Genomic DNA, 57,671 nt, shown 5'->3' with positions numbered 1-57,671 from the left:
CAACTCCATGCTTTTTGGGCTGGTGTAATCGATCTAGCTCAAACGACTCAATTAGAGCAAACTTTTACAGTCTTTACATACAAAGAAGGACAAGTTCAACTTGTCTTTAAGGATGACAACCTTGTCTATATTACTCCAGATCCAGAAGTGCTTTATTTTAACTAAGAAAAATCCCCTTTCTCTTCAGAGAAGGGGGATTTGTTTCACATGAAACTATGGATAGAGGAAGTCTAGTCTTCTTCCATCTTTTGAGGTTGATAGGCTATCATTCCTAGACCAATACACAAGCCCAAAACCAGGGTAAGGAAGGTGACTTGCCCACCTATCTGACCAGATAAGGAAATGGTTTCCCGTAATCCCGATACGGTATAACTCATTGGCAACAGTGGATGAATGATTTGGAAGAAACGATTGGTGAGGGCAAGCGGATAAGTCCCTGCACTAGAAGCCAGTTGAAGGAGCAAGAGAATCAAAGAGATAAATGCTCCGACCTTGTTGTTCCATGTTGTTAAGGCAGTCACCATGGACATGAAGGTCACACTTCCTAACACACAGAGGAAAAGAGTCAAGCTTTCATGGTTTGCCGCCATTCCGAGCAGGTGGACAGCTCCGTAGACCAGGACACCAGCCAAGACAGCAATCATCCCGTTCACTTCCAATCTCGATTTAAGCCAAGCCCAACGACTTTCTGGATGACGCCCAGATGGCAATTTGGCAAAAATCATATTGGTAGAGAGAGCCGCGACGAAAAGGGCAACAGAGATCATATAAGGTGCCATCCCCACTCCATTCACTGGAGCATTGTCATGGTCTGTCTTTGAAAGGGTGATTGGATCTGACAATACGCTTGCATTTTCTTTTTCAGTGCTAGCGCTATTTAGTTGATCTTTGGCTGAACTCAAGCCTTGACTAAGATTCTGACTACCTGTTTGGAGATCACCCAAGCCTCCGACAAGAACCTGGCCTCCTGTCGCTAATCGACCTGAGCCATCGGCTATTTTAGTTGCACCATCCGCCAATTGATGAGAACCTGATAGTAACTGACCTGATTTATCCGATAACTGATCGACTCCTGATACAAGTTGATCAACACCGCTAGCCAAGACTGGTGTTTGAGTATTTAATTGACCGATCCCACTAGCTAGCAGTCCAGCACCTGTTGTTAATTCACTAGACTTACTAGTCAATTGGTTGGCTCCTGAAGCTAACTGATTCATTCCAGCAGTCAGAGCTGGCATTTTCCCATTTAAGTCTCCCAATCCTGTCGCTAGTTGACTACTTCCCATTATCAAGTCATCAGATTTCTGCTCCAGTTGACTTGTCCCTGCACTCAATTGAGTAGCTCCTGCTATCAAGCTACTGCTATTATCCGTAAGCTGACTAGCTCCGCCAGCTAATTGATCTACCCCTGTCGTATAGAGTTGAACTCCCTGGTTAAGGGTTTGGCTTGCTGGTAGAAGTTGCTCTGTCACTGCTGTCTGTAGGGAGCTCAAACTAGTTGAAAGAGTATTCAAGGTAGACGAAGCTGTTGGCAAGATCTGGTTGGCACTTTCTTTTACTGTGGCCAAGGGACTCTCGGTCGTTAAGTTTTCTTGCAAGCCTTGAACAGTGGTTAAAATCGCTTGAGCAGCAGTCTCCGTGGTACTTGAAGTAGCAGAGACAGCAGCCGTTATTTCTGCCTGTTGCTCAGCTGTCATTGATTGATAGGCAGCAGTAGCTTGAAGATTGGCTAGTACTGAATTGCGGTCAGCCTGTGCTGCTGCTGAAATCCCTTGAGCAGAGGTGGCGATGGTTGCCAAAGCTGTGCTGAGTTGACTAGTATCTCCACTCGTGTTCTGAATGGCTTCATTTAATTGGGTAAGGCCTGCTGTTAATTGGGCAAGCTGCTCTTGTTGATTTGGTTGCGGAGTGAGTTGTGTGGATAAGGTTTGAATGCCTGTCTCTAACTGAGACACTCCATTTCTTAAGGCTTCCGATTGACCACTTAATTGACTAGCTCCACCACTAAGAGTAGCAAGACCTGAGCTATAGTTGGTTAGACCAGTCGTCAAATTACTAGCACCAAGATTCAACTGACTGACTCCTTTTGTATAGGTATCCAGTCCCGTTGAGAGAGTCGTCATCCCTGTATGCAATTGGCCAATTCCAGATGCTAACTGAGGCGTTTGACTAGCCATTTGGTTCAAACCATCTCCTAGCTGTCCAACACCAGATGTATAGGTCGTCAGTCCACTACTAAAGGTAGTAAAACCATTATGAAGTTGCCCAACTCCCGATACGAGGGTGGGAACTTTCTCCTGCATTTGATGAAGACCAGTTCCTAATTGGCCAACTCCATTGGTGTAGGCCAAGAGTCCAGTGCTAAGAGTCTGTGCCCCATTTGAAAAAGACAGACTCGAATTGGACAAGGTGGTCAAATGGTCTGTCAGAGTCTGTCCACCCTCTTTTAGCTGACCAGCACCGGTCGCTAATTTCTGGCTTCCTTCCGCTGCTGTTCCCATACCTGTCTTCAAGCTTCCCATCTTTTCGAAAAGAGCGCTGGTATAGGTTTGGGTGACATTACTAGCAACGGTTTGCTGGATTTTTATCATGGCGGAATCACTCATCTTACCAGCAATAAAGCTATGGCCGCTGGATGTTTGGTAGGCAATGGTCATCTGTTCCGGATGATTGGTTAAGATAGAAGCAGCTTTAGCAGATAGATCTTTGGGCAAGGTCACCACCATATAGTACTCACCCTTTTCCAGCCCCTCTTTAGCTGCTCTTTCATCGACAATATGAAAATCCAGGGCATCACTTTTCTCAAAATTGGACACCATGTCTTTTCCGATTGTCAATTCTTCTTCCTGATAACGAGCTGGTTGGTCTTGATTGACAACTGCTACTGGCAGGTCCGAAACCTTGCCATAAGGATCCCACATAGAGGATAGAAAGATCACATTGTAGAGAGCTGGTATCAAGGAAACCCCTATCATCACAACGATGAAGGTTGGTTTCCTAAAAATCGCTTTCCATTCCTTAAACATTTTTTGTCTCCTTTTTATACACATTGTCTAATTTTTTGATATAATTGATTATACAGTTCTTTTTAAAAACCGCAAGTTAAAAAACTTATTTTTAGACACTGTGTATAATTTTGTTCATAAAAAAGGGAGACTAAAATGGTTACCGAAAGCAATAAGCGAATAAAAACAAAACGGATCATACAGGAAGCCATGGTTGACCTCCTTCATAGAGAGTCCTTTGATGAGATTTCAACCGTTCAGTTGGCAAAAGAAGCCGGTATCAGCCGGAGTAGCTTCTATACCCACTACCGCGATAAGTACGATATGATTGAGCGCTACCAACAGGAATTTTTCCACAAAGTTGAATACATCTTCGACAAACAACAAGATGATAAACACCAAGCTGTTACCGAAGTTTTCGAATTTCTCACCAAGGAGCCCCTCTTTGCTGTCCTTCTAACCGAGAATGGGACAAAAGAAATTCAATCCTTCTTGCGGCACAAGCTACAAGTTCTACTAGTGGATAGCTTGCAAGAGCGTTATGGCCATCGATCTTTGACCGAAATCGAAAGAGACTACAGTTCTGTCTACCTCACCAATGCCTTCTTTGGAGTCTGTCAAATGTGGGTGGCGCGTGGTCAAAAAGAAAGCCCCCAACAAATGGCGGACTTCCTATTAAAAATGCTAGAATAAAAAAGAGACCTCGGTCTCTTTTTTGAATGTAGACAAACTATTGTTTTACATAAAACGGCTAGATGATTTTCAAAAATGACTTTTATTTTTTTAGCCATTTAATAAAAAGATTAAAAACTTCCCGACGTGAGAAAAGTGTTAGAGACACTAGTGTCTCTAACACTCGGGAGTTTTGAGACCTTAGGCTCAAAACTAAGTCATGGAACTTCGTAGAAGTTCGCTGACGTCCGTACTCACCTAAGGGAAGTTTTTCAGAAGACTTTATCTTAAATCTGAAAAGAGACCTCGGTCTCTTTTTATGTTATGTTTCTTTAGTTCCCTGCTCCTAAAAATTGATCCACAAAGAAACTGAAGTAAGATTTTTCTCCTGTGATCAGAACACACTTCCCTTCCAATCCGTACCGTAGAAGTTTGGCTTCCTGATCCTTGAGACGAAGAACTCCCTCGATTTTGAAAAAATTCCCCTGTTCAGTCCGAGTGGCACTCGAAGCAATGGAGCTAATACGGGCCTCTAGCGTAATTGGTTTTTGTTTACTTCCCTGTGTGCTAAAGCGAATCCGATCTCCCACATGAATCGTAGCTATATCTTTTGAAGGAATATAGGTAACAATCTTGACTTCTTTTTCTTTCTGAATGAGTGGATAAACTTGTGCCAAAGGAGTGCCTTCCGTTACAATACTCGCTCCTTTTGTTTCATCATTCAAATGAATTACCCCTTCATCCTTGGCTAGAATCTGAGTCTTCTGAAGAAGAGTTTCTTGTGTTTTTAACTTACTGTCTAAATCTGCGATTTGCTGAGAAAGAAGCAACAGATCTTGTCCAACCTTACTTAGCTGTTGAGCTTTCAGCGAGGCTATTTGACTATCTAAACTGGTCGAAAAAGCTTGTTGACTTCCGGATCCCGCATATTGAATTCGATAATTAGAAATACTCGCTTCTAGCTGCTGGATTTGACTATCCAGTTGACTGATAAAAGAAGCTTGTGCTTGAGCGTTTTCTTCTCCATGTGGTTGCTGAGCGTAACTCTGGTAGAGGGAGTAAAGTGGATGAGTCACATCCAGACTTCTTCCCTCTAGGAGAGCTGATTTTAGACTACGGTAATCAGTTAATCGCTTCTCCTGGTCTTGGATAGCTTGGCCAATTTCTGCTTGACTGGAACTTGCACTAGCATTTTGAGAAGCAATAGTCGCATTTTGTTGATGGGCTTGCGCTTGGAGAATCGCTATCTGTTGCTGGTAATCCTTAAACAGCTGATCATACCCAAAATGTTCATTTCCTGTAAACTGACTCTCCCCGGTCTCAATGCTCGTTTTCAACAGTTTTAATTGTTCCTCCTGTTTCTTTAAGAGGTCTAGCTGTTGCGTCAAGCTCATTCCTTGTTGTTTTTCCTGATCCTCTTGGTATTCTACCAAGATTTCTCCCTTTTTAATCTCTTTATTTTCCTTCAAATGGTTGACTTGAATGGGAGAATTACTCGTTGACTGGATTTGGTCCACCACGCGCGTAGCTTCAATCGTCCCACGACTAGACAAGGTCACTTCCTTCTTGGCAAAGACAGAGAATCCCACAATAAACAGTAGTAAAAGAAAACAAGGGACTACCCACAAACTAGCAAAATTATGGAAACGTTTCTGATAGAATTCTGCACTTTCAAAATATTTTTCGTTCATCATACTCTCTTTTTTTCTCCTAGTCCTCTCTTAACAAGTTACCAAATGGCTGTAATAACCATTCTTTTTCAGCAGTTCTTCATGACTTCCTTCTTCTTTCAGACGACCTTGGTCCAGGAGGAAGACTTTTTCAGAACGCTCTGCAATCGTTAACCGGTGGGCAATAAAGATAATGGTTTTATCTAAGGCCATCAAGCGGTCCACAATTTTCTTCTCCGTCAAGATATCCAGGCTACTGGTCGCTTCATCCAGAATCAGAATCGGAGCATCCGTTAATAAGGCACGCGCCAAGGCAATCCGCTGCCGTTGTCCACCAGAAATTCCCATGCCATCCGTAGTCAATTCCGTTTGGTAATTGAGGGGCATGCGCTCAATGTCTTCTCGAATTCCTGCGATTTCAACCGCGCGCAAAATATCTTCCTGACTGGTTCCTTCCCGCGCTCCCAGTAACAAGTTCTCTAAAATCGTACCATTAAAGACATAGGGCTGCTGGGGTAAATAATTGATTTGCTGGCGGAGCAAAGTTTTATCGACTTGCTGGATATCCGTTCCTCCCAGACGAATCGTCCCTTTATTGGGTTGGTAGAAATTCACCATCATCTTTGCTAGCGTGGTTTTTCCAGAACCGGAAATACCGACAAAACTCACCTTGCTCCCTTTTTTGATCCTTAAGTTAATATCTGTTAAAACATTGGCTCCAAAACCGTACTTGTAGTCCACTCCCTCAAAAACCAGATCACCATCGAGAGTCTCACGCTCTTGAAGAGGCTTCTTCTCTGCGAACTCAGAGTCTATCAAATAGACTTCATTCAGACGTGTATTGGCCACTCGGGCTGCTTGCAGTTTAGTTTGGAGGTTGATCAAATTCTCTAGAGGCCCTGTGAAGTAAACAAGGAGAGTATTGTAGGTAATCAGCTGACCCAAACTCAATTCTTGCTTCATGACCAAATGAGCTCCCATCCACAAGACCAAGACATTCAAAATCAACTGGGCCAAGTGCTTGAGCCCCTTTTGAAGACTCTCCGCCTTGCTCATGGCAAAGGACTTCTTCAGATAATCCACAAATTCTGTGTCAATCTTTTGATAACGACTACGCTCACTGGTCAGAGACTTGATGGTTTCAATCCCATTGATATCTTCGATAATAGAAGAAGACAAGACACTATTGGCTTCCATGGTTTCATTATTTAAGCGCTCAAAAGGCTTCATAAAGGCAAAAATAATGACCGCATAAATCGGCAGTAAGAGAATGGTCAAGAAAAAGAGATGAGCATTTTGGCTAAACAGGACTACTGATAAAATCAAAACAATAGACAGATCCAAAAAGATTGAAAGCAACGTACTAGCCAGAGCATCGATAATCCGGTTGGCATCTGTAAACCGCGACACCACTTCTCCTGTCCGTCGAGTTGCAAAGAAACTCATAGGCAACTGAAAAACATGCTTAATATAGGATAGAATGACATCTATAGACAAGCGTTGGCCTAAAACAAGAAGCAAGTAATCTTGCGCATAGGTCAGGACTTGCTGTAAGATGTAAACCACGATCAACCCTAGTGAAATCACACTCAGCGTCTGCTTCATCTGATCAGGCACATAGGTATCAATAATCGATTGTAAGTAGTAAGAACCCACAATATTGATGAGGGTCACCAATAACGTTGCAAGAACAATATGCAGAACCAATTGCCGCTGTTTAAACAAAAGAGGGACAAAGTCTAGGAGCCCATTTTTCTTTTCTTTACTCGGTTGATAGGCTGGAGTCGGGGCCAGGGCAATGACAATCCCTGTCCATTCCTTTTCAAACTCTTCGATCGTCAATTTGGTCATCTTTACCTTTGGATCTGGATCTGCTATGTAAAGATACTTTTTATCTTTCTTATAGACTACGTAATAGTGAGGGAGACGCCCATCCTTGATCACGTGGACAATCAATGGATAGGTCACTCCTTCCAAGTCAAAAAGTGTGCGGTCTGCTCGGAAGGCGCGTGTCTCAAATCCCAACTCCTCAGCCACCTTGACCAGACCTAAGGCGGTCGTTCCATCTGCAGTCGTTTTTGCCTTCTCCCTCAGACTAGCTAAAGAATAGTATGATCCATAGTAACCAAAGACCATGGCTAAAGCTGCAACACCGCAATCTCTCATGTCAACTTGTTGGCGATAATGTTTTTTCTTAAATCCCATAAGAACCCTTTCCAATCGTTTGTTTCATCTTAACAAAAAGGACTATCTAAGAAGAAAAAATCGCTATTTGGTTCATTATTTTAGGTATTTGGTCATAAAAATATCGAAATCAGGAGAGTTGTTATCTATTTTGAAAAAGAAAAACCGCCTATTTTTACGACGGCCATTTCTTTCTACGAAGTAAACTTAGGGAGCAAATAAGGGAACAAACCCCGAAATCAACGCTTTAAGACAAAACAAAAAGCCCACTGTCGTAGGCTTTCTGCAAATTTTTTCTTAAAATTAAAGCATTTTGTTGTAGAATTCAACGACAAGTGCTTCGTTGATTTCTGGGTTGATTTCATCGCGTTCTGGCAAGCGAGTCAATGAACCTTCCAATTTTTCAGCATCGAATGATACGAATGCTGGACGTCCAAGAGTTGCTTCAACAGCTTCAAGGATCGCTGGAACTTTAGCTGATTTTTCGCGAACTGAGATCACTTGACCTGGAGTTACACGGTATGAAGGGATATCAACGCGTTTTCCGTCAACAAGGATGTGACCGTGGTTAACGAATTGACGAGCTTGACGACGGGTAGTCGCAAGTCCAAGACGGTAAACAACGTTATCCAAACGACGTTCCAAAAGAAGCATGAAGTTGAAACCGACTGTTCCTTCTTTGATCTTAGTAGCTTGTACGAACAAGTTACGGAATTGTTTTTCACCAAGTCCGTAAGAGAAACGAAGTTTTTGTTTTTCAGCTAATTGCAAACCGTATTCTGATAATTTTGAACGGTTGTTTGGTCCGTGTTGACCTGGTACATAGTTACGACGTGCCAATTCTTTACCTGTACCTGTAAGTGACAAGCCAAGACGGCGAGATTGTTTCCAAGATGGTCCTGTATAACGTGACATTTGAAATGTCCTCCTATAAAAATAATTTTTTGTAGGAAATAACGTTTTAGACAAACCTGATTCGTTCAGAAAGCCTTCGCCCAAACAGCAAAGGTTACTTTTCTAGCTGGCTTCCTGTTGACGAGCTTCATTTTGTCCTGCTGTCATTTCGCACAAATTCTATTATACCACCAATACCAGTCCTTGTAAAGTTGCTTTCTCGTTTTTTTGTATTTCTTTCTATAACTGAAAAGTAAAATGAAGGCTTCTGGCTAGCGACTTTCTAAATTTCTAATTTCTGACTTCGATTATCATGTATTTTTCTTTCCTGTCTTATAATATTTATTTTGTTTACATGAATCTTTACAGCTTATTTACAGCTAGTCAAGTATGATTGTTTTAACAGTCTCCCAAATATCTCTATATTGTAGAAAGATTAAGAACATAAATGAGATGACTCTTCAAAAGATTCCCTATCTATTATTGACAGATTTGATTGTAAAATTGACACCTTTGTCAATAAATTTACACAATTAACATCTATTATATGGTTCATATCATCAAAAAAAACCATCTCCTAGAAGAGATGGTTGGAATGGGTAGATCACCCTAACCAAATTAATCTAAGTAATGAATCAGATTTTTCTCAGTTAAAATATCTGAGTAAGTATAAGATTCGACATAGGTTGTCGCTGGCTCACCAGGTAAACTATTTTCATTTGTATATTCGATAATAAACAAAGAAGGATAGACTTCAATTAATCGACCAAATTTATTTTTTTGACGTTTACGACCATTTTCCAAGGTCATTTCCACAATTTGGCCTTCATGAGCCTTGATTTCTTCTTTGATTTTTTTCATTTTTGCTACATCAGTAAATGCATCACTCATCCATTATTCCTCTACTCTCTTTGATATGCTGGAGAATTTATTATATTCCTTTTGGAAGATTAACTCCACTGTCCCACGCGCTCCCGAACGGTTTTTTTCAATGATGACTTCAACCTTATTATTTGGCAAGCCTTCTTCTTCCTCGCCTGCACGTTCATAGTAGTCATCCCGATATAGAAAGGCAACAATATCTGCATCCTGCTCGATGGATCCTGATTCACGGATATCTGATAGAACTGGACGTTTATCTTGTCGTTGTTCGACTCCCCGAGATAGCTGACTGAGGGCAATCACAGGAACCTTTAATTCCTTCGCCAAAATTTTTAATTGACGAGAAATTTCTGATACTTCCTGTTGACGGTTTTCGCGTCCAGTCCCAGTAATCAACTGCAAGTAGTCGATGAGGATTAAACCGAGATTACCTGTCTCTTGTGCTAATTTTCTAGAACGAGACCGAATTTCTGTAATCCGAATACCGGGAGTATCATCTATATAAATGCTTGCATTGGCTAGGTTTCCTTGTGCAATGGCATATTTTCGCCACTCATCGTCTGTCAGCTGACCCGTACGAATAGAATGGGATTCAATCAAGCCCTCTGCTGCCAACATCCGGTCTACCAAACTTTCAGCACCCATTTCCAGCGAGAAAATAGCAACTGTTTTATCCAACTTAGTTCCAATATTTTGGGCAATGTTTAGAGCAAAGGCAGTTTTACCAACCGCTGGACGAGCTGCAAGAATAATCAACTCTTCTTCATGAAGACCTGTTGTCATATGATCAAGATCTCGATATCCCGTTGCAATCCCAGTAATATCTGTTGTCTGCAAAGACCGAGTTTCAAGACTTCCAAAGTTGATATTTAAGATATCCTTGATATTCTTGAAACCACTCCGGTTGGCATTTTCACTAACATCAATCAGAGCTTTTTCTGCACCTGCAATAATTTCATCCGACGGACTAGCTCCATCATATGCTTGATTGATGCTCTCCGTTAAACGAGCAATCAGGCGTCTTAGAACCGCTTTTTCAGAAACAATCTTTGCGTAATATTCCGCATTGGCTGAGGTTGGAACAGAGTTGATGATTTCGGCTAGATAAGAGAGACCGCCGATATTTTGCAAATCCCCTTGACTATCTAAAATATTGCGAACTGTAGTCGCATCAATAGCATCTCCTCTGTCTGCAAGGTCAATCATCGCCTTAAAAATTAACCGATGGGCATATTTAAAGAAATCTGCTGGCTCAATAAACTCACGAACAAAAACCAGTTTTCCCTCATCAATAAAGATGGCTCCTAAGACAGATTGCTCTGCTTGGATATCTTGAGGCTGGGTTCTTAATTCTTCTATCTCAGCCATAGTCATTCCTTTCTAACGATGTACTTAACCTTCATTTACTCGAATTTGGATAACACCTGTAATATCCTGATAAATTTTAACAGGCACATCAATCAACCCAACAGAGCGAATTGGTGAAGCCACTTGAATGTGACGCTTATCGATTTTAATTCCAAATTGTTTTTGTAGTTCTTCTGCAATTTTTTTATTGGTAATCGAACCAAATGTACGTCCATCAGGACCAATTTTTTCTGTAAATTGGACAACGGTCGTTTCTTCTTCTAATTTTGCTTGAATGTCTTTCGCTTCTGCGACTAGTTCCGCATGGGCTTTTTCTTCAGATTTTTGCTTACCACGAAGCTCCCCAATCGCTTGGGCATTGGCTTCCTTAGCTAAATTCTTTTTAATCAAAAAGTTTTGCGCATAACCTGTTGGGACTTCTTTAATTTCCCCTTTTTTCCTTTTCCTTTTACATCTGCTAAAAAGATAACTTTCATTCTTCTTCCTCCTTATCCTTTTGGACCTCTTCTTGAATACAGTCAATCAACTGGGCACGAACCTGATCGATGGTTACATCTTCCAACTGAGAAGCCGCCGAATTAAAGTGGCCTCCGCCTCCCATTTGCTCCATAATTTTTTGCACGTTGACTTTGCTTCTGCTTCGAGCTGAAATGGAAATGCTTCCTTGTTCATTCAATGCAATAACAAAGGTCGCTTCAATTTTGGACATGGCCAACATACTATCCGCTGCTTTACTAATGGTGACTGTTCCATAAGGAACATCTGCTGCTCCTGTTGCCACAATAATATGTGGGAAGACCATTTGACCATTTAGGATCAATTCATTTACTTCGCGGTACTCATCAAAGTTAGTAGCTGAAATTTCCTGGATGAGAACACTATCACTGCCTCGGCTTCGTAAATAACTAGCTACATCAAATGTACGACTGGTTACGCGAACTGAGAAATTCTTGGTATCCAACATAATACCGGCCATCAGAACACTGGCTTGAATCTTATTCAAGCGGTTCTTCTTAGAATTCTGGAACTGAAGCAATTCAGTAACCAACTCACTCGCACTACTTGCGCCACTTTCAATATAAGTGATCATGGCATTTTCAGGAAAGTCTTCGTCCCGTCTATGGTGATCAATGACAATGACTTGGGAAAATTTCTCATACAAATCATTTGAAAGCGTGAGAGCTGTCTTCGAATGGTCTACCATAATCAAAAGGGATTGATCGCTTACCATCCGTAAAGCATCTGAAACTGTTACTAGTTTAGTCGCTCCATCTGATTGAATTTTTTCAACTGCTCGTTCGATATCCTGAGCCATAGACGTATCATCATAAACTGCATAAGAGCGTTCGTTGATATTGTTTGCAAATAATTGCATCCCAATCGATGCTCCCAAAGCATCCATATCTAATTTTTTATGGCCAACAACAAATACCTGATCAACTGATTTGATTTTTTCAGAAATGGCTGTCATCATTGCACGAGTTCGTGTGCGGGTGCGCTTGATAGCAGAAGCTGTCCCTCCTCCAAAGAAAATAGGATCCTTGCCTTCTTCTCTTTCTTTCACAACTGCTTGGTCACCACCTCGAACCTCAGCTAAGTTTAGATTTGACAAAGCAACTCTACCGATTTCATCATGTTTGCCATCTCCGTAAGAGAATCCCATACTTAACGTAATGGGTAATTCACGATTTTTCGCTTCCTCACGGAATTGGTCAATAATAGAAAATTTAGATTCTATTAATTGTTCAAGGACCGTATAGTCGGTAAAGAGATAAAAACGATCCATCACAACTCTTCGGTAAAATATATGGTATTTTTCCGAGAATTCTTCAACAAAGTTTGCAATAAATCCATTGATGCTACTGATATCCGAATCAGATACAACATCTTCTAAATCATCATAGTTGTCTACGGACATAATCCCGATGACCGGCCTAGTCGTTACAAGACCAACGTTGGCCTCGTACTCACTAGACGCATCAAAAAAATAAACGACACTGGCCTGGGAATCTAGATAAACAGAATATTTCTTATCTCCAATGGTTGCATAATGGCCTTTCCCTTCAAAAGGGATCGCCAACACTTGTTGCAGGTATTCCACATCGAATTGCCCATCCTCAGTGGAGAAAATCAACTCCGCATAAGGATTGAACCACTCAACTTCATTGGTTTCACCGTTTACCTTGATTACACCAACTGGCATTTTATCCAGTAGCGATGCCAACCCATTTTCAGCCTGATGATTGACATATTGAATTTGTTCTAGCTCATCCAATTCTACTTGCTTTAATTGATGAAGAAAGAGATAGATGACACCGGAAAGAATCAACAGAATCACAAATAAATTTACAATTGTGCCACCCAATAATCTGGAACTGATGGCTAATATAATAAATGCTAACAAACCTACCATACAATAATGGATAGGCGTCATACGAAATTTTTTCATCATAAACCTCTGTTGGGCCATTATACCATAAAACATAAGAAAAAGCGAGGACAGTCAAGCCTTTCCACCAAAGAAAAAGCTGACAGGGATTAAGGTCCGGTCCCTCATTTGTCAAATGGTGTAAAGGATGTTTACACTATTGTAAATATACAGCAGAACGAGAAAAGAAGTAGCTATTTGGCTACTTCTTCCACATATTTACATCATAATAAGTTAGGATTATTTTTCTTGATTCTTAGAAATGCTCCGACTCTTGCCTTCAAGATACACCATCAAGATAGAAATGTCAGCTGGGTTGACACCTGAGATCCGGCTAGCTTGACCAATGGTCTCTGGATTAATCAGTTTGAACTTTTGACGAGCTTCTGTTGCGATGGAGTCAATATCATCCCAGTCAATATTGGCAGGAATTCGTTTTTCTTCCATTCGCTTCATTTTTTCAACCTGATCTAAAGCTTTTGAGATATAACCCTCGTACTTAATTTCAGTTTCAATCAGCTCGATAATCTTATCATCTAGTTCTTCAGTCGCTGGTCCGATAAAGTTGACAACATCTTGATAAGATACTTCTGGTCTTCTCAAGAATTCTTTGGCTGTGACAGCATCTGTCAATGGTTTAAAGCCTAGCGCTGCCACCTTCTCGTTCGTTTCCTTTACAGGTTTTAGCTTGATACTGTCAAGGCGCTTCATTTCATTTTCAAACTGATACTTCTTGGTTTCAAAACGTGCCCAACGTTCGTCGTCAACTAGACCAACCTCGCGACCGATTTCTGTCAAGCGCATATCTGCATTATCATGACGAAGAATCAAACGATATTCAGCACGACTTGTTAACAAACGATAGGGCTCAACTGTCCCTTTGGTTACCAAGTCATCAATCATGACTCCAATATAACCATCACTACGTTTCAAGATGAGCTCTGGTTTTCCTTGAATTTTTAGGGCAGCATTAATCCCTGCCACAATTCCTTGGCCAGCAGCTTCCTCATAGCCAGATGTTCCATTGGTTTGGCCTGCTGTAAAGAGACCTGAAATTTTCTTGGTTTCTAAAGTTGCCCGCAATTGATGTGGAAGAACCATATCATACTCAATCGCATAACCCGTTCGCATCATCTCAGCATTTTCCAATCCCTTAATAGAATGGACAAGATCTCGTTGCACATCCTCTGGTAAACTGGTTGACAAGCCTTGGACATAGACTTCTTCTGTATTGCGTCCTTCTGGTTCAAGGAAAAGCTGATGACGTTCCTTGTCAGCAAAGCGAACAATTTTATCTTCAATAGATGGACAATAACGAGGGCCAACACCCTTTACAACACCTGTAAACATAGGGGCCCGGTGTAAATTGCTGTTGATGATCTCGTGACTTTGACTATTGGTATAGGTTAGCCAACAAGGGATTTGATCCTTTAAATAATCCTCGTCACGCGAATTGTAAGAAAAGTGATTTGGATTCTCATCACCAGGTTGAATTTCCGTTTCTTCATAATTGATTGACGATGCCTTTACACGTGGTGGCGTACCCGTTTTGAAACGACCAATTTCTAGTCCTAGATTTTTGAGATTGTCAGCCAAATTAATAGAAGCAAGGCTATGGTTAGGGCCAGATGAATACTTGAGATCCCCAATGATGATTTCTCCACGTAAAGCTGTTCCAGTCGTGACAATAACAGCCTTGGCCCCATATTCTTGGTGAGTCGCAGTTCGAACACCAATAACCTTCCCATCTTCTACCAAAATTTCATCAATCATGGTTTGGCGAAGAGTCAAGTTTTCTTGGTTCTCAACCGTCCTGCGCATTTCCTTAGAATAAAGTTCCTTATCCGCTTGGGCACGAAGTGCACGGACTGCTGGACCCTTTCCTGTATTCAACATCTTCATTTGAATGTAGGACTTGTCAATATTCTTGGCCATCTCGCCGCCGAGGGCATCTACCTCACGGACCACAATCCCTTTTGCCGAACCACCAATTGAAGGATTACATGGCAAAAACGCCAACATTTCGATATTGATGGTTGCAAGTAAAACTTTACAACCCATTCGGCTCGCAGCAAGGGAGGCTTCTACCCCAGCATGCCCCGCTCCGATTACAATAATATCGTATTCTTCTATAAAATTATAAGTCATTTTTTCTCCTATTCTTTAAGATGGATGTGTCGTAATTGTCCGTCCCAATCTGGTAAGGCGGTTTTTAAAAATGACGGCTTCAGATTAACAGTATGTAGATCATCTAAAGCAAGCCACCGGCAAGGTAAGGGCTTCGCATCTTCTTGCATGGTTAACGGTGCATCTTCCAGTAAGTCTACTAAATAATGGAACTCGATATTATGATAGTGGACCTCAGCTTGTTCAAATCGATTTTCAACAATGAAAGCTAACTGAACCGCTCTAGATGCGACCCCAAGTTCCTCTTTTACTTCTCGAACTACGGCATCTCCAGTAGCTTCATCCACTTGAATAGCACCTCCGATTGTATAAAAACCATCCTCATCTTCTACGACTAATAAGCGATTGTCTTTTACAATCAAAGCAGTCGCTCTCACACCAAAAACCGTTTGGTTTGACTTGGTCCGAAAATCCTGTTCTTGCATGTAACTTCCTTTCGAAACGACACAAAAATAGTCAAAACTCTGAGAAGTGCAGGACAAAAAAGCCTGCAACATCCATGAGCTTTGACCATCACTTCTATTGCTTTTATTATTGTAGCAAATTGAGAAAATTTGTCAATTTAAATATACTGACAAACTTTACCATCTCGATAAGCATTGTCAATTAGTCCACCACCTAGACACTCTTCACCATCGTAAAAGACAACAGCCTGACCTGGTGTAATAGCTCGTTGAGGTTCTGCAAAAGTTACCTCAGCCTTGTCACCTTTGACATGAACCGTCACCTTGGAATCTGGCTGGCGATAACGGAACTTGGCTGTACACTCCAATGTAAACTCTTCTGGCATCTCTCGTGTAAAGTGAACTTGACTAGCTTGTAAACTTGTTGACATCAGTGCTTCATGATAGAATCCTTGACCGACATACAGAATATTTTGACTCAGATCTTTACCAACGACAAACCAAGGAGCATTGTCCCCACCTTGTTGGCCACCGATTCCAAGTCCACCCCGCTGACCGATCGTATAATACATCAAACCGGCATGCTCACCCATATCCCGTCCATCTACGGTCATCATTCGGCCCGGTTGGGCAGGGAGGTAGTTCCCTAGAAACTCTTTGAAATTCTTTTCTCCAATAAAGCAGATCCCAGTGGAATCTTTCTTTTTAGCTGTAGCTAATCCAGCCTCTTCAGCCAACCGGCGAACCTCAGGTTTTTCCAAATGTCCCAACGGGAACATGGTTTTTTGAAGTTGTTCTTGTGACAACTGGCTAAGGAAATAAGTTTGATCCTTCCCATTGTCAACACCGCGTAGCATATGAACAATGCCATCCTCATCACGCGCCACACGCGCATAGTGACCCGTGGCTACATAATCGGCACCGAGTGTCATGGCATAATCTAAGAAGGCCTTAAATTTGATTTCTTTATTACACATGACATCCGGATTTGGTGTGCGGCCTGCACGGTATTCTGCGAGGAAATATTCAAAGACACGATCCCAGTATTCTTTCTCAAAGTTGACAGAATAGTAAGGTATGCCAATTTGATCTGCAACTGCTGCTACATCTTTGTAATCTTCCGTAGCTGTACAGACGCCATTTTCGTCTGTGTCGTCCCAGTTTTTCATGAAGATGCCAATCACATCGTAACCCTGTTGTTTTAACAACAAAGCCGTTACAGATGAATCGACACCGCCACTCATACCAACAACAACACGTGTTTTCGAGTTATCACTCATAGATTTCTCCCATCTTTTCGTTTCTCACGATTGAAGGTCGTGGTTTGCTTCAACGATTGAAGGTCGTTTTGAGCATTATCAATTGTAACACGCTTTATAGTAGAAAACAAGCATCTTGCCATCCTTCTTATTGGCTATTGTATCTATATGTTTACAAGTCTGTAAATCAAAAAAGAGTCCAATTGCTGAACTCTTTCATCTACTTTAATACCAGCCATTGGCCAGCCAGAAGTTTTTAGCCGCCGACCATGATCCATATCGGTTGACAACATATTGATTGGCTACTTTTTCCTGGTTTTCTGGTGATAAGTCACCGTTTAAATAAGAAAGGGATAACTGGTAACGACCATAGTATTGGCCATTTTGTGCTGTGTAACTGCCACTTGATTCTTTCTGGGCAATCCATTCTTTAGCCGCTACATCTTCGGCACTTAAGCCATCTGAAGCAGATACCGTAGTTGTTGCTTGTCCAGTGTTATCTTTACTAGTGCTAGCTTGCTCTGTGGTATTAGTTGTTGCCTTGTCATCTTCAATCTCTAAAACTTGACCAACTGTAATGAGGTTGACATTACTAATCTTATTTTTCTTAGCAATCGCATCAACCGTTGTATTCTTCTCTTTAGCAATAGCTGATAAGGTATCACCTGACTTTACAGTGTAAGATTCTGCACTGGCAAGGACGGGAATAAACATTCCTGATAATAAGCTCAATCCGATTACACGTTTTACAAAGATTTTTTTATTCATGGTTTTACACTCCTTTTCTGTATGTTCTTTATCTTACAGAAGAAATGTTTCAGAAACTTTATGAAATCACGTCAAATATTTCAATAATATGTTAGCAAGAATAAAAAACACCTCAAATAAACTAGTTTTAAGTATCTTTTAAGTTTAAAACAAAATTTCCCTCTCAAATAGAAGAAAACATGCCCTAGATTTGTTATAATGAAAGAAAAGAAACCCTAAGGAGCTGACTGATGAATTCGCTTAAATTCCAATCCGTATTTGATATTATTGGACCGGTTATGATTGGACCTTCTAGTAGCCACACAGCAGGAGCTGTTCGTATTGGAAAAATTGTCTCTTCTATTTTTGGAGAGGATCCGACAGAAGTTGAATTTCAGTTGTTTAATTCCTTTGCCAAAACCTATCGCGGTCACGGGACAGACTTGGCCCTTGTAGCTGGTATTTTGGGTATGGATACAGATGATCCAAGAATCCCCAATAGTCTTGAAATTGCCCATGAAAGAGGAATTCGAATCGTCTGGTCTATTCAAAAGGAGAGCAATGCTCCTCATCCAAATACGACGACCATCACGGTGAAAAATGATCACAAAACCATCTCCGTCACAGGAATTTCCATTGGTGGGGGAAACATACAAGTTACCGAGTTAAATGGCTTTGCAATTTCTCTAAACATGAACACCCCAACTATTATTATTGTTCACCAAGACGTTCCTGGGATGATTGCCCATGTGACAGAAGCCCTTTCCCGCTATGATATCAATATCGCCCAAATGAACGTAACCCGTGAAAAAGCCGGTGAAAAGGCTATTATGATTATTGAAGTGGATTCTCGTAATTGTGACGAAGCTATTGAGTTAATCCGTCAAATTCCCCATTTACACAATGTGAATTTCTTTCAATAAGGAGACCCCATGTTTTATTCCATTACCGAACTAGTTGAACAAGCGACCCTCCACTATGAAGGAAATGTCGCAGAATTAATGATTGCAACTGAGTTTGAACTAACTGGTCGCGAGCGCGAAGAAGTTCTGACTCTTATGACACGAAACCTTGAGGTCATGAAAGAATCCGTTCATCTTGGACTCAATGACCAACTTTCTAGAAGTGGCTTGACCGGAGGAGATGCTGCAAAATTGGATCGCTATATTCAATCTGGAAAAGCCCTCTCCGACTATACTGTCCTAACCGCAGCCAAAAATGCTATCGCTGTCAACGAACACAATGCAAAAATGGGCTTAGTCTGTGCTACTCCCACTGCTGGATCAGCCGGTTGCTTACCTGCTGTTCTTACTTCAGCCATCGAGAAACTCCATTTAGATGAGCACCAACAATTGGAGTTCTTATTAGCAGCAGGAGCCTTTGGCCTGGTTATTGCCAACAATGCATCGATTTCAGGAGCCGAGGGAGGCTGTCAAGCCGAAGTGGGTTCCGCGGCAGCCATGAGTGCAGCTGCCTTGACGTTGGCTGCTGGGGGAAGTCCTTACCAAGCTAGCCAAGCCATTTGTTTCGTCATCAAAAATATGCTAGGCTTAATTTGTGATCCCGTTGCAGGACTGGTAGAGGTTCCTTGTGTCAAACGAAATGCTATGGGTGCAAGCTATGCCTATATTGCAGCGGATATGGCTCTAGCAGGAATTGAATCCAAAATCCCTGTCGATGAGGTCATTGACGCCATGTATCAAGTTGGATCTAGCCTACCAACTGCCTTTAGAGAAACGGCTGAAGGTGGTCTAGCAGCAACTCCAACTGGGAAACGCCTACAGCAAGAAATATTTGGAGACTAACCTATGAAGTACATATTTTTCGACTTGGATGGGACTTTAGTCGATAGTTCCGAAGGAATTGAAACCACCTTTCTACACACTTTCAAGCTGCTAGGAGTTCCTGCTCCTGATAAAGAGACTATTCGAACCTTTATGGGCCCTCCACTCGAAGTTACATTTACAAACCATCTTCCAAAAGAACTGGTCACAAAAGCTGTAGAAATCTATCGCACCTATTACAAAGAAACTGGCCAACAACAAACCTATCTCTACCCAGGTATCAAAGAACTCCTTCAACAATTGAAGGAATTGGGTTATCACTTATTCATCACCACCTCTAAGAATCAGGAAGTGAGTCTCGAAATAGCCCATTCACTAGGAATTAGTGATTGCTTTGAAGGGATTTATGGTTCTACCCCAGGATCTATGCACAAATCTGATATCATTCAGCGTGTACTAGTGGATCATCAAATTCCAAAAGAGGAGGCTTGCATCGTTGGGGATACTAAATTTGATATCATTGGGGGAAAAACCATTGGTATTCACACAATTGCAGTCAGTTGGGGATTTGCACCTCTAGAGCAATTAAAAGAGGAAACTCCCGATACCATCGTAGATTCTCCTCTAGCTTTACTGACTCATTTAAGTTAATAAAAGAGGTTTACAAATTTGTAAACCTCTTTTATGTATGAAATCACGCATGAGTAAGAATATCCATGGTTCAGCAAGGTTGACTGACACAGTCATTTTTCTTTACATCACTTTCCAATCCTTGTCAAGGTAAGAAACAAAATAAAAAGAGGGTTTCCCCTCTTTTTTAGTATCCCCAAGCTGAAAGTCCTTGGTTTGAATAGGCATTATAAGCCGCTTGGATTTGATCATCAACTGTAGCAGTTGAACCCCAACCTGGCATTGTTTGGAAAAGACCACTAGCTCCAGATGGATTTGCTGCGTTCACTTGACCATTTGATTCGCGGGCAATAATGGCTTCCCAAGTTGATGCAGGAACACCTGTCATTTCAGCCATTCGAGCCGCTGCATAGGATCCAGTTTCTCCAGCAGTATTCCCATTAGCAAGTACAATCCCATTTCCAGAATTCGTAACAACAGGTGCTGCATTATAAGTAGCATTAGCAGTAGTTGTTGTTGAAGCCGCTACTTGATTTGTCGAAGCCTCGACTCTAGGTTCCTGACTTACTGTGGCAGTATTTACTTTGTTGATCAATGAATTTGAACGTTCACCCAACTCAATAATTTGACCAGCGTGGATTAAATCTTGATTGCTGATTTGATTCAATTCAACAAGCTTTTCGATAGTAGTGTTATTCTTAATCGCAATTTCTGATAAAGTATCACCATTTTTCACTTCGTATGTTTCAGCATTCACTACCACACCAGAAACAAAAAGTGAAAGAGCTGAGATAATAGAAGTTAATGTCCATTGGACTTTTTTTGTGTTCATCAATACATTCTCCTTTCGAACATAATACTATCTTACACATTAAATGTTACAGTTAGTTATAATTTATGTTACAAAGGTTACAAAATCATGTATTTTTCATGCAAAAAACGCTATAAATAGCGTTTTTCTTCATTTTTTTAGAAAAATTCCCCTATATGTAGTGGTGGTATTCTAATATTTCAACCAAAAAATGATAGCACCAACTGCTACTACAGACAGAATCGCTACACTATCTAAGGCTTGCCATTTTAACTGCCTATAACGGCTTCTTCCCTCTCCACTTTTATAACCTCTTGCCTCCATGGCAATTGCAAGAGCATCTGCACGTTTAAAACTTGATGCAAACAAGGGAATTAAAATCGGTATAAAAGAGCGGATCTTCTGAAGGAGATTCCCTTCTCCAAAATCAACCCCTCTAGCTCTCTGTGCATTCATAATGCGAATCGTATCATCCATTAGAGTGGGGACGAAACGAAGGCTCATAGACAACATGAGTCCAATTTCATGAGCAGGAACTTTGATGATTTTAAATGGAGTTAACATCTTTTCTACGGCATCTGCTAAGCTTAAGGGCGTTGTTGTCAGTGTTAAAATCGTTGAAAATACAACAATGAGAATAAAACGACAAAAGATCACACCCGCTTGAGCAAGTCCTTTATCCGTTACAGTCAAAAAATAAAATTGAAATAAGGTCTTACCGCCAGTCGTCGCAAACAACTGAAAGAGTGTGGTGAAAGCAATGATAAAGACCATCGATTTCAGGCCATTAATAAAAAAACGGAAGGGGATCTTGGCACTCAAAATCAACGCAAAGGCCAATAAAAACAACAGGGCATTCGTCAACACATTATTGGCCCAAAACAAAATAACAATTAACAAGAAAAGTCCTAGTAACTTTGCCCTTGGATCCATACGATGGAGAATGGAATTACCTGGTACATATCGTCCTAAAATCATACTATTCATGTCCAATTAACTCCTTAAACTCTTGTAAAGTGATTGGTAAAGTTGGCAAAGATAGTCCTTTTTGACGTAAGCGCCAAGCAAATTTCGTCACTTTCGGTACACCTAATTGTATGTTTTCTAATCCTTCTACATCCTGAAATACATCCCTTGGATGCCCAGACCTCACAATTCGTCCTTTTTCCAAAACATAAACAAGATTTGCGTATTCTGCCACATCTTCCATAGAATGACTAACAAGAACGATGGTCATCCCAGCTTGATGAAGTGACGCAAATAGCTTCATTAATTCCCGTCTACCTGACGGATCCAAACCAGCTGTCGGCTCGTCCAAGACCAAAATTTCAGGTTCCATCGCTAAAATGCCTGCAATAGCGACCCGTCTCATTTGCCCTCCAGACAATTCAAAGGGACTCCGTTCAAACAACTCTTCAGAAAGACCGACTAAGCGTAATTTTTCCTTAGCAATGCTCTCAGCTGACTCTTGGTCTACTCCAAAATTTTGAGGCCCAAATGCGACATCTTTTACAACAGTCTCAGCAAAGAGTTGACTTTCTGGAAATTGAAAGACGAGACCTACTTTTTTCCGAAGATCCTTTAGCTCTTTTTGAGAAGACTCAGAACTAATGCGCATATCATTCATTTGCACTTCCCCTCGACTGGGCAAAAGCAAACCATTTAATAATTGAAGGATGGTTGATTTTCCACTTCCAGTATGCCCAATTAGAGCTGTATAAGAACCGCTTGGGATTTCTATATTCACATCAAAAAGAGCCGCTCCTTCAAAAGGAGTACCTTCTTGATAGGTATAACTAAGCTGTTTTAAAGCAATTCCCATAATAGTTTCTCTAGCTCTCCTTCAGTCTGATAGGTTTCTCCAACTGGAAAACCTTTTTGATGTAACATGCTGCGCAATCGATTAGCGAAAGGTTCTTCTAATCCAATTTCATCTAAATCATCTCGAGAAAAGAGTTCTCTTGGAGTCAGATCCAAGGTCGCTTTTCCTTTTTCAAAGAGAATAACCCGATCACTTAGGGAAACTTCCTCTAAATCATGGGTAATAGAAATAACCGTTAACCCATATCGTTCTTTGACTTCTCGAACTGTCCGAATTAGTTCTAGACGCCCTTCAGGATCCAACATACTGGTTGCTTCATCTAAAATGATGATTTTAGGTCGTAAAGCGATAATCCCAGCAATGGCCACTCGTTGCTTTTGTCCACCGGATAACCTAGCGGGTTCTCGATCTTTGAACTCATCCATGCGGACCATCTTCAAAGCTTCATCTACTCGTTGCACCATTTCGTCTCTTGGAATTCCTTGGTTCTCCAACCCAAACGCCACATCATCTTCAACTGTAGCCCCAACAAACTGGTTATCTGGATTCTGGAAAACCATCCCAATCTCACTACGTTTATCCCAAACATTTTCAGGAGTTAACAAATCTCCGGAAATATAGATTTGACCAGATTCCGGTTCCAACAAGCCATCAATCAAGCGGACCACTGTTGATTTACCACTTCCGTTATGTCCAATAATGGATAACCATTCACCATGTTTCACGTGAAACGATATATCATTTAACTGATGGTTCTCATCTGTTTTTTGGTATTTAAATGTAAGATTTCGAACTTCTATAATATTATTCATTTATCTAAAGGTATCTTTAAAGAGGTAGGCACTGCCTTTAAAGTATTCGTATCCAGAGTAGACTGTAAAGATTAGCGCAACATAAAGCGTAATTTGACCCAATAAGTCCCAATGGAAGAGAAGGAAAATAATGGCAAACATTTGTGAGAAGGTTTTAATTTTTCCAGGCATAGCTGCTGGCAAAACAACTCCTCCTGTTTCAACCAATAACAAGCGGAGCCCAGTAACGGCTAATTCACGGCAAATAATAACTGCAGTTATCCAAGCCGGAACCATCTTTAATTCAATCATCATGATAAAAGCAGACATGACAAGAAGCTTATCAGCCATAGGATCTGCAAATTTTCCAAAGTTACTAACAACTTTCCATTTACGAGCCAAATAACCGTCTAAATAATCAGTGATACTTGCAACTGCAAATACAATTGCTGCTGCCACATGCCAACCATAACCTTTACCAAATATTAGCATCAAAATAAAAATAGGAATAAACACAATTCGAATCAGTGTTAAGGCATTTGGGATATTTTCTTTTTTCATTCTAGTCTCCTTACTAGTTTACATGATAGTTTACATCTAATTGACAAAAACGACGTCGATTTAATTCAACAAAATTGTTATTCCATTCTTTTCACATCATTTAGGAAAAATGATAAAGTCCGTCATATCACAAAAGTTGACAAAATCTCGCCCAACCTTTACAACATCTTGTAAAGAAATACTTTGTAAAATTTTTGGAAGATCAAATAGGTTTTCACCCGTATCAATTGGATTAAATTGACTAGCAATATAATCCAAAGAATTCAAACCATGTAAAAAATCACCAAACATTTCACTTTTAATTGTATCCAAATGCTCTTGGGTCACATCGGGATCTTTCTCAAAATTCTTTATGGCAGTTCTGAATTGATGGGATATACTAACTGGTTCTGAAGTGTCCATCGTTAACATCACAAAGTGAAAGGAAGACTCTACTTCAATTTCTAGTGTCAAGGAGTTGTCAAGTTTACCAACTTCATAAAGCGACTGAAATCGTTTGGAGGTCCACCCAAACATCATTGCAAACAATAATTTGAGGATAATCTTATAGCGATACTGGTAAAGAGGAGGAATTTGATTTCTTCCACGAATACCAATTGCTAATTTTGGTGAAGCAACTTCCATCCGACTTGTCTCATTTTGAACGACTGGATTCAAGTCCACGGGTGAAATACGAGGAAGAGGACTTGAAGAGGTCTTCATCTCGAATTCAGAAACAAGGTTAACAAGACTGTCAAGATCAAAGTTTCCGACAACCACTAGATGCATATTGGCTGGTTGGTAGAAATAATCGAAATTATCCTGTAAACTTTCTTCATCAATTTGAGAGAGAGAAGATACAGTACCTGCAATATCTTGGGCTAAAGGTGTTTCTGGATAGAGATTTGCCAACGCCCTAAAGAATAATTGGTAGTCAGGACTATCTTGGTACATTTCGATTTCTTGTTGAATAATCAATTGTTCCTTCTTTAGAGAATCCTTTGAGAGATGAAGAGATTGTGTCATCTCCAGTAACAATCTCATATTTTCATTAACATTCGAGGTGGTCGAAAAGAGATAGCTAGTTTGTGTAAAGCTAGTAAACGCATTGCTTTCAGCTCCCAGCTTTACAAAATGTTGTAAATAATCTTGACCATCTTGATCTTCAAATAACTTATGTTCAAGAAAATGCGCAATCCCTGCTGGAAACTCTTTTATTTCTTCTACTCCATCCACTGTAAATCTTGTGTCAACAGAACCGAATTTAGTAGAAATAATTGCATAGCTTTCATTAAAATCCGCTTTTGGAATTAAATATAACTTCAATCCATTATGGAGAGTTGTCTGATAAACACATTCTCCAACAGCTGGATAATCTATTTTCTCCAAATCTTTTTTTATCATTCTCTTCCTTCCATAAAATAGACCGCTTGTAATTTGAGTGATTTGGCAACAGCCATAATTTCTTCTTTCGTCACCAGTTGAATGGCTTGAATCCAATCATCAATTGACAAGAACTGTTTTCCTAAAGTGGATTGTAGATAAGCTCTTTCAATCAAGGTTCCAGGTCGATCCTGCGACAATTTTGCAGCATTTATAATCATTTCTTTTGTCAAGCGCAGCTCTTCACTTGTAAACTTACCTCTCTTCAAGTCACTCACTTGACGACTCATCAGAGTCATCGTCCGGGTTCTATTTTTTCTATCAATCCCTGCATAGATACGCATAAAATGAGAAAAAATATCAAAATGGCTAGAGATAGTATAAGCCAATCCTTCTTTTTCTCGTATGACTGTAAACAATTTTGAGTGAGAGAAAGCACCCAGTAAACCATTTAAAACAATTAAAGCAAAATGCTCTTTCGCTCCATACTGCACAGGAAAGTGATAGCCTAACTCTAAAATAGATTGATGAGTATTTCTTTGCTCGAGTCCTTCTCTGACAACATTCGAGAAGGATTGTGCATAAAAAATATTGACATGAGATTTACGAGGTTGTAAACCAAATTCACTAATCTTTTCAATGACTGCTAGTTCATTGAAATCACCCATAAAGAAAAAGTCAATCAGATTTGTTTGAAGCATTTCTTGAAATGCTTGATAAGCTGACCCTTCATCCTCATTCTGAATCTGCTGGACACTTCCATACTTACTTAGTTTCATATCAGCTTGATCATAAAACAAACGATTCAATTGTTGGTGAGCATAATAAAAATGATTTTCAATTTCTGCTTCTAGTTCTGTAACGAGATTTTTTTTCTCTACTGAAAAAGTTTCTGAATGAAAGCATCCATTTTCTGCAAGAGGAGCATTCAGAGATACCTTTAATAAATCCAACATCTGATCTGTCAAGACATTTTTCTTACTCAAAAAAGCATCACGGACATAGGATAAATTAATATCAATGTAGTGCATTTGGCCGCGTTTTGAAACAAAAGTAGAAAAATTGGCTCCATACAAGTTCGCCAACTGCTCTCTAAATTGCTGGGAAGTTGGATAAAGTTGATTAGCTGTTTCGATCATGCGTGAGGCTAGAACCCGTCCTGCTATTGTTTCTTCAGAAAGGGGGGCAGAGAATCGCACTTTAATCTCATTGGTCTTAAATTTTTCTGATTTCATAAAATGGATTCGAACACCAGTAACTAATTCCATCGTCATCCTCGTTCTAACAAATATTACTCTTCATTATATCATGAAATCCCTGTAAAATCTTTCCCAGACAGATTAAAAATCGTTTACGCCGACTTGCCCTATTTTAGGTTTTTCATCCTTTTGTGGTATAATAACTATCATTGAGGTGAACTATGAACTATAAACTTTTTGATGAATTTATCACACTACAAGCCCTTTTTAAAGAACTGGGAATCATCCAAAGCGGTGGAGCTATCAAGGCCTTTTTACTTGAAAATCAAGTAGAGGTTAATGGAGAAGTGGAAACCAGAAGAGGACGTAAGTTACGAGTTGGAGATACAATCGAAGTGATTGGTGAGAAGGAAATCATAACGATAACACAACCTAGTCCAGAAGAAATTGAAGACTACCAAGCTGACAAGATAGAAAAAGAACGTGTTTCTCAATTGGTGAAGAAATTAAACCAAGAACAAAAAAAACATTCTAAAACCAAAAAAGAAGAGAATAAGCGGAAGCCTGTTCGTTTCCCAGGAACATAATATGTGGCTTAAATCCATACATATTCAAAAATTTCGAAATTATAAAGACGTAGATCTCCAATTCCACTCTGGTTTGAATATTTTCTTAGGCCAAAATGCTCAAGGCAAAACCAATCTCCTTGAATCTATCTACTTTCTAGCCTTGACCCGTAGCCATCGGACTCGTTCCGATAAAGATTTAATTCATTTTCAAGAGGAACAATTTACCGTTTCTGGAATTTTAGAAAAAAAGACTGGCTCTATCCCATTAGAAATTTCTTTATCCTCAAAAGGTAGAGTTACAAAAATAAACCACCTGAAACAAAGTAAATTATCAACATATATAGGGAATATGAATGTCGTTCTCTTTGCACCAGAGGATTTACAACTCGTAAAAGGCTCACCCGCTCTTCGTCGCAAGTTTATTGATATTGATTTAGGCCAGATGAAGCCCGTTTATCTATCGGATTTAACAGCCTATCATCATGTTTTAAAGCAACGCAATAGTTACTTAAAAACGGCAACTACCGTAGATCCAACCTTTTTAGATGTTCTAGATGAGCAATTAGCAGATTATGGTAGCCGGGTCTGCATCCATCGGAAAGATTTTCTTAAAAAATTAGAGTACTTTGGACAGGAAAAACATTTTGAAATTTCCAATCAAGCCGAAAAACTCACCATTCGGTATGATTCCTCCATTCCTTTTCAAGATGAAGAGACACTTCGCCAAACCTTTATCATCTTGCTTCGAGAAAATCGGACAAAGGATCTCATCAAAAAAACAACCAGTGTCGGTCCTCACCGAGATGACATTACTTTTTACATCAATGATATGAATGCAACTTTTGGTAGCCAGGGGCAGCACCGCAGTGTTGTTCTTTCAATAAAACTAGCAGAGATTTCACTGATTGAATCCTTGACGAAGGAAAAGCCTATTTTACTCTTAGACGATGTCATGAGTGAACTTGACAACAATCGTCAACTACATTTACTAGAAGTTATCTCCCGTGACATCCAAACATTTATTACAACTACAACCCTAGATCACCTAAAAGACTTGCCAGAAGACTTAAAAATCTTCAATATTCACTCGGGTCAAGTTGACAAATAATTAACAAAGTTGTCAATTTTTATTGACAACTTTTTGACACAATAAAAGTGTAAAATCTTATGATTTCACACTTTTATTTTTTTATTGAACAGAGTAGTTTGGTGCTTCATTGGTAATTTGAACATCGTGTGGGTGGCTTTCTTTCAAACCTGCCCCAGACATTTCAACAAATTGTGCATTTTCGTGCAATTCTTGAAGGTTGGCAGCTCCAACATAGCCCATACCAGAACGGATACCACCAATCATTTGGAAGACGATATCGGCTGCTGAACCCTTATAAGCAACCCGACCTTCGATTCCTTCTGGAACCAATTTGTTGGCTTCATTAACAGAACCTTGGAAGTAGCGGTCGCTTGAACCTTTCTTCATTGCTGCAATAGATCCCATACCACGATAAGTCTTGAACTTACGTCCTTGGAAGATTTCAGTTTCACCTGGTGCTTCATCTGTTCCTGCAAACATAGATCCAAGCATGACTGCATGACCACCAGCAGCAAGGGCTTTTACAATATCTCCAGAATACTTGATTCCACCGTCAGCAATGATAGTTTTTCCATATTCACGCGCAACAGCAGCTGCATCATAAATAGCTGTAACTTGAGGAACCCCAACACCAGCAATTACACGAGTTGTACAGATTGAACCAGGTCCAATCCCAACCTTAACCACGTCAACACCTGCATCATAGAGAGCACGCGCTCCCTCAGCTGTAGCAATATTACCTGCAATCAAAGTGCGATCTGGGAAATGAGCTCGAATTTCAGCAATCTTACGAAGAACCCCTGCAGAATGACCATGGGCCGTATCGATGACAATGGCATCCGCACCAGCTTCAAACAATGCTTCTGCACGCTCAAAAGTATCAGATGTAACTCCAACAGCACCTGCTACTAAAAGACGACCAAATTCATCTTTCGCTGCATTTGGAAACTCAATGACTTTTTCAATATCCTTAATGGTAATCAAACCTGACAAACGACCATTCTCATCTACCAACGGCAATTTTTCAATGCGGTGTTCTTGAAGGATCCGTTCAGCGGTCTCTAAATCAGTACCGACTGGTGCAGTTACTAGATTTTCACTAGTCATATGATTTGAAATTGGTTGATCATAATCAGAAATAAAACGTAGGTCACGGTTGGTCAAAATCCCAACTAGTTTACGATTTTCCATGGTTTCAACCACAGGAACACCACTGATACGGTAACGTCCCATAAGTTCATCTGCCTCAGCAATGGTATGTTCAGGTGTTAGGAAAAATGGGTCAATGATAACGCCGTTTTCAGAGCGTTTTACTTTACGAACTTCATCTGCTTGTTGGGCAATAGACATATTTTTGTGAATAACCCCAAGTCCTCCAGCACGGGCAATGGCAATAGCCATTTGGCTTTCAGTGACTGTATCCATCGCAGCCGTGATGATTGGGATATTCAACACAAGGTTATCCGCCAATTTTGTACGAAGATCTGCATCGTTTGGTAATACATGACTTTCAGCTGGAATGAGCAATACATCATCGAAGGTATAACCTTTTTTCAAAAATTTAGTGTCCCAATTTGACATTCCCATTTTCCTCTTTTCTTTCTTTTTGAGCCAAGCTCGTCTTTTTTAGTTGATAATATCATACCATTCTATGATAATTTGTCAATCATTTGTAGAATATTTCAAAAAGAGGTGTTGGAACCTCTTTTGAATCATTTATTTTATTAGATTATCTTACCATCAAGAGCTTATTTGAAATAGTTTAAGCCCATAGCAGACTTGACTTGATCAAGCGTTTCTGCTGCAACCGAACGGGCCACTTCACTACCCTTTTGAAGCATATCATAGACTTGTCCCATATCTTTAGCAAATTCAATTCGGCGTTCGCGAATAGGTCCCAACTCTCTCTCTAGAATCTCTAGAAGATAACGTTTGGTTTTAACATCTCCTAAACCACCCCGTTGGTAATGGTCTTTCATGTCTTGAATGGTCGCCTGATCTTCTTCTTTTCCAAAAACATCCAAATAATGGAAAACCATATTTCCTTCAATTTTTCCTGGATCTTCGACACGAATATGCTCAGGATCTGTATACATACTCATCACCTTTTTCTTCAAGGTGTCCATATCATCCGCTAAATAGATACCATTGCCAAGAGATTTGGACATTTTGGCATTCCCATCCAGACCAGGCAAACGACCCGCTGCCTCATTTTTTGGAAAAATTCCCTCTGGTTCAACCAAGACATCACAATGATAAGCATGATTAAAAGAACGGACGATTTCACGTGTTTGCTCAATCATGGGCTTTTGGTCTGTCCCAACAGGTACCAGATTGGCTTTAAAGGCAGTAATATCTGCAGCTTGAGAAACAGGATACACCAAGAAACCAGATGGAATAGACTCACCGAACCCTTTTTGGGCAATTTCTGTCTTAACCGTTGGGTTGCGTTCCAAACGTGAAACAGAGACCAAATTCATGTAATACATGGTCAATTCCGCTAGCTCAGGGATCTGACTCTGAATAAAAATGGTTGATTTATTTGGATCTAATCCAGCTGCTAAATAGTCTAGAGCAACGTTTCCGATGGATTCTACAATAGTTTGTGGGTCTTTAGCATGATCCGTTAGGGCTTGTTGGTCAGCTAAAAAGACAAACATATGATACTTATCTTCGTTTTGCATAAGAACTCGATTCTTCAATGAACCGACATAGTGTCCAATATGGAGTTTCCCAGTCGGGCGATCTCCAGTTAAAATAATCGGCTTGGTCATTTTTCTTCCTCCCTGAAGTACAAAATAAAAGCCCACGCATAGCAAAAACTATGCGAGGGCGTCTGAGACACGGTGCCACCTCACTTAGAACAACATGTGCTGTTCCCTCTGACTCATCACAAATGAGCTGCACATAAGGCCTGCTAGCCGAATCTCTATTGGTTAAGATTCTATTTGAACATCAGTCCATTTCATTCTGTTTCGTTGCTTATTTTCAGCAACCATAAGCTCTCTAAAAAACGAATACAAATTACTCTTCTGATTGCTTTTCATTATATAATGACATCAAGGGAAAGTCAAGTTCTTCCCTCTTTTATCATCCATTATCATCTCCCTCAAATGCTTAAGGGTATTCATTGAAAAATTAAGCTTTTTCTAGTAAAATAGGCTTATATAGACAGAAAAAGAGGAGAAATATACGTGTTAACAGTTACAGACGTCTCACTACGTTTTAGTGATCGTAAACTTTTTGATGATGTCAACATCAAATTTACAGAAGGAAATACCTATGGTTTGATTGGGGCCAATGGTGCTGGAAAATCAACCTTTTTAAAAATCTTAGCAGGGGATATTGAACCAACAACTGGTCACATTTCTCTTGGACCAGACGAACGTCTTTCTGTTCTTCGTCAAAATCACTTTGACTACGAAGATGAGCGTGCCATTGACGTCGTTATCATGGGAAATGAAAAACTTTATAGCATCATGAAGGAAAAAGATGCTATCTATATGAAGGAAGATTTTTCAGATGAAGACGGAGTCCGCGCAGCAGAGCTTGAAGGAGAATTCGCTGAACTAGGTGGTTGGGAAGCAGAAAGTGAAGCTTCACAACTCCTCCAAAATCTGAATATTCCCGAAGAGCTCCACTACCAAAATATGAGTGAACTAGCAAATGGAGATAAAGTGAAAGTCCTCCTAGCCAAAGCTCTCTTTGGTAAACCAGACGTCCTTCTTTTGGACGAGCCGACCAACGGTCTTGATATTCAATCCATTACCTGGTTAGAAGATTTCTTGATTGATTTTGAGAATACCGTTATCGTCGTATCCCACGACCGTCACTTCTTGAATAAAGTCTGTACTCACATGGCCGACCTTGACTTTGGAAAAATCAAACTCTATGTCGGTAACTACGATTTCTGGAAAGAATCATCTGAACTGGCTGCCAAGTTGTTAGCAGATCGGAATGCCAAAGCAGAAGAAAAAATCAAACAATTACAAGAATTTGTGGCTCGTTTCTCTGCCAATGCTTCAAAATCTAAACAGGCAACTTCACGTAAAAAGATGCTTGACAAGATTCAGTTAGAAGAAATTGTCCCATCTAGCCGAAAATACCCATTTATCAGCTTTAAAGCGGAACGAGAAATCGGGAATGATTTGTTGACAGTAGAAAACTTATCTGTAAAGATTGATGGTGAAACTATTCTTGACAACATCAGCTTCATCTTGCGTCCAGGTGACAAGACAGCTCTTATCGGACAAAACGACATCCAAACAACTGCCTTGATCCGCGCCATTATGGGTGAAATCGAATATGAAGGAACGGTCAAGTGGGGAGTTACAACTAGTCGTTCTTACTTACCAAAAGACAATTCAGCTGACTTTGCAGGTGGCGAGTCGATACTTGACTGGCTCCGTCAATTCGCAAGTAAAGAAGAAGATGACAATACCTTCCTTCGTGGATTCCTCGGACGCATGCTCTTTTCTGGAGACGAGGTTAACAAGCCTGTAAACGTCTTGTCAGGGGGAGAAAAGGTGCGCGTGATGCTTTCAAAACTCATGCTTTTGAAGTCAAACGTTCTTGTACTTGACGACCCTACAAATCACTTGGATTTGGAATCTATTTCAAGCTTGAACGATGGATTGAAAAACTTCAAAGAATCCATCATCTTTGCCAGTCACGACCATGAGTTTATTCAAACTCTTGCCAACCATATCATTGTTCTTTCAAAAAATGGTGTCATTGACCGGATCGATGAAACCTATGACGAATTCTTAGAAAACCAAGAAGTTCAAGCAAAAGTCAAAGAACTTTGGAAAGACTAAGAAATCACTCTAAATGATCAAAAACCCTGGAACCTTTGTTTCAGGGTCTTTCAATAGACTATATGAAATTTAAAAAATTTTTATCACACCCTATCATATTTTACTTTACAGCTTTTTTACTTCCCTTTACAATCTTATTTTTTGTCTACCTCAGTCAAGGGATTTATTGGGGGAGTGAAACTTCTCCTTTATTAGGCGATGGTTTCCATCAATACGTTATTTTCGACGTTACCTTACGAAATATTTTACACGGAACAGACAGTCTCTTTTACAGCTTTACAAGTGGACTAGGCTTAAACTTTTACGCCCTTTCTAGCTATTATTTGGGCAGTTTTTTATCTCCCTTTGTCTTCTTCTTTGACAGTTTATCCATGGTTGATTCCGTCTATCTTTTTACACTGATAAAGATAGGGTTGATAGGGTTGTCAACCTATCATTCCATTAAGGGAATCTATCCTCAACTACAAAAATTCTTGATTCTTTCACTGTCAACTTCATTTGCTTTAATGAGTTTCTCTATCAGCCAGATTGAAATCAAAACCTGGCTCGATGTCTTTATTTTGGCTCCTCTTATTCTCTTAGGTCTACACCGTTTAATGACTCAAAAGAAACGGGTTCTCTACTTTACAAGCTTGACTATCCTTTTCATTCAGAATTATTATTTTGGATTTATGATGGCTCTCTTCTTGACCTTATGGTATTGTACTCAGCTTTCCTGGGACTTTAAAAAAAGAATATCTTCTTTCTTTGACTTTACAATCGTGTCAATTCTAGCAGGGGTCACTAGCTTGATCATGATTTACCCTACCATTTTAGATTTACTCACTCATGGGGAAAACTTTACCAAGATTACAAGAACCTTTACAGAAAATAGTTGGTACTTAGACGTTTTTGCAAAAAACTTAATCGGTAGCTTCGACACAACAAAGTATGGGGCCATCCCTATGATTTATGTTGGCCTGTTCCCATTTTTACTTGCCTTTCTATTTTTCTTTGTCAAATCGATTCGGTTTCACGTGAAACTAGCTTATTTGACTTTATTAGTCATTCTTATTGCAAGCTTCTATTTACAATCTTTAGATTTATTCTGGCAGGGGATGCATGCTCCCAATATGTTTCTTCACCGTTATGCCTGGCTCTTTTCATTGACAATTTTGTTCATGGCAGCAGAAGTCCTCAATCGGTTAAAAGAAATCAATTGGCAACGGCTCTGCCTAGCTGTTAGTTTGCTTAGTATTGGATTTGTTCTCACTTTTCTCTATCGCAAGCATTATCCTTTCTTGACAAGCAGTCATTATGTATTGACACTAGAATTTCTTCTTGTATTTTTTACTGTGACACTTGCCTTTACAGTTCGTAAACTTTCTTATCCAATTTTTTCTGTTGTTATTCTTTTCTTCTGTCTGTTTGAAACCAGTATAAATAGCTATTATCAGATGGATGGGATTGCAAATGAATGGGTATTTGCAGCTCGTTCTTCTTATCAAGGAAAGATTCCAGCAATTAATAAGTTGACAAGAAGTTTACAGGATGATCATAGTTTTTACCGAACAGAGATTCTCCAACCTCAAACTGGTAATGACAGTATGAAATACAATTTTAGAGGGATATCCCAATTTTCATCTGTCAGAAATACAGATACCAGTTCAACCCTGGACAAACTCGGTTTTAAATCAGATGGAACCAACTTGAACCTGCGCTATCAAAACAATACATTACTAATGGACAGTCTGTTCGGAATCAAATACAATTTTTCAGATAGGAATCCTCAAAAGTTTGCTTTTCATAAATTGGAAACGCAAGGAAATCAGACATTGTATCAAAATGAAAAAGCTCTTTCACTAGCATTTCTAACAGCAAGTCCCTACAAAGATATCCAATTTTCTAATCTAACCTTGGATAATCAAAAGAATTTTCTCAATCATCTAACAGGCCAATCCTTGACTTTCTATCAGCGATTACATCCACTGAAAACTGGTGCAGATGATCCTTCTCAAGGTCCTCAGAAAGCTAAAGTTGAAGCAGATAGTTTTCTAACTTATGCCAGTATCGAATATGAGCTCTACGTTCAAAACGATAGTCAACTTTATGTGAATCTTCCTTCTTTAGAATTTGAGAATGAAGATTATACCGATGTTGAGATCATTACGAATGGCCAAGTCAACCGCTATACAACAGACAATGTATTTCCATTCTTTACCATTGGTCACTTTACAGCAGGAGAAACTGTTAAGATTCGAATTGCCTTCCCTGAAAATTCGTCAGTCACCTTCCAAAATCCAGAATTTTTTGCTTTGGACCTTCAGGCCTACCAGGAAGCCTTTGAAACGTTACACCAACAAGAAGTTCATGTGCAAACCAAAGGAAATACCGTCACTGCAGATTTTACAGCAGACCACCATACAAGTCTCTTTTTCACACTTCCTTATGATAAAGGGTGGACAGCGACGATGAATGATCAACCTGTCCCTATTCGAAGAGCTCAAAAAGGATTTATGGCTGTTGATGTCCCTAAAGGAAAAGGACAGGTTGTTCTACAGTTCATTCCACATGGGTTAAAAGAAGGAACCATAGCTTTCCTACTCGGAATTCTGTCCTTCACTGGCTACAATGCTATTCGAAATAAATCTCAGTCCTCAAAAAATCAGTAAATTTGCATCATAAAGAGTCCCTTCAGTTGGAAGGGGCTCTTAGAATGTAGACAAACTGTATTATATCCAGCAACCTAAGTGATGCTGAAAAAAATAAAATAATAAACACTGAGCTCGTTAGGCTCATTCAAACATACACTGAAACTTTCCGCTGTGATAAAAGTGTTAGAAACACTAGTGTTTCTAACACTCGGGAGTTTTGAGACCTCAGGCTCAAAACTAAGTCATGGAACTTCTTCGAAGTTCGCTGACGTCCGTACTCACCTAAGGAAAGTTTCAAAGATGACTTTGTCTTTAATCTGAGAGCCCCATCATTTTGAAGGGGCTCTTATTTTAAACAAAAAAAGCATCCCTTAGGATGCTAGTTTAGCTCCGCCAGTAGGACTCGAACCTACGACATCATGATTAACAGTCATGCGCTACTACCAACTGAGCTATGGCGGAATGAGATATAGTCCGTACGGGATTCGAACCCGTGTTACCGCCGTGAAAAGGCGGTGTCTTAACCCCTTGACCAACGGACCATGTCATTAACAGAACATATCCCATTATACCATCGATTCAAAAATTGTCAAGCCTTTTTCTGTATTTTATTTAATAATTCTTCGACCCTTTTAACCTGTGTACGAGAGACGGGGCAAGTTGTCTCCTCTTCTAACATCAAGAGTCTCTTGCGACGATCAAAATTGACAATCATTCTTTGATTCACTAGATAGGATTGATTGGGACTAAAGAAATGATTGTCTACATCTTTTTCAAGTATATCCTTGATAGTCCCTAAAAATTCCTTTTGAAAATTCTTTCCAACAAGTCGCAATTTGTGGGAAACTCCAGTTGTCTCAATGTACAATATATCTCGATATGGAACTCGAATTTCCATATTTTTGAAACTATATTCAAAGAAATCAATGATATTTTTATTTTCAATCACATTCTTCTTCAAATAGAGAATACATTCTCGAATTTTTTCTTTAAACAAGTTTTCATTCAAGGTTTTTTCAATAAATTCGAGAGCTGATACCTTGTAACGATATGTAATGGTAGCAAATTCCGATTTCGTCGTAATAAAAGCAATGATTGCAAAAGGATTGACCTCGCGAATCATTTGAGCTGCCTTGATGCCAGCTTTTTCATCCCCTTTGATATCAATATCAAGGAAGAAAAGCTGATGAAAATCACCATTGGTTAGGTATTCCTTTAGTTCAGTTATTTTACTGGTGGAAACAATATTTAATCGTAGTCCTTCCTCCTCAGCGATAGCTTTCACATGTTTCTCTACTCGAACTTGTTGAGAAATTTCGTCCTCTAGCAATACAATATTCATCTATCTTCCTTTCTCTCCAATAACTAAGCTCTGCGTGAATTTTCCATTGATCAATTCTGTCTCTAGAAAAATAGCAGCATATTCTCCAATAAGCTCTTTTACAATCGCAAGGCCCATTCCTCTACGATCCCCTTTAGTTGAAAATCCCTTTTCATAGAGCTTATTCCAATTGATTGGCTCGTCAGAAATAGAGTTCTTTATGATCAGATGCACTCCATTTGGCATATTAAAAACCGCTATTTGAACTTCTTTTTCTTGACTCATTTTAGCTGCTTCAATAGCATTATTGACTAAAATTCCGACGGTTCGTACAAGATCCAATAATCTCATGGGAACCTTTTCAATAACATCTTCTGTTTCAAAGGTTAGTTTGACACCCATTTCCTCTGCATAGATCCATCCCCTACTTAGTATGCTTCTCAAAGCAGAATCTCGAATATTTCCTAGGTCAAATCCTGTATATTCTTCTTTTTGGAGTTGACCGTAGCATTCCTCAAGAACATCTCTTTGAATTCGTTTAATATCCTCAATATTTTCTTCCTCAATCGCTAAATTTAAGGAAGTGATAATATTGCCAAAATCATGACGAAAACCTTTTAATTCTAAATAGAGACCTTGAATTTTATTCATATACTGCTCCATTTGGCGCTGTTCAAACCTCTTTTGCTTCAACTCCATTTTCTTTTCATAACGATCTCGAACCGTCTTCATTTGAACCATGGTTCCGATAAAGATCAAGAAACAAATCGTTGCTACCATACTACCAAAACTATTGAAATGAGCAATATCACTTATCCAATGAGAAGCATTCAATACTAAGGTTAAAATAAGATAACTAGCAATCAATTGCTGGACAAATTTCTTAAAAACCCGCTCTTTAAAATAGAGAAGATTTACTTCGAGAATGGAGATAATTCTCGTAATGATAACAATCGATAAAATTGAAATAAGAGTAACAAAAAATATAGAATAATAAGTTACTATGTAATCTCCAGTTATAGATGATAAAATTACTGATAAAAAAGTATCTGTTGTTTCAAAAGCTAGATAAATAAACAGAGAATATAAAATAGCAAAATAATGATCATATCTACAGAAGAATCTATAGTACGCGTAAAAAAATAGAGGATAAGCTAAAATAAAGAAAGCGTATAAGAAATCTAATTCAAAATATCCTAAAATAAAAGATATCACATGAAGTAAAGTAGAAATAATTAAAATTAAATAGAATTTTGAATTCTTATGTTTTAACTGTCTATCAATTAACGGATAAGATAAAATCAAGGGTAATCCAATGAGAATAAAATACACATAATTCATGGACATTATTTTTTACCTTTTTTAAACAAATCTCTAATTATTATTTTTGTATGTTTATCCCCTCCACAGACTTGCTGCAATTCTTTTTCTGTAAGAACTTTAAATGCCTTAGAAACTGTTAATGGATTGTTTTTCATAAAAAAATCTCCTTATAATTTATTTAATCATTAAATTATTAAATTTAATATACATAAATTTTAGTAAAAAATCAAAGACTTTTTTAACATTTCCGCTATTTGGTTCATTTTTACAGCTATTTGGTACGAAAAATCTAGTTTTTGCAATTTTTTTATCCCATCTATTTAGAAAAACTCTAGTTTTTTAAAAAACTAAGTAACAAAAAAACGTGATTTGTATAAAAATCACGTTCTTTTATTTTGATCCCAGCAGGATTCGAACCTGCGACCGTTCGCTTAGAAGGCGAATGCTCTATCCAGCTGAGCTATGAGACCAGATGTCTTCTTATTCTATCAGAAAATAGGAAGAGCGTCAAGATTCATTTATGGTAGGGACTTCCCTGTTGAATCATAAATGCCCGATAGATTTGTTCGATTAAAACAAGCTTCATCAATTGATGGGGAAGGGTTAACTTTCCAAAACTCATAAGTAAATTCGCTCGTTTTTTAACAGCTGGAGACAAGCCTAGGCTCCCTCCAATCACGAAGGTAATTTCAGAATACCCTCGTACAGTCACCTCTTCTAAGATTTGACTAAACTTCTCAGATGGAAATTGCTGCCCTTCAATCGCTAAAGCAATCACATACTCACGATCTCCAACTTTAGCTAAAATACGATTTCCTTCTTTTTCAAGGATTTGCTGATTTTCTAAGTCACTGGCCCGATCTGGAGTTTTCTCATCCAGCAATTCTACCATTTCTACCTTCGTAAATCGACTCAAGCGTTTAGTATATTCGGCAATCCCATCTTTTAAATACTTTTCTTTTAATTTTCCAACCGTTACAATCTTAATTTTCATATTCATATTCTAACACAAATAAACTTATACACAAGTCTTCAATAAATAGGCTTGAATCTATCTTACAAAAAATGGCTCTATACTCACGTTTTTCACACTTATACACAGTTTTCCACAACTTGTGGAAAAAATTTCCATTTTAAGTTATAATTAAGAAACTAGATTTATACTTTTTCATAATTGGAACAAATAGGAGAAAACTATGAAACAATCATCAAATTTTCTAAAAAAAGCTTTGCAACTTTTACTTGTTCTTGTCGTTGGTTTTACTGGAGGAATCTTAGGAACCTTAACCTCTTTCCAGTTTACCAAAGGGAATTCTACAAATTCTAGTCAAGAAATAAAATCTACCAAAGTCAATCGTGCTTATAAGAATACAACATCAACTAGTGAAGCCGTTGATAAGGTTAAAAATGCTGTTGTTTCTGTTATTACCTACGCTGAAACCTCTGAAAAAGGTTTCATCAATGGAGAAACAGATTCTGATCCAGAAGTAGCTAGTGAAGGTTCAGGTGTTATCTATAAAAAAGATGGTAAAGACGCTTATGTAGTAACCAATGCTCACGTGTTAATGGGAGCAACAGAAGCCGATATTCTCTTTGCAGACGGAAATAAAGTTTCCGGAGAAGTTGTTGGTTCCGATACCTTCTCAGATATTGCGGTTGTCAAAATCAGTTCAGACAATGTTACGACCGTGGCTGAATTTGGAGATTCATCTAAGTTGACTGTCGGAGAGACCGCAATCGCTATTGGTAGTCCTTTAGGGACAAAATTTGCCAATTCCGTTACCCAAGGGATTGTCTCTAGTCTCGGACGTACTGTGAAGCTCAAATCAGAAGACGGACAAAATGTGTCTACAAAAGCGTTGCAAACGGACGCTGCCATCAACCCAGGGAATTCTGGTGGTCCCCTTATCAATATTCAGGGACAAGTCATCGGAATTACCTCAAGTAAAATCTCTTCAAATGGCCAAACTGCGGTTGAAGGAATGGGATTTGCTATTCCTGTAAATGATGTGCAAAATATTATTGAACATTTAGAAAAAGATGGTAAAGTCATTCGTCCAGCTCTTGGAATTACCATGATGGACCTGGCTAACCTATCCTCTTCTGATCTTAGCCAATTAGATATTCCAAGCAAACTAAAAGGTGGGGTTCTTGTCCGCTCAGTTGAAAATGATATGCCGGCATCCAAGTATTTACGTCGTTTAGATATCATTACAAAAATCGATGATACAACCATTGAATCAACTGCAGATTTACAATCTGCCCTCTATTCTCATCAAATTGGTGATAAAATCAAAGTTATTTTCTATAGAGATGGTAAGCAAAAAACAGCAACCATTGAACTAACAAAATCTACAGAAAATCTTGGAAATTAAGTAAATTTACAACAGTGTCAACACACCTTTACGAAATTGTAAAGGTGTGTTATGCTATATACAACATGGAAAAAATTGATATTATTGACGTAAAGCAAATACGAACCAATCCTTTTCAACCTCGTCAAACCTTTGTACAAGAGAAATTAGAAGAACTCGCAGCTTCAATCAAAGTAAATGGATTAATCCAGCCCATTATTGTTCGAAAATCTCCTATTGTTGGTTATGAACTACTTGCTGGAGAAAGACGCTACCGAGCAGCTCAAATGGCTGGTTTCAAAGAAATCCCAGCGATTATAAGAGAATTATCAGATGATGATATGATCAAACAAGCCATTATCGAAAATTTACAAAGGGAAGATTTGAATCCAATTGAAGAGGCCGAATCCTACCAACATCTTATTAATAAAGGGGCTACCCATGAAGAAATTGCTCAATTTATGGGAAAATCTCGGCCTTACATCAGCAACATGGTCCGTTTGCTTCATCTCTCACCAGCTGTCAAAGAAGCCATCAAAAACGAGCAAATTTCACAAGGACATGCCCGCATTTTAGTTCCCTTAAAGGAAGATCTACAAATCTATTGGCTGGAACAAATTCTGAAAGAAGGACTAAGCGTTCGTAGTTTGGAAGAAAAGGTTGGTCAAAAAAAGAAAAGGCCAAGTAAAAAAGAGAAAGAACTCTTTTTAGCACAGGAAGAAAATAGACTAAAAAAGATTCTAGGAACCGAAGTAGAAATCCATCTGACGAAACAAGAAAAAGGCAGTATTCATATTTCATTTAACAACCTTGATGAATACCAACGAATTATTAACAGTCTCAAATGAGGCTGTTATTTTTTATAGAACAATTAACAGATTTATCCACTTATTTAAAACTCTTCCATACTTGATATTCCTACTTTATTCTATCTTATCCCCAACTTGTGGAAAACTTCTACACACATTGGGGATAACTATTCACATATTGTGGAAAAACTCTTTTTTATTCCCTCGGAACAAGTTGTGGAAAACTCCCTCCTTTTATGATAAAATAAGAAAAACATAGCAAGTAAAAATGAATAGGAGGGCGATAGGTGTCAAGAGAAGAAACGTTCTGGAATCGTGTGATTGAATTAAGTAAAAAGACATTTAAAAAAGAAATTTTTGACTATTTTGTCCTTACTTCAAAACTCATCAAAATCGATCAACAAGAAGCCGTTATTTATTTAGATGCAGAAGTAAAGAAATTATTCTGGGAAGAGAATATGACAAAAGTGATTTTGACTGCTGGATTTGAAATTTATGCAGTAGAATTAACCATTTCCTATCAATTCAATCTTGAAGAAGAGGAAGAAGAAAAGGAGTTTATTCCCCTTTCAGAAATGAATAGAAACTATGCAGTGAGCCATGCTCCGATAGTAGATTTGCCTCCTATCCAAACAGGATTAAAAAAGAAATACACCTTTGATAATTTTGTAAGTGGAGACGGAAATCAATGGGCTTTGGCTGCCGCTTTAGCAGTTTCTGAAAACCTAGCTACCACTTATAATCCTTTATTTATCTATGGAGGACCTGGTTTAGGAAAAACGCATTTGCTCAACGCAATTGGAAATCAGATTATGGAAAACTACCCAAATGCTCGAGTAAAATACATCCCAGCAGAATCCTTTATCAATGAGTTTTTAGAGCGTCTTCGCCTAAATGATATGGATACCTTTAAAAAAACCTATCGAAACTTGGATCTGCTCTTAATTGATGATATTCAATCGCTTGGAGGAAAAAAGGTTACAACTCAAGAAGAGTTCTTTAACACCTTTAACGCTCTTTATGGGGATAATAAGCAGATTGTCCTAACCAGCGATCGCAGTCCCGATCATTTAGATAGCTTAGAAGAACGTCTAGTCACGCGCTTTAAGTGGGGCTTGACTCAAAATATTACACCACCAGATTTTGAAACTCGAATCGCTATTTTGAGAAATAAAATCGAAGACTTGGACTTTACTTTCCCGGATGATACACTTGAATACCTAGCAGGTCAATTTGATTCTAACGTCCGAGACTTAGAAGGTGCTTTGAATGATATCTCTCTCGTGGCAAGAGTTAAAAAAATAAAAGATATTACAATTGATGTCGCAGCTGAAGCCATTCGAGCTCGTAAGAATGAAGCCTTACAAATTACTGTGATTCCTATTGAAAAGATTCAAACAGAAGTTGGAAAATTTTACAATGTCAGTGTCAATGAAATAAAAGGCTCTCGACGGGTTCAAAATATTGTCCTAGCTCGACAAGTAGCCATGTACCTCGCCCGCGAGATGACCGACAATAGTCTTCCTCGTATCGGTCGTGAATTTGGAGGAAAAGACCACACAACGGTCATGCATGCTTATGAAAAAATCAAAGGGATGATCGAAATTGATGACAATCTCAGACTTGAGATTCAAACCATCAAGAAAAAATTAAAGTAATCCCATGTGGACAATCCTAGAAAAACTCGCTTATTTTTCCACATGTTGTGAACAAGGCACTTTTCAAGTCCTGTCTGGCTTTAGAAGAGTTTTCCACATGTTCCACACACTCTACTATTACTATTAACTTACTAATACTAAAATAATAAAAGGAGATCTCATGATCAATTTTTCTATTAACAAGGCTTATTTTCTACAAGCTTTAAATACGACAAAAAGAGCCATTAGTTCAAAAAATGCAATTCCAATCTTATCCACTATTAAGATTGATGTCACTTCTGAAGGTATTACTCTCATTGGATCAAATGGACAAATTTCAATCGAATACTTTATTTCTGTTAAAGATGAAAATGCAGGCCTTCTAGTAACGACACCAGGTGCTATTCTTTTAGAAGCAACTTTCTTTATCAATGTTGTGTCCAGTCTACCAGATGTCGTTTTAGATGTGAAAGAAATCGAACAAAAACAAATTGTATTAGTTAGTGGAAAATCAGAAATTACCCTTAAAGGGAAAGATGCAGAACAATATCCTCGCATTCAAGAAATTTCAGCCAGCAACCCTCTAACGCTCCCAATTCAAACCTTGAAGAAAATCATTTCTGAGACAGCTTTTGCAGCAAGTACCCAAGAAAGTCGTCCGATTTTGACAGGAGTTCATTTTGTTCTTTCTGATCACAAGGAATTAAAAACGGTGGCAACGGATTCTCATCGAATGAGTCAAAAAAATATTACCCTTGAAAAAAATGGGGATAACTTTGATGTTGTGATTCCAAGCCGTTCTTTACGCGAATTAACGTCTGTCTTTTCAGATGAGATTGAACAGGTTGAAGTCTTCTTTGCCAATAACCAGATTTTGTTTAGAAGTGACAATATCAGTTTCTACACACGCTTGTTGGAAGGAAACTATCCAGATACGGATCGCTTGATTCCAACAGAGTTTAGTTCGGAAGTAACCTTTAAAGTTGCTCATCTTCGCCAAGCCATGGAACGGGCCCGCCTGTTGTCTAATGCTACTCAAAACGGTACTGTTAAATTAGAAATTGCTAGTGGAGTTGTTTCTGCCCACGTCAATTCTCCTGAAGTAGGGCGCGTGAATGAAGAAATTGATACAGAAGCAGTTTCGGGAGATGATTTAAACATCAGCTTTAATCCAACTTATTTAATCGACGCTTTGAAAGCCATTGAAAGTGAAAAAGTCGTCATTCGCTTTATCTCTGCAGTTCGTCCCTTTACATTGGTACCAGCAGAGGAATCTGAACGCTTCATTCAATTAATTACACCAGTTCGGACCAATTAAGGGCCAAAAGCTAGCATTGAATAGGCTAGCTTTTCATCTTCTATGTTGATGAAAGGAAAATCCATGTATCAGGTCGGTGATTTTGTAGAAATGAAAAAACCCCATGCTTGTATCATCAAAGCAACAGGGAAAAAAGCCAATCGTTGGGAAATTCGGCGAGTAGGGGCAGATATTAAAATTCGTTGTAGCAATTGTGATCATATGGTCATGATGAGCCGTCATGATTTCGATCAAAAAATGAAAAAAGTATTGTAAAAGAGAGTGGGACAGAAATCGGTAATTGGTTAGAATTCGATTTCGTCGTCCCACCTCCGCACAGTTGAGTAGGGCTGTAAAAGCTGATGAAATCAGCCTAGTAGAGCCCACTCAACCACTGCGTCTTGCTCGACAATCCGAAAACAATTGAGAGGCTAGGACTTTTGTCCCAGCCTCTTTTGTATTATTATTTTAATTCTTCAAATTTTCCATCTTTTACTTCTTTGAAGCCATTAGATTTAAAGGTTTTAAGTGTTGTCTTGTAGCCGATGTAATCAACATTTTGATTTTCTTGTGCAGCAATTAACTGATTTTCTTGTAATTCTTTTAAATCTGCCTTGGTATAATCGATCTTTGTTTTCTCAATAACATAGTCATCCTTGTATTCTGCAGAGTGTGAGAATCCTTTGACATCTTTGAATTTTTTATCGTATTCATCAATAACTTTTTTTAATTGTTCTTTTGGCAATCCTGTACCTTCGTAATAGATAACACTTGTAGAATCTGTACTTAGAATTTTATCCCCCTGATATTCAACAATGACACGAATGTCTGTTTTCTTATCTTGGTTAATTAATTGAAGGTAACCTTTTTTTGTACTTTGTCCACAAGCTCCCAGAAGAAAGAGAGTAAAGACTGCTAAAAGAGGCAGAAGGATTGATTTAATTGATAGTTTTTTCATTACAAAAACTCCTTTATTATTGTTGGTTTGATTATACCATATTCTAACAGGATTGGACAGGTGACTGTTAGTTTTAAGGGAGAGAATTTTTTCATTATCTTGTGCTTTGAATTATGTTATAATAAAAGGGATTGAAATGTGAACGGAGAAAAAGAAAAATGGCTTTAACAGCAGGTATCGTGGGTTTGCCAAACGTTGGTAAATCAACCCTATTTAATGCAATTACAAAAGCAGGAGCAGAGGCTGCAAACTATCCCTTTGCGACCATTGATCCCAACGTTGGGATGGTAGAAGTTCCAGATGAACGCCTCCAAAAATTGACAGAGATGATTACTCCTAAGAAGACAGTCCCAACAACCTTTGAATTTACAGATATTGCAGGGATTGTAAAAGGTGCATCAAAAGGAGAAGGTCTCGGTAATAAATTCTTGGCCAATATCCGTGAAGTGGATGCTATTGTCCATGTAGTTCGTGCCTTTGATGACGAAAATGTCATGCGTGAGCAAGGTCGTGAAGATGCTTTTGTAGATCCATTAGCAGATATTGATACCATTAATCTTGAATTGATTCTTGCTGACTTAGAATCTGTAAATAAACGCTATGCACGTGTGGAAAAGATGGCACGTACGCAAAAAGATAAGGATTCCGTTGCAGAATTTAATGTACTTCAAAAGATTAAACCAGTTCTTGAAGATGGTAAATCAGCTCGTACCATTGAATTTACAGATGAAGAACAAAAAGTTGTCAAAGGTCTTTTCCTCTTGACTACTAAACCAGTTCTGTATGTAGCAAATGTGGATGAGGATGTCGTTGGAGACCCAGACTCTATCGAATATGTGAAGCAAATTCGTGACTTTGCAGAAACAGAAAATGCAGAGGTAGTGGTGATTTCTGCGCGTGCGGAGGAAGAAATTTCTGAGTTAGACGATGAAGATAAAAAAGAGTTTCTTGAAGCCATTGGTTTGACAGAATCAGGTGTGGACAAGTTGACGCGTGCAGCTTACCATTTACTCGGACTTGGAACTTACTTCACAGCTGGTGAAAAAGAGGTACGTGCGTGGACCTTCAAACGTGGTATGAAAGCTCCTCAAGCAGCTGGAATCATCCACTCAGACTTTGAAAAAGGATTTATCCGTGCAGTAACTATGTCTTATGATGATTTGGTGAAATACGGATCTGAAAAGGCAGTAAAAGAAGCGGGACGCTTGCGGGAAGAAGGAAAAGAATATGTTGTCCAAGATGGCGACATCATGGAATTCCGCTTCAATGTATAAAGAAAACAAGTGAATAACCAAAAGGTTGGAAAAAAATTCCAACCCTTTTGGCTTTTGAAAGGGAAAGCAAATGACAAAATTAATCGTCGGATTGGGGAATCCGGGAGATAAGTATGTGGAAACCAAACATAATGTAGGGTTTATGCTAGTGGACCAGTTGGCGAAGTCTCTCAACCTCACCTTCTCACATGATAAGATTTTTCAAGCAGATGTGACCTCAACCTTTATAGATGGAGAAAAGGTCTTTTTAGTCAAACCAACCACCTTCATGAATGAGAGTGGCAAGGCCGTGCACGCACTTTTAACCTATTATGGCTTAGAGGTGGAAGATTTGGTCGTTATTTATGATGACTTGGATATGGAAGTCGGTAAGATTCGCCTTCGTACCAAAGGGTCAGCTGGAGGCCACAACGGAATCAAGTCGATCATCAACCATATTGGAACTCAGACCTTTAATCGCATCAAGATTGGAATTGGGAGACCCAAGCAAGGTATGTCAGTAGTCCACCATGTCTTAGGGAAATTCGATCAGGATGATTATGCAACCATCCTCCTTGCCATCGACAAGTCAGAAGAAGCCCTTCGTTTTTATTTGAAAGATGGTCAATTTGAAAAAACAATGCAACAATACAATGGATAAATATAAGACACTGGTTGATCTATTTCAACAAAACAAAGATATCAGAAAATGGCAACAGGACCAGCAAAAAAGAAGTCGCTCTCTTTTACTAGGATTGTCTTCATCTACGAAAGCCATTACGATGGCAACAGTTGTCGAAGATGGACACAAGGTCTTGGTCTTGACCTCCTCCCAAAATGAAGCAGAACGGCTCGCCAGTGATTTATTGGGATTATTAGGCGAAGAAAAGGTCTATCTTTTCCTTGGAGATGACAATCCCTTGGCAGAGTTTGTCTTTGCTTCCCAGGAACGGGTCTTTTCTCGTCTGGAAGCTCTGGACTTTCTCCTAGCTCCAGAAAAAGAAGGAATCGTTATTGCCAATGTAAGTGGTAGCCGTTTGCTCTTACCTAATCCAAAGACTGTCAGCTCTATGATTCAATCTTTCTCTGTTGGAGAAGAAAAAAATCTGACAGAGTTGAAAGATACCCTACTGGCCATGGGCTATCAAAAGGTTTCACAGGTGAGCCAACAGGGAGAGTTTAGTCTCCGAGGGGATATTGTAGATCTTTTTGAAGCCAGTCAAGATTTTCCTTATCGTATGGAATTTTTTGGAGATGAGATTGATGGCATTCGGACTTTTTCTCCAGAGACTCAACGTTCACTAAAAAATCTAGATACGATAACGGTTCATCCAGTTAGTGATATGCTACTAACTAAAGATGATTTTCTAAGAGGGCAGAAGAACCTAGAGAAGCTGATTCAAAAAAGCCCCAATCCAGAGTTTAAATCCTATTTGACTGAGGTTCTCACAGAAGCGCATCACCAGCGTCTTCATGCAGATAGTCGAAAATTTCTCTCTCTTTTTTATCAGCAAACCTACACTCTCTTTGATTACCTGCCCAAACATGCTCCTGTTTTTTTGGATGATTACTATAAAATCATGGATCAGGAAACGCGGTTTGATGTAGAAGTTGCTAACCTTTTGACAGAGGATCTACAAAAGAGTCGCTCTTTCGCAGAAGCCCAGTATTTTGCGGACAATAGTGCTCTTTTACGCACTTATAAACCAGCTTCTTATTTTTCAAATTTCCAAAAAGGCTTGGGAAATCTGCGATTCGATGCCCTCTATTCTTTTAACCAATACCCCATGCAGGAATTCTTTAGTCAGTTTACTCTCTTAAAAGATGAAATTGACCGATTCCGTAAACAAGACTATACGGTTATTCTTCAGGTGACGAGTAAACAAGGTTTCCAGCAGTTACAAGAGCACTTGAGAGATTATGGTATTGATCTGGATTATCTTGCACCTGATCAGCTTCATCCTGGACAGAGCCAGTTGGTCATCGGTGGTTTGGCGCGTGGATTCCATTTTGTGGATGAGAAGATTGTCCTCATTACAGAGACAGAAATTTTCCAGAAAAAGGTTAAACGAAAGATCCGTCGGCAAACCATTTCCAACGCGGAGCGGTTAAAAAACTACAATGAGTTGGAAAAGGGAGACTACGTCGTTCACCAGGTTCATGGAATCGGTCAGTATTTAGGACTAGAAACCATTGAAATTTCTGGTGTTCACCGAGATTATGTCTCCATCCAGTATCAAAATGGGGACCGGATTTCCATTCCTGTGGATCAAATCCAGATGCTGTCCAAGTATGTTGCGAGTGATGGCAAGCCTCCTAAAATCAACAAACTTAACGATGGTCGCTTCCAAAAGGCCAAACAAAAGGTCCGTCAAGAAGTAGAGGATATTGCAGATGATCTGATTCAACTCTATGCAGAGCGAAGTCAATTACAAGGCTTTGCCTTTACTCCAGACGATGAGAACCAAGAAGCTTTTGACCAGGCCTTTCCATATGTTGAAACAGATGATCAGATTCGTTCTATCCAAGAAATTAAGAAGGATATGGAGTCTTCAAGTCCTATGGATCGCCTCTTGGTCGGTGACGTGGGCTTTGGGAAGACAGAAGTAGCCATGCGAGCAGCCTTTAAAGCTGTCAAAGACCACAAACAAGTAGCTGTATTAGTTCCGACAACGGTCCTAGCTCAACAGCACTATGCCAATTTTAAAGAACGCTTCGAGGCCTTTCCAGTAGAAGTCGATGTCTTGAGTCGTTTCCGGAGTCGTGCTGAGCAAAAAGAAACTTTGGAAAAACTTAAAAAAGGCCAGGTCGATATTTTGATTGGAACCCACCGTCTCTTGTCTAAAGATGTGGAATTTTCGGATCTTGGGCTCATCGTGATTGATGAGGAGCAACGGTTCGGTGTCAAACACAAGGAAACCCTCAAGGAATTAAAGAAAAAGGTCGATGTCTTAACCTTGACGGCAACGCCCATTCCTCGTACCCTCCACATGTCTATGTTGGGGATTCGGGATTTGTCCGTTATTGAAACCCCGCCGACTAATCGTTATCCTGTTCAAACTTATGTCTTAGAAACCAATCCAACCATTATCCGAGATGCCATTCGTCGGGAGATGGATCGGGGAGGTCAGGTTTATTATCTTTACAACAAGGTAGATACCATTGAACAAAAGGTTTCAGAACTACAAGAATTAGTTCCAGAAGCTTCTATTGGGTTTGTCCATGGACAGATGAGTGAAGTGCGGTTGGAAAACACCTTAATGGATTTCATTGAAGGTGAGTATGATATTTTGGTCACAACAACCATTATTGAAACAGGGGTGGATATCCCAAATGCCAACACCCTCTTCATTGAGAATGCCGATCATATGGGCTTGTCTACCCTTTACCAATTGAGAGGTCGTGTCGGCCGAAGCAATCGCATTGCCTATGCCTACTTGATGTACCGGCCGGACAAAACCTTGACAGAAGTTTCTGAAAAGCGTCTCGAAGCCATCAAAGGTTTCACTGAGTTGGGGTCTGGCTTTAAGATTGCTATGCGAGACTTGTCTATTCGAGGTGCGGGAAATATTTTAGGAGCTTCTCAGTCTGGCTTTATTGATTCTGTCGGATTTGAAATGTATTCACAGTTACTCGAAGCTGCTATTGAGAAGAAACAAGGAAAAGAAAAAAAACGTCAAAAAGGAAATGCGGAGCTCAATCTCCAAATTGATGCCTACATTCCAAGTGACTATATTTCCGATGAACGTCAAAAAATTGAAATTTACAAACGCATTCGAGAAATTCAAGTTCAAGAAGATTATGAGCTCTTGCAAGACGAATTGATTGATCGATTCGGAGAATACCCAGATGTGGTAGCCTATCTACTAGAAATAGGGTTTATCAAATCTTATCTGGACCAGGTCTTTGTTAAAGTAGTCGATCGAAAAGACCAGCAACTAATAGTGAAATTTGAGCCAATTACCAAGCAACTTTTCTTGACTCAAGATTATTTCGCTGCCTTATCAGCAACTAATTTAAAAGCTCGTATTGCAGAAAGCCAAGGATTGATTGAATTAATCTTTGATGTGCGAAATAAGAAAGACTTCGAAATTTTAGAAGGCTTGCGACAATTTGGGGAAAAATTACTGTCCATCAAGCAGGAAAAAATGGAAAAACAAGACTAGAAAGAAAGATTTTACTAGGCTCTTTCTAAAAAAATGGTACAATAATACATTAGAGGTGATACGATGAGATTAGATAAATTTTTAAAAGTTTCCCGCATTATCAAAAGACGTCCTGTAGCTAAAGAAGTAGCTGACAAGGGGCGAATCAAAGTCAATGGGGTCCTAGCAAAAAGTTCAACTGATTTGAAGGTAAATAACGAAGTCGAAGTTCGATTTGGAAATAAGCTATTGACAGTAAAAGTATTAGAAATGTTAGATAGTACCAAAAAAGAAGATGCGTCTAAAATGTATGAAATCATTCGTGAAACAAGGATAGAAGAAGATGCCTAAAAATATTGTACAAATGAATAATCGGTATATTCAAGACGAACATCAGCGTCGGAAATACCAGAATGAGGAGCAAAAAAAACAGAACCGATTTATGGGTTGGGTTCTCATTTTAATTATTTTATTGTTCATTCTTCCAACCTATAATCTGGCTCAGAGTTACCAGACGCTTCAAAAACGCAAACAACAATACGTTCAATTGCAAGAACAATATCAGCAAACCCTTGAGGAAAAAGAATATCAAAAGGATATCGTAGAGAAATTGAAGGATGACGAATACGCTGCAAAATATGCACGCGCAAAATATTCCTTCTCTAAAGATGGCGAATATATTTATACGATACCTAACTTATTACCGAAATAATGGAAAATATTGTAAAAACCGTTCAACAATTTCTAGAATATTCTGATACAAAATTAGAAGAGTTAGCTAAAAAGAATCAAGCCTTAAAATTGCAGGAAGAAAATCAGGAAAGGAGCAAGGATGAATAAGTTAGTTTATTGGATGGTTTTTCCTACTTTCTTAGCCACCCAACCCTTATCGGACTCCTCCCAGCCCCAAGTTCCTTTAACTTCTGATTCTTCCTACACTAGCCAAATAGGGACTCAAGACCATTTCTTTGTCTCCATCCCGTCCAATCCAAATGTTTATCAGCCAATTGTGACCTATTCAGATCCAGAATTGAGTCAAAAAGTTGGGGAGATCAAGCCTGATACTCCCTTCACTGTCGATCAATTGTTTGTCAATGATCAAGGCAAATCTGTTTTTAAATTATCGAATAAACAGTATGTAGTAGCTGATCAAGATCAAATTTACGAAGATTCGATTTTGGAATTAACAGAAGAAAATAAGACCATGTGGTTGTCATCCTCTTTTACAGTTTATGATCAACCCTTGGTAAATGGCGCAAAAAGCAAAAAAACAAGTCTGGCTCCCTATAGCAAGGTGGAAATCACCAAGAGTGCCAAAACTTTAAAAGGGACCTACCTAGAAATTTCTGGCCAGGGTTGGATTTCAAAAGATGAACTTTCTGCTACAGATAATCGGATGGAAAAAGTCCAAGCGATTCTGAATCAGAAGTACAACAAAGATGGAATTGCAGTTTACGTGAAGCAAGTGGATACTGGAAAGACTGCTGGGATACATGAAGACCAGGAAATGTATTCTGCCAGTATAGCCAAGCTTTTATATTTGTACTATACTCAAAAAGAGTTGAATGAGAATCATGTAGATTTGCAGACTCCCTTAAAATATACAAAAGAAGTCAATGATTATCCTGGAGCTTATGAACCGGAAGGCAGTGGAAGTATTTCAAAAACACCGGATGATAAGGATTATACCGTCGCTGATTTGATTAACCGGGTGGCCAAAGAATCTGATAATGTGGCTCATAATATTTTAGGCTATTATGTGACGCATCAATCAGACAAAGAATTTCAAAAGGTGACGAATAAGATTGCAGGAAAAACATGGAATGTAGAAAATAGAATGGCATCTGCCAAAATGGCAGGGAATGTTATGGAAGCTATCTACCAACAAAATGGTGGAATCATTGATGCTTTATCGGATACTCGCTTTGATGATCAACGAATTTCAAAAGATATCCCAGTTAAGGTCGCTCACAAGATTGGAGATGCCTATGATTTCCGTCATGATGTCGCCATTGTTTATACAGATTCACCATTTATTTTGGCTATTTTTACGGATCACTCTGATTACGAGACTATCTCAGCAATTGCCAAAGATATTTATGAGGTCTTACAGTAATGAAAGAAAAATTTCTTCAGTTCTGTCAAAAGGAGGGACTTTTTGAATCTCATCAAAAAGTCCTTTTGGCTTTATCAGGAGGGGTGGACTCCATGACCTTACTAGATTGGCTCTACCATTACCAGCATCAATTGGGAATTGACCTCGTTCTTGCTCATGTCAATCATCACCAACGCGTTGAAGCTGACCAGGAGGAAAGAGGAATTCGGGAATTAGCTGAAGCAAAACATCTACCACTGAAGGTTGCCCATTTCTCTGGTCCTTTTTCGGAAAGCCGAGCTAGACAATTCCGCTATGACTTCTTTGAAAAAGTTATGAAAGAAGAAGCTTGTAGTGCTATCGTCACCGCTCATCATATGGATGATCAGGCAGAAACGATTTTAATGCGTGTGATTCGTGGAAGTCGTCCGCGGCATTTAAAAGGCATTCCTTTAAAACAACCATTTGGACAGGGTATGTTGATCCGTCCCCTCTTACATTTCAAAAAAAAGGATTTTCCAGAAATTTTTCATTATGAGGATAAGAGTAATCGCTCTTTAGACTACTTCCGTAATCGTATCCGTCATCGTTATCTCCCACTGTTAGAAGAAGAAAATCCTCAAGTGATAAGTGCTTTGGTCAACTTAGGAGAGGATCTCAGTCATTGGCACCAGGCTTTAAAAGAGTTGACCAAAGATTTGAATCCACAAGATGTGACGCAGTTTCAAAAGCAATCACCAGCTGTTCAGATTTATTTGCTGGAAGAGTATCTAGCTGGTTTTCCAGATTTGCAATTAAGTCGGGCACAATTTGAACAATTACATAGAATAGTAGTGACCAAATCTAACACGCAACAAGTTCTAAAGAATGGTTATGAACTTTACAAAGATTATCACTATTTTGAAATTAGGAAAATCAGTCGTAGGACGGATGACCGAATGTCAGAAGATTTGTTACAATTTGGAACCATAAAGACAGTAGGTGCTTATCGCTTTTTATTTGGAGTAGAGCCGAGCGATTCATATATGGAGGTTATCCCACTTCCAAATAACCATCCAGTTTCTATTCGCCCCCGTAAAAGGGGAGATCGTATTCTGATGAACGGTCACCATAGAAAAATTAGCAGATTGTTGATTAACCAAAAAATCCCTTTAGATCAACGAAATAATCTGGTGGTTTTAGAACAAGATAAACAAATACTGGCTATTCCTGAAATTGCGATCAGTGATTTGAGTAAGGAATTAAAAAATGGTATAATGAAGGATACAATTTATATCCAGAAAATAGATAGGTAAAAAAGATGTTAGAACAAGATATCAAAAAGATACTCATTTCCCACGATGAAATCGTAGCTGCAGCACGTGAACTTGGTCAAAAACTGACAGAAGACTACCAAGGAAAAAATCCAATTTTAGTAGGGATTCTAAAAGGGTCAGTCCCATTTATGGCAGAATTAATCAAACATATTGATACGCATATTGAGTTGGATTTTATGCTGGTGTCTAGTTATCATGGTGGAACATCAAGCTCAGGCGTGATCAATATTATCAAAGATATGGACCAAGACATTAAGGGACGTGATATTCTCTTTGTTGAAGATATCATTGATACTGGTAAAACTCTTAAGAGTTTGAAAGAATTGTTTGAAGGACGTCAACCAGCATCTGTTAAAATTGCTACTTTGTTGGACAAACCTGAAGGACGCTTAGTTGAGATTGAAGCAGATTACACTTGCTTTACCATTCCAAATGAGTTTGTTGTGGGCTATGGTTTAGACTACGACGAAAATTATCGAAACCTTCCTTATATCGGAGTGTTGAAAGAAGAAGTGTATTCAAAATAGAGGAAACTAGATGAAAAATAACAAAAATAATGGTTTTGTTCGAAATCCTTTTCTATACTTATTGATTATAGTGGCTGCTGTTACAGGTTTTCAGTATTTCTTTGCGGGAAACAGTATCGGACAAAGCCAACAAATCAATTATACAGAATTGGTAAAAGAGCTTAAATCAGACAATGTCAAGGAAATTAGCTACCAGCCAAACGGTAGTGTCATTGAAATTTCCGGTACCTATAACAAAGCAAAAACCAGCAAGGATGATACAGGAGTTCAATTTTTCACTCCAAGTCCAAGTAAGGTGACTCGCTTCACGAGTGTGATCTTACCGTCTGATTTGACGGTTCAAGAATTACAAAACTTAGCATCCGAACACAAGGCTGATATCACTATTAAACGGGAAAGTTCAAGTGGAATGTGGATTACCATTCTGACTTCAATCGTACCCTTTGTGATTGTCATGTTCTTCTTCTTCTCCATGATGAATCAAGGAGGAGGCGGAGGTGCCCGCGGTGCTATGAACTTTGGTCGTAACAAAGCGCGTGCTACCAATAAAGAAGATATCAAGGTTCGTTTTTCAGATGTAGCAGGGGCTGAAGAAGAAAAACAAGAACTTGTTGAAGTGGTTGAATTCTTAAAAGATCCAAAACGCTTTACAAAATTGGGTGCTCGTATTCCAGCAGGTGTCCTTCTCGAAGGCCCTCCAGGAACTGGTAAAACATTACTTGCTAAGGCAGTTGCAGGAGAAGCTGGCGTACCTTTCTTTAGTATTTCAGGTTCTGACTTCGTAGAAATGTTCGTCGGTGTCGGTGCAAGCCGTGTACGTTCACTCTTTGAGGACGCTAAAAAAGCAGCACCAGCCATTATCTTTATCGATGAGATTGATGCTGTTGGACGTCAACGGGGAGTTGGCCTTGGTGGAGGAAATGATGAGCGGGAACAAACCCTTAACCAACTCTTGATTGAGATGGATGGTTTTGAAGGAAACGAAGGTATCATCGTGATTGCAGCCACTAACCGTTCCGATGTTCTAGATCCAGCCCTTCTTCGTCCAGGTCGTTTTGACCGGAAGGTTTTAGTTGGTCGTCCAGATGTAAAAGGACGAGAAGCTATCTTGCGTGTCCATGCTAAAAATAAACCATTAGCCAAAGATGTTGACTTGAAACTGGTTGCCCAACAAACACCAGGATTTGTTGGAGCAGATCTTGAAAACGTCTTAAACGAAGCAGCTCTAGTAGCGGCTCGTCGCAATAAGAAGGTTATCGATGCATCTGATATTGATGAAGCGGAAGATCGTGTGATTGCTGGTCCTTCCAAGAAAGACCGAACAGTTTCTCAAAAGGAACGCGAATTGGTTGCTTACCATGAGGCAGGGCATACTATTGTTGGATTGGTCCTATCTAATGCTCGTGTTGTCCACAAGGTGACCATTGTTCCACGTGGACGTGCAGGCGGTTATATGATTGCTCTTCCAAAAGAAGATCAAATGTTACTTTCTAAAGAAGATATGAAAGAACAATTAGCTGGTCTCATGGGAGGACGTGTAGCGGAAGAAATTATCTTTAACGTTCAAACCACAGGGGCTTCCAATGACTTTGAGCAAGCGACCCAAATGGCGCGTGCCATGGTAACAGAATATGGAATGAGTGAAAAACTTGGTCCGGTTCAATACGAAGGTAACCATGCTATGTTTGGAGCTCAAACAACTCAAAAATTTATTTCAGAGCAAACAGCATATGAAATTGATGAAGAAGTAAGAAGTCTTTTGAATGAAGCTCGCAATAAAGCGGCCGAAATCATCCAGAACAATCGTGAAACCCACAAGTTGATTGCAGAAGCCTTGTTGAAATACGAAACCTTGGACAGTGTTCAAATTAAGTCATTGTATGAAACAGGTAAAATGCCAGAAGATACTGATTTAGAATTAGAAAAAGAATCTAAACCATTATCTTATGAAGAAATTAAATCTAAAATGGAAGAAAATAAGTAATAAACTTTAGAGTCTTCTAAAACTTTTAGAAGGAGCCGAAAAATTCGGCTCCTTTTTTTAAAAAAAGTATTGACAGATAAAAATGAACTGATATAATAGATTACGTTGTAAAAATGGTCCGTTGGTCAAGGGGTTAAGACACCGCCTTTTCACGGCGGTAACACGGGTTCGAATCCCGTACGGACTATCGCAAAAAGTTGTTACATTCGTAGCAACTTTTTTTGTATGATAAAAACACTATTTTGACATTCTTATCAAAATAAAGACCGATTAGAGTTAGAAAAGATTCCAAATAGAAAAAACAGCACAAATAAATCCTAACCTCCTTTAAAATGAAAACAAGTTAGAAAGGAGGTCCAATGAACTTTAAAAAATCATATGAGAAAGTAAAATGGATAGTATGGAAATGTGAGAAGGAATTTTATATTCACCTTTGGGATCATGCAGACTGGGAACAAGAAGGAAGATTAGTGCTGTATGAGTTACAAATAAGTAATCCTGAAGTAGAAGAAAATGAAGAAATCTTATTAACCTACTTCAAAACAAAGTTTCGCAATCACATAAAGGATAAAGTTAGAAAACAAGAAAGTGATAAGAGGAAGTTAAATAAAGTACCCTATACAGAGATTGGGGAGATTAGCCATCGACTTCGATCAAAAGAACTCTTTTTGGATGAACTAGTCCTATTAAGAGGAGCCCTAAAGGAGTTCAGAGAAAACCTAACCGATCAAGAAAAAGAAGAATATGATAAACTACTGATGAATCAACGTTTTTCAGGAAAAGCAAAGATGAAAAGAAGGCTCCAAGAATACTTGAAAGATTTCAAGGATCATCATTTATGAAAAAGGATGTAACAAAGCATCCTTTTTCATAAAAATAAAAA

General features: G+C 39.0%; 50 protein-coding genes, 4 tRNA genes, 1 pseudogene and 1 other annotated feature (1 of these 56 only partly in view). Of the genes and pseudogenes, 26 read left to right on the top strand and 29 right to left on the bottom strand.

Going from position 1 to position 57,671, the window contains the following annotated elements; genetic code table 11:
* Window positions 1–165 carry the 3' portion of a DUF4947 domain-containing protein gene (locus HMPREF9421_RS02260; RefSeq protein ID WP_231911640.1) on the top strand. Its footprint begins 501 nt before the window's first position, so 165 of the gene's 666 nt are visible here — the last part of the coding sequence; its start codon lies beyond the left edge, outside the window; its stop codon occupies window positions 163–165.
* Between the two features lie 65 nt (window positions 166–230).
* Here the strand turns inward: HMPREF9421_RS02260 and HMPREF9421_RS02255 are convergent, their stop codons facing one another.
* A complete protein-coding gene (locus HMPREF9421_RS02255; RefSeq protein ID WP_006596974.1) occupies window positions 231–3,026 on the bottom strand; it encodes a YhgE/Pip family protein in 2,796 nt (931 codons plus the stop codon).
* A 135-nt stretch (window positions 3,027–3,161) separates the two neighbouring features.
* Here HMPREF9421_RS02255 and HMPREF9421_RS02250 point away from each other — a divergent pair, with 135 nt between their 5' ends.
* Complete coding sequence (locus tag HMPREF9421_RS02250) at window positions 3,162–3,698, top strand: TetR/AcrR family transcriptional regulator (protein ID WP_006595361.1); 537 nt, start codon at window positions 3,162–3,164, stop codon at window positions 3,696–3,698.
* Window positions 3,699–4,009: 311 nt separating this feature from the next.
* Here HMPREF9421_RS02250 and HMPREF9421_RS02245 read toward each other — a convergent pair whose 3' ends face one another.
* The 11 genes and pseudogenes from HMPREF9421_RS02245 to apf form a co-directional block, all read right to left on the bottom strand.
* Window positions 4,010–5,371, bottom strand: coding sequence for a bacteriocin secretion accessory protein (locus HMPREF9421_RS02245; RefSeq protein WP_006595360.1), 1,362 nt, complete (start codon window positions 5,369–5,371; stop codon window positions 4,010–4,012).
* A gap of 27 nt (window positions 5,372–5,398) precedes the next feature.
* The gene (gene comA / locus HMPREF9421_RS02240; protein WP_006595359.1) at window positions 5,399–7,552 is read right to left on the bottom strand and encodes a peptide cleavage/export ABC transporter ComA; all 2,154 of its coding nucleotides are present in this window, start codon (window positions 7,550–7,552) and stop codon (window positions 5,399–5,401) included.
* Window positions 7,553–7,834: 282 nt separating this feature from the next.
* Entirely contained in the window at window positions 7,835–8,446 is a 612-nt protein-coding gene (gene rpsD / locus HMPREF9421_RS02235) for a 30S ribosomal protein S4 (RefSeq protein WP_003009175.1), read from the bottom strand.
* A 597-nt stretch (window positions 8,447–9,043) separates the two neighbouring features.
* Window positions 9,044–9,316, bottom strand: coding sequence for a Veg family protein (locus tag HMPREF9421_RS02230; protein WP_006595358.1), 273 nt, complete (start codon window positions 9,314–9,316; stop codon window positions 9,044–9,046).
* Between the two features lie 3 nt (window positions 9,317–9,319).
* Window positions 9,320–10,675: a replicative DNA helicase gene (gene dnaB / locus HMPREF9421_RS02225; RefSeq protein WP_006596978.1), complete on the bottom strand. Its 1,356-nt coding sequence runs from the start codon at window positions 10,673–10,675 to the stop codon at window positions 9,320–9,322.
* 24 nt (window positions 10,676–10,699) lie between these two features.
* Window positions 10,700–11,151 (bottom strand): annotated as a pseudogene (gene rplI / locus HMPREF9421_RS02220) (50S ribosomal protein L9).
* A complete protein-coding gene (locus HMPREF9421_RS02215; RefSeq protein ID WP_231911641.1) occupies window positions 11,148–13,124 on the bottom strand; it encodes a DHH family phosphoesterase in 1,977 nt (658 codons plus the stop codon). The pseudogene rplI and the gene HMPREF9421_RS02215 overlap by 4 nt, the downstream one beginning before the upstream one ends.
* Before the next feature lie 219 nt (window positions 13,125–13,343).
* Window positions 13,344–15,251 carry a tRNA uridine-5-carboxymethylaminomethyl(34) synthesis enzyme MnmG gene (mnmG, locus tag HMPREF9421_RS02210; protein WP_006595354.1) on the bottom strand — a complete coding sequence of 636 codons (1,908 nt, stop codon included), beginning with the start codon at window positions 15,249–15,251 and terminating at the stop codon, window positions 13,344–13,346.
* 8 nt (window positions 15,252–15,259) lie between these two features.
* Window positions 15,260–15,715, bottom strand: coding sequence for an NUDIX hydrolase (locus HMPREF9421_RS02205; RefSeq protein WP_006595353.1), 456 nt, complete (start codon window positions 15,713–15,715; stop codon window positions 15,260–15,262).
* Window positions 15,716–15,852: 137 nt separating this feature from the next.
* Complete coding sequence (mnmA, locus tag HMPREF9421_RS02200) at window positions 15,853–16,974, bottom strand: tRNA 2-thiouridine(34) synthase MnmA (RefSeq protein ID WP_006595352.1); 1,122 nt, start codon at window positions 16,972–16,974, stop codon at window positions 15,853–15,855.
* Window positions 16,975–17,178: 204 nt separating this feature from the next.
* Window positions 17,179–17,721, bottom strand: a complete 543-nt coding sequence (apf, locus tag HMPREF9421_RS02195; RefSeq protein WP_006595351.1) for an aggregation-promoting factor — start codon at window positions 17,719–17,721, stop codon at window positions 17,179–17,181.
* Window positions 17,722–17,951: 230 nt separating this feature from the next.
* Here apf and sdaAB point away from each other — a divergent pair, with 230 nt between their 5' ends.
* Genes sdaAB through HMPREF9421_RS02180 form a run of 3 tightly spaced genes read left to right on the top strand, consistent with a single transcriptional unit; the run spans window position 17,952 to window position 20,135 of the window.
* Window positions 17,952–18,623, top strand: a complete 672-nt coding sequence (sdaAB, locus tag HMPREF9421_RS02190) for an L-serine ammonia-lyase, iron-sulfur-dependent subunit beta (protein WP_006595350.1) — start codon at window positions 17,952–17,954, stop codon at window positions 18,621–18,623.
* A 9-nt stretch (window positions 18,624–18,632) separates the two neighbouring features.
* On the top strand, window positions 18,633–19,505 hold the full coding sequence (sdaAA, locus tag HMPREF9421_RS02185) for an L-serine ammonia-lyase, iron-sulfur-dependent, subunit alpha (protein ID WP_006595349.1): 873 nt from the start codon (window positions 18,633–18,635) through the stop codon (window positions 19,503–19,505).
* A gap of 3 nt (window positions 19,506–19,508) precedes the next feature.
* Window positions 19,509–20,135 carry an HAD hydrolase-like protein gene (locus HMPREF9421_RS02180; protein WP_006595348.1) on the top strand — a complete coding sequence of 209 codons (627 nt, stop codon included), beginning with the start codon at window positions 19,509–19,511 and terminating at the stop codon, window positions 20,133–20,135.
* A 166-nt stretch (window positions 20,136–20,301) separates the two neighbouring features.
* Here the strand turns inward: HMPREF9421_RS02180 and HMPREF9421_RS02175 are convergent, their stop codons facing one another.
* From HMPREF9421_RS02175 to yfmF, 7 genes are all read right to left on the bottom strand, one after another.
* A complete protein-coding gene (locus HMPREF9421_RS02175; protein ID WP_006595347.1) occupies window positions 20,302–20,946 on the bottom strand; it encodes a LysM peptidoglycan-binding domain-containing protein in 645 nt (214 codons plus the stop codon).
* Window positions 20,947–21,117: 171 nt separating this feature from the next.
* Window positions 21,118–21,912 carry an energy-coupling factor transporter transmembrane component T family protein gene (locus HMPREF9421_RS02170; RefSeq protein ID WP_006595346.1) on the bottom strand — a complete coding sequence of 265 codons (795 nt, stop codon included), beginning with the start codon at window positions 21,910–21,912 and terminating at the stop codon, window positions 21,118–21,120.
* Window positions 21,905–22,747 (bottom strand): energy-coupling factor ABC transporter ATP-binding protein, encoded by an 843-nt coding sequence (locus tag HMPREF9421_RS02165; protein WP_006595345.1) that lies wholly within the window; start codon window positions 22,745–22,747, stop codon window positions 21,905–21,907. Before HMPREF9421_RS02165 ends, HMPREF9421_RS02170 begins: the two co-directional genes overlap by 8 nt.
* The gene (locus tag HMPREF9421_RS02160) at window positions 22,732–23,559 is read right to left on the bottom strand and encodes an energy-coupling factor ABC transporter ATP-binding protein (protein WP_006595344.1); all 828 of its coding nucleotides are present in this window, start codon (window positions 23,557–23,559) and stop codon (window positions 22,732–22,734) included. The genes HMPREF9421_RS02165 and HMPREF9421_RS02160 overlap by 16 nt, the downstream gene beginning before the upstream one ends.
* A complete protein-coding gene (gene pgsA, locus HMPREF9421_RS02155; RefSeq protein ID WP_006595343.1) occupies window positions 23,560–24,099 on the bottom strand; it encodes a CDP-diacylglycerol--glycerol-3-phosphate 3-phosphatidyltransferase in 540 nt (179 codons plus the stop codon).
* Between the two features lie 96 nt (window positions 24,100–24,195).
* Entirely contained in the window at window positions 24,196–25,482 is a 1,287-nt protein-coding gene (yfmH, locus tag HMPREF9421_RS02150; RefSeq protein ID WP_006595342.1) for an EF-P 5-aminopentanol modification-associated protein YfmH, read from the bottom strand.
* Complete coding sequence (yfmF, locus tag HMPREF9421_RS02145) at window positions 25,479–26,729, bottom strand: EF-P 5-aminopentanol modification-associated protein YfmF (protein WP_006596972.1); 1,251 nt, start codon at window positions 26,727–26,729, stop codon at window positions 25,479–25,481. The genes yfmH and yfmF overlap by 4 nt, the downstream gene beginning before the upstream one ends.
* Before the next feature lie 152 nt (window positions 26,730–26,881).
* Between yfmF and yaaA the strand changes: the two genes are divergently transcribed.
* A complete protein-coding gene (gene yaaA / locus HMPREF9421_RS02140) occupies window positions 26,882–27,247 on the top strand; it encodes a S4 domain-containing protein YaaA (protein ID WP_006595340.1) in 366 nt (121 codons plus the stop codon).
* A gap of 1 nt (window position 27,248) precedes the next feature.
* Window positions 27,249–28,337 (top strand): DNA replication/repair protein RecF, encoded by a 1,089-nt coding sequence (gene recF, locus HMPREF9421_RS02135; protein ID WP_006595339.1) that lies wholly within the window; start codon window positions 27,249–27,251, stop codon window positions 28,335–28,337.
* A gap of 81 nt (window positions 28,338–28,418) precedes the next feature.
* Here recF and guaB read toward each other — a convergent pair whose 3' ends face one another.
* Entirely contained in the window at window positions 28,419–29,900 is a 1,482-nt protein-coding gene (gene guaB / locus HMPREF9421_RS02130) for an IMP dehydrogenase (RefSeq protein ID WP_040803190.1), read from the bottom strand.
* 167 nt (window positions 29,901–30,067) lie between these two features.
* On the bottom strand, window positions 30,068–31,093 hold the full coding sequence (trpS, locus tag HMPREF9421_RS02125; protein WP_006596994.1) for a tryptophan--tRNA ligase: 1,026 nt from the start codon (window positions 31,091–31,093) through the stop codon (window positions 30,068–30,070).
* A 51-nt stretch (window positions 31,094–31,144) separates the two neighbouring features.
* Window positions 31,145–31,370: a binding site (T-box leader), on the bottom strand.
* 143 nt (window positions 31,371–31,513) lie between these two features.
* On the opposite strand from trpS, the gene HMPREF9421_RS02120 reads away from it, so the two are divergent.
* Both HMPREF9421_RS02120 and HMPREF9421_RS02115 read left to right on the top strand, forming a co-directional pair.
* The gene (locus tag HMPREF9421_RS02120; protein WP_006595336.1) at window positions 31,514–33,136 is read left to right on the top strand and encodes an ATP-binding cassette domain-containing protein; all 1,623 of its coding nucleotides are present in this window, start codon (window positions 31,514–31,516) and stop codon (window positions 33,134–33,136) included.
* A 62-nt stretch (window positions 33,137–33,198) separates the two neighbouring features.
* Window positions 33,199–35,787: a YfhO family protein gene (locus HMPREF9421_RS02115; protein ID WP_006595335.1), complete on the top strand. Its 2,589-nt coding sequence runs from the start codon at window positions 33,199–33,201 to the stop codon at window positions 35,785–35,787.
* Window positions 35,788–36,157: 370 nt separating this feature from the next.
* Here the strand turns inward: HMPREF9421_RS02115 and HMPREF9421_RS02110 are convergent.
* From HMPREF9421_RS02110 to rlmH, 7 genes are all read right to left on the bottom strand, one after another.
* Window positions 36,158–36,231, bottom strand: a tRNA-Asn gene (locus HMPREF9421_RS02110).
* Window positions 36,232–36,239: 8 nt separating this feature from the next.
* A tRNA-Glu gene (locus HMPREF9421_RS02105) sits at window positions 36,240–36,311 on the bottom strand.
* Between the two features lie 47 nt (window positions 36,312–36,358).
* Entirely contained in the window at window positions 36,359–37,111 is a 753-nt protein-coding gene (locus tag HMPREF9421_RS02100; protein WP_006595334.1) for a response regulator transcription factor, read from the bottom strand.
* Window positions 37,112–38,437: a sensor histidine kinase gene (locus tag HMPREF9421_RS10575; RefSeq protein ID WP_006595333.1), complete on the bottom strand. Its 1,326-nt coding sequence runs from the start codon at window positions 38,435–38,437 to the stop codon at window positions 37,112–37,114. It lies immediately after the preceding gene.
* On the bottom strand, window positions 38,437–38,568 hold the full coding sequence (locus tag HMPREF9421_RS10215) for a bacteriocin (protein WP_006595332.1): 132 nt from the start codon (window positions 38,566–38,568) through the stop codon (window positions 38,437–38,439). Before HMPREF9421_RS10215 ends, HMPREF9421_RS10575 begins: the two co-directional genes overlap by 1 nt.
* Window positions 38,569–38,809: 241 nt before the next feature.
* Window positions 38,810–38,883, bottom strand: a tRNA-Arg gene (locus HMPREF9421_RS02090).
* Window positions 38,884–38,927: 44 nt separating this feature from the next.
* Window positions 38,928–39,407 (bottom strand): 23S rRNA (pseudouridine(1915)-N(3))-methyltransferase RlmH, encoded by a 480-nt coding sequence (gene rlmH, locus HMPREF9421_RS02085; RefSeq protein WP_040802864.1) that lies wholly within the window; start codon window positions 39,405–39,407, stop codon window positions 38,928–38,930.
* 202 nt (window positions 39,408–39,609) lie between these two features.
* Here rlmH and htrA point away from each other — a divergent pair, with 202 nt between their 5' ends.
* From htrA to HMPREF9421_RS02060, 5 genes are all read left to right on the top strand, one after another.
* Window positions 39,610–40,788 (top strand): serine protease HtrA, encoded by a 1,179-nt coding sequence (gene htrA, locus HMPREF9421_RS02080; protein ID WP_006595330.1) that lies wholly within the window; start codon window positions 39,610–39,612, stop codon window positions 40,786–40,788.
* A gap of 65 nt (window positions 40,789–40,853) precedes the next feature.
* Window positions 40,854–41,615: a ParB/RepB/Spo0J family partition protein gene (locus HMPREF9421_RS02075; protein WP_006595329.1), complete on the top strand. Its 762-nt coding sequence runs from the start codon at window positions 40,854–40,856 to the stop codon at window positions 41,613–41,615.
* A gap of 248 nt (window positions 41,616–41,863) precedes the next feature.
* Entirely contained in the window at window positions 41,864–43,234 is a 1,371-nt protein-coding gene (dnaA, locus tag HMPREF9421_RS02070; protein WP_006595328.1) for a chromosomal replication initiator protein DnaA, read from the top strand.
* A gap of 160 nt (window positions 43,235–43,394) precedes the next feature.
* The gene (gene dnaN / locus HMPREF9421_RS02065; protein WP_006595327.1) at window positions 43,395–44,531 is read left to right on the top strand and encodes a DNA polymerase III subunit beta; all 1,137 of its coding nucleotides are present in this window, start codon (window positions 43,395–43,397) and stop codon (window positions 44,529–44,531) included.
* Between the two features lie 63 nt (window positions 44,532–44,594).
* Entirely contained in the window at window positions 44,595–44,786 is a 192-nt protein-coding gene (locus HMPREF9421_RS02060) for a DUF951 domain-containing protein (protein WP_006596995.1), read from the top strand.
* A gap of 187 nt (window positions 44,787–44,973) precedes the next feature.
* Here HMPREF9421_RS02060 and HMPREF9421_RS02055 read toward each other — a convergent pair whose 3' ends face one another.
* Window positions 44,974–45,468: a DUF1307 domain-containing protein gene (locus tag HMPREF9421_RS02055; protein ID WP_006595325.1), complete on the bottom strand. Its 495-nt coding sequence runs from the start codon at window positions 45,466–45,468 to the stop codon at window positions 44,974–44,976.
* Between the two features lie 158 nt (window positions 45,469–45,626).
* Between HMPREF9421_RS02055 and ychF the strand changes: the two genes are divergently transcribed.
* The 12 genes from ychF (at window position 45,627) to HMPREF9421_RS02000 (ending at window position 57,630) form a co-directional block, all read left to right on the top strand.
* Window positions 45,627–46,742: a redox-regulated ATPase YchF gene (gene ychF / locus HMPREF9421_RS02050; protein WP_006595324.1), complete on the top strand. Its 1,116-nt coding sequence runs from the start codon at window positions 45,627–45,629 to the stop codon at window positions 46,740–46,742.
* 70 nt (window positions 46,743–46,812) lie between these two features.
* Window positions 46,813–47,382 carry an aminoacyl-tRNA hydrolase gene (pth, locus tag HMPREF9421_RS02045; RefSeq protein ID WP_006595323.1) on the top strand — a complete coding sequence of 190 codons (570 nt, stop codon included), beginning with the start codon at window positions 46,813–46,815 and terminating at the stop codon, window positions 47,380–47,382.
* The gene (gene mfd / locus HMPREF9421_RS02040; RefSeq protein ID WP_006595322.1) at window positions 47,375–50,887 is read left to right on the top strand and encodes a transcription-repair coupling factor; all 3,513 of its coding nucleotides are present in this window, start codon (window positions 47,375–47,377) and stop codon (window positions 50,885–50,887) included. Before pth ends, mfd begins: the two co-directional genes overlap by 8 nt.
* 63 nt (window positions 50,888–50,950) lie before the next feature.
* Complete coding sequence (locus tag HMPREF9421_RS02035; protein WP_006595321.1) at window positions 50,951–51,217, top strand: RNA-binding S4 domain-containing protein; 267 nt, start codon at window positions 50,951–50,953, stop codon at window positions 51,215–51,217.
* Window positions 51,210–51,578: a septum formation initiator family protein gene (locus HMPREF9421_RS02030; protein ID WP_006595320.1), complete on the top strand. Its 369-nt coding sequence runs from the start codon at window positions 51,210–51,212 to the stop codon at window positions 51,576–51,578. Before HMPREF9421_RS02035 ends, HMPREF9421_RS02030 begins: the two co-directional genes overlap by 8 nt.
* On the top strand, window positions 51,578–51,706 hold the full coding sequence (locus HMPREF9421_RS11085; protein ID WP_006595319.1) for an SP_0009 family protein: 129 nt from the start codon (window positions 51,578–51,580) through the stop codon (window positions 51,704–51,706). The genes HMPREF9421_RS02030 and HMPREF9421_RS11085 overlap by 1 nt, the downstream gene beginning before the upstream one ends.
* On the top strand, window positions 51,699–52,982 hold the full coding sequence (locus HMPREF9421_RS02025) for a serine hydrolase (RefSeq protein WP_006595318.1): 1,284 nt from the start codon (window positions 51,699–51,701) through the stop codon (window positions 52,980–52,982). The genes HMPREF9421_RS11085 and HMPREF9421_RS02025 overlap by 8 nt, the downstream gene beginning before the upstream one ends.
* Window positions 52,982–54,256 (top strand): tRNA lysidine(34) synthetase TilS, encoded by a 1,275-nt coding sequence (tilS, locus tag HMPREF9421_RS02020; RefSeq protein ID WP_006595317.1) that lies wholly within the window; start codon window positions 52,982–52,984, stop codon window positions 54,254–54,256. Before HMPREF9421_RS02025 ends, tilS begins: the two co-directional genes overlap by 1 nt.
* Before the next feature lie 5 nt (window positions 54,257–54,261).
* On the top strand, window positions 54,262–54,804 hold the full coding sequence (gene hpt / locus HMPREF9421_RS02015) for a hypoxanthine phosphoribosyltransferase (RefSeq protein ID WP_006595316.1): 543 nt from the start codon (window positions 54,262–54,264) through the stop codon (window positions 54,802–54,804).
* Window positions 54,805–54,814: 10 nt separating this feature from the next.
* A complete protein-coding gene (gene ftsH, locus HMPREF9421_RS02010; RefSeq protein WP_006595315.1) occupies window positions 54,815–56,788 on the top strand; it encodes an ATP-dependent zinc metalloprotease FtsH in 1,974 nt (657 codons plus the stop codon).
* 115 nt (window positions 56,789–56,903) lie between these two features.
* Window positions 56,904–56,975, top strand: a tRNA-Glu gene (locus HMPREF9421_RS02005).
* A gap of 172 nt (window positions 56,976–57,147) precedes the next feature.
* Complete coding sequence (locus tag HMPREF9421_RS02000) at window positions 57,148–57,630, top strand: hypothetical protein (RefSeq protein ID WP_006595314.1); 483 nt, start codon at window positions 57,148–57,150, stop codon at window positions 57,628–57,630.
* The last annotated feature ends 41 nt before the right edge of the window (window positions 57,631–57,671 follow it).

Origin of the sequence: Streptococcus australis ATCC 700641, from assembly GCF_000186465.1 — a bacterium.
In the GTDB taxonomy this organism is placed as follows: Bacteria; Bacillota; Bacilli; order Lactobacillales; family Streptococcaceae; genus Streptococcus; species Streptococcus australis.
Note: the sequence above shows the minus strand (reverse complement) of the source record. Positions and strands in the feature narration are given on the sequence as shown.

What these genes read in the sequence shown, in the direction of transcription:
- HMPREF9421_RS02030 (WP_006595320.1), top strand. Translation starts at nt 51,210, where the DNA reads ATGCCTAAAAATATTGTACAAATGAATAATCGGTATATTCAAGACGAA.
- pgsA (WP_006595343.1), bottom strand. Translation starts at nt 24,099, where the DNA reads ATGAAAAAAGAAAATATCCCAAATGCCTTAACACTGATTCGAATTGTG.
- HMPREF9421_RS02025 (WP_006595318.1), top strand. Translation starts at nt 51,699, where the DNA reads ATGAATAAGTTAGTTTATTGGATGGTTTTTCCTACTTTCTTAGCCACC.
- HMPREF9421_RS02035 (WP_006595321.1), top strand. Translation starts at nt 50,951, where the DNA reads ATGAGATTAGATAAATTTTTAAAAGTTTCCCGCATTATCAAAAGACGT.
- mnmG (WP_006595354.1), bottom strand. Translation starts at nt 15,251, where the DNA reads ATGACTTATAATTTTATAGAAGAATACGATATTATTGTAATCGGAGCG.
- ychF (WP_006595324.1), top strand. Translation starts at nt 45,627, where the DNA reads ATGGCTTTAACAGCAGGTATCGTGGGTTTGCCAAACGTTGGTAAATCA.
- HMPREF9421_RS02170 (WP_006595346.1), bottom strand. Translation starts at nt 21,912, where the DNA reads ATGAATAGTATGATTTTAGGACGATATGTACCAGGTAATTCCATTCTC.
- sdaAB (WP_006595350.1), top strand. Translation starts at nt 17,952, where the DNA reads ATGAATTCGCTTAAATTCCAATCCGTATTTGATATTATTGGACCGGTT.
- yaaA (WP_006595340.1), top strand. Translation starts at nt 26,882, where the DNA reads ATGAACTATAAACTTTTTGATGAATTTATCACACTACAAGCCCTTTTT.
- hpt (WP_006595316.1), top strand. Translation starts at nt 54,262, where the DNA reads ATGTTAGAACAAGATATCAAAAAGATACTCATTTCCCACGATGAAATC.
- sdaAA (WP_006595349.1), top strand. Translation starts at nt 18,633, where the DNA reads ATGTTTTATTCCATTACCGAACTAGTTGAACAAGCGACCCTCCACTAT.
- yfmH (WP_006595342.1), bottom strand. Translation starts at nt 25,482, where the DNA reads ATGATAAAAAAAGATTTGGAGAAAATAGATTATCCAGCTGTTGGAGAA.
- HMPREF9421_RS02205 (WP_006595353.1), bottom strand. Translation starts at nt 15,715, where the DNA reads ATGCAAGAACAGGATTTTCGGACCAAGTCAAACCAAACGGTTTTTGGT.
- HMPREF9421_RS10575 (WP_006595333.1), bottom strand. Translation starts at nt 38,437, where the DNA reads ATGTCCATGAATTATGTGTATTTTATTCTCATTGGATTACCCTTGATT.
- HMPREF9421_RS02230 (WP_006595358.1), bottom strand. Translation starts at nt 9,316, where the DNA reads ATGAGTGATGCATTTACTGATGTAGCAAAAATGAAAAAAATCAAAGAA.
- HMPREF9421_RS02165 (WP_006595345.1), bottom strand. Translation starts at nt 22,747, where the DNA reads ATGGGAATTGCTTTAAAACAGCTTAGTTATACCTATCAAGAAGGTACT.
- recF (WP_006595339.1), top strand. Translation starts at nt 27,249, where the DNA reads ATGTGGCTTAAATCCATACATATTCAAAAATTTCGAAATTATAAAGAC.
- HMPREF9421_RS02055 (WP_006595325.1), bottom strand. Translation starts at nt 45,468, where the DNA reads ATGAAAAAACTATCAATTAAATCAATCCTTCTGCCTCTTTTAGCAGTC.
- mfd (WP_006595322.1), top strand. Translation starts at nt 47,375, where the DNA reads ATGGATAAATATAAGACACTGGTTGATCTATTTCAACAAAACAAAGAT.
- htrA (WP_006595330.1), top strand. Translation starts at nt 39,610, where the DNA reads ATGAAACAATCATCAAATTTTCTAAAAAAAGCTTTGCAACTTTTACTT.
- HMPREF9421_RS02115 (WP_006595335.1), top strand. Translation starts at nt 33,199, where the DNA reads ATGAAATTTAAAAAATTTTTATCACACCCTATCATATTTTACTTTACA.
- trpS (WP_006596994.1), bottom strand. Translation starts at nt 31,093, where the DNA reads ATGACCAAGCCGATTATTTTAACTGGAGATCGCCCGACTGGGAAACTC.
- HMPREF9421_RS02215 (WP_231911641.1), bottom strand. Translation starts at nt 13,124, where the DNA reads ATGAAAAAATTTCGTATGACGCCTATCCATTATTGTATGGTAGGTTTG.
- HMPREF9421_RS02180 (WP_006595348.1), top strand. Translation starts at nt 19,509, where the DNA reads ATGAAGTACATATTTTTCGACTTGGATGGGACTTTAGTCGATAGTTCC.
- yfmF (WP_006596972.1), bottom strand. Translation starts at nt 26,729, where the DNA reads ATGGAATTAGTTACTGGTGTTCGAATCCATTTTATGAAATCAGAAAAA.
- HMPREF9421_RS02160 (WP_006595344.1), bottom strand. Translation starts at nt 23,559, where the DNA reads ATGAATAATATTATAGAAGTTCGAAATCTTACATTTAAATACCAAAAA.
- HMPREF9421_RS02000 (WP_006595314.1), top strand. Translation starts at nt 57,148, where the DNA reads ATGAACTTTAAAAAATCATATGAGAAAGTAAAATGGATAGTATGGAAA.
- apf (WP_006595351.1), bottom strand. Translation starts at nt 17,721, where the DNA reads ATGAATAAAAAAATCTTTGTAAAACGTGTAATCGGATTGAGCTTATTA.
- tilS (WP_006595317.1), top strand. Translation starts at nt 52,982, where the DNA reads ATGAAAGAAAAATTTCTTCAGTTCTGTCAAAAGGAGGGACTTTTTGAA.
- rpsD (WP_003009175.1), bottom strand. Translation starts at nt 8,446, where the DNA reads ATGTCACGTTATACAGGACCATCTTGGAAACAATCTCGCCGTCTTGGC.
- HMPREF9421_RS11085 (WP_006595319.1), top strand. Translation starts at nt 51,578, where the DNA reads ATGGAAAATATTGTAAAAACCGTTCAACAATTTCTAGAATATTCTGAT.
- dnaB (WP_006596978.1), bottom strand. Translation starts at nt 10,675, where the DNA reads ATGGCTGAGATAGAAGAATTAAGAACCCAGCCTCAAGATATCCAAGCA.
- HMPREF9421_RS02100 (WP_006595334.1), bottom strand. Translation starts at nt 37,111, where the DNA reads ATGAATATTGTATTGCTAGAGGACGAAATTTCTCAACAAGTTCGAGTA.
- ftsH (WP_006595315.1), top strand. Translation starts at nt 54,815, where the DNA reads ATGAAAAATAACAAAAATAATGGTTTTGTTCGAAATCCTTTTCTATAC.
- HMPREF9421_RS10215 (WP_006595332.1), bottom strand. Translation starts at nt 38,568, where the DNA reads ATGAAAAACAATCCATTAACAGTTTCTAAGGCATTTAAAGTTCTTACA.
- rlmH (WP_040802864.1), bottom strand. Translation starts at nt 39,407, where the DNA reads ATGAAAATTAAGATTGTAACGGTTGGAAAATTAAAAGAAAAGTATTTA.
- comA (WP_006595359.1), bottom strand. Translation starts at nt 7,552, where the DNA reads ATGGGATTTAAGAAAAAACATTATCGCCAACAAGTTGACATGAGAGAT.
- HMPREF9421_RS02255 (WP_006596974.1), bottom strand. Translation starts at nt 3,026, where the DNA reads ATGTTTAAGGAATGGAAAGCGATTTTTAGGAAACCAACCTTCATCGTT.
- HMPREF9421_RS02245 (WP_006595360.1), bottom strand. Translation starts at nt 5,371, where the DNA reads ATGATGAACGAAAAATATTTTGAAAGTGCAGAATTCTATCAGAAACGT.
- HMPREF9421_RS02060 (WP_006596995.1), top strand. Translation starts at nt 44,595, where the DNA reads ATGTATCAGGTCGGTGATTTTGTAGAAATGAAAAAACCCCATGCTTGT.
- HMPREF9421_RS02175 (WP_006595347.1), bottom strand. Translation starts at nt 20,946, where the DNA reads ATGAACACAAAAAAAGTCCAATGGACATTAACTTCTATTATCTCAGCT.
- guaB (WP_040803190.1), bottom strand. Translation starts at nt 29,900, where the DNA reads ATGTCAAATTGGGACACTAAATTTTTGAAAAAAGGTTATACCTTCGAT.
- mnmA (WP_006595352.1), bottom strand. Translation starts at nt 16,974, where the DNA reads ATGAGTGATAACTCGAAAACACGTGTTGTTGTTGGTATGAGTGGCGGT.
- pth (WP_006595323.1), top strand. Translation starts at nt 46,813, where the DNA reads ATGACAAAATTAATCGTCGGATTGGGGAATCCGGGAGATAAGTATGTG.
- HMPREF9421_RS02250 (WP_006595361.1), top strand. Translation starts at nt 3,162, where the DNA reads ATGGTTACCGAAAGCAATAAGCGAATAAAAACAAAACGGATCATACAG.
- dnaN (WP_006595327.1), top strand. Translation starts at nt 43,395, where the DNA reads ATGATCAATTTTTCTATTAACAAGGCTTATTTTCTACAAGCTTTAAAT.
- HMPREF9421_RS02075 (WP_006595329.1), top strand. Translation starts at nt 40,854, where the DNA reads ATGGAAAAAATTGATATTATTGACGTAAAGCAAATACGAACCAATCCT.